At 51.4% G+C, this 56,564-nt stretch carries 59 protein-coding genes (2 of these 59 running past the window's edge); 29 read left to right on the forward strand and 30 right to left on the reverse strand.

Features of this window, described 5'->3' with window-relative positions; all coding sequences use genetic code 11:
• Both OGV69_RS13030 and ydgH read right to left on the reverse strand, forming a co-directional pair.
• On the reverse strand, positions 1-453 hold the 5' portion of the coding sequence (locus tag OGV69_RS13030; RefSeq protein WP_069324180.1) for an amino acid permease. Its footprint begins 930 nt before the window's first position; 453 of the gene's 1,383 nt are visible here — the first part of the coding sequence; its start codon is at positions 451-453; the stop codon falls past the left edge of the window.
• Between the two features lie 246 nt (positions 454-699).
• Complete coding sequence (gene ydgH / locus OGV69_RS13035) at positions 700-1,644, reverse strand: DUF1471 family protein YdgH (RefSeq protein WP_069324179.1); 945 nt, start codon at positions 1,642-1,644, stop codon at positions 700-702.
• A gap of 525 nt (positions 1,645-2,169) precedes the next feature.
• On the opposite strand from ydgH, the gene pntA reads away from it, so the two are divergent.
• Entirely contained in the window at positions 2,170-3,699 is a 1,530-nt protein-coding gene (gene pntA, locus OGV69_RS13040) for a Re/Si-specific NAD(P)(+) transhydrogenase subunit alpha (protein WP_069324326.1), read from the forward strand.
• A gap of 10 nt (positions 3,700-3,709) precedes the next feature.
• Entirely contained in the window at positions 3,710-5,098 is a 1,389-nt protein-coding gene (pntB, locus tag OGV69_RS13045) for a Re/Si-specific NAD(P)(+) transhydrogenase subunit beta (RefSeq protein WP_038640472.1), read from the forward strand.
• Positions 5,099-5,140: 42 nt separating this feature from the next.
• Here the strand turns inward: pntB and OGV69_RS13050 are convergent, their stop codons facing one another.
• Positions 5,141-5,992 carry an aldo/keto reductase gene (locus OGV69_RS13050; RefSeq protein WP_069324178.1) on the reverse strand — a complete coding sequence of 284 codons (852 nt, stop codon included), beginning with the start codon at positions 5,990-5,992 and terminating at the stop codon, positions 5,141-5,143.
• Between the two features lie 261 nt (positions 5,993-6,253).
• On the opposite strand from OGV69_RS13050, the gene OGV69_RS13055 reads away from it, so the two are divergent.
• Complete coding sequence (locus OGV69_RS13055) at positions 6,254-7,450, forward strand: multidrug effflux MFS transporter (RefSeq protein WP_069324177.1); 1,197 nt, start codon at positions 6,254-6,256, stop codon at positions 7,448-7,450.
• A 31-nt stretch (positions 7,451-7,481) separates the two neighbouring features.
• Here the strand turns inward: OGV69_RS13055 and OGV69_RS13060 are convergent, their stop codons facing one another.
• Positions 7,482-8,516 (reverse strand): AI-2E family transporter, encoded by a 1,035-nt coding sequence (locus tag OGV69_RS13060; RefSeq protein ID WP_069324176.1) that lies wholly within the window; start codon positions 8,514-8,516, stop codon positions 7,482-7,484.
• 138 nt (positions 8,517-8,654) lie between these two features.
• Between OGV69_RS13060 and OGV69_RS25325 the strand changes: the two genes are divergently transcribed.
• From OGV69_RS25325 to mdtI, 3 genes are all read left to right on the forward strand, one after another.
• Complete coding sequence (locus tag OGV69_RS25325; RefSeq protein ID WP_006684635.1) at positions 8,655-8,825, forward strand: protein YdgV; 171 nt, start codon at positions 8,655-8,657, stop codon at positions 8,823-8,825.
• Between the two features lie 107 nt (positions 8,826-8,932).
• A complete protein-coding gene (gene mdtJ, locus OGV69_RS13065; RefSeq protein WP_160956389.1) occupies positions 8,933-9,298 on the forward strand; it encodes a multidrug/spermidine efflux SMR transporter subunit MdtJ in 366 nt (121 codons plus the stop codon).
• Positions 9,285-9,614, forward strand: a complete 330-nt coding sequence (gene mdtI / locus OGV69_RS13070; protein ID WP_038640477.1) for a multidrug/spermidine efflux SMR transporter subunit MdtI — start codon at positions 9,285-9,287, stop codon at positions 9,612-9,614. The genes mdtJ and mdtI overlap by 14 nt, the downstream gene beginning before the upstream one ends.
• A gap of 34 nt (positions 9,615-9,648) precedes the next feature.
• Here mdtI and OGV69_RS13075 read toward each other — a convergent pair whose 3' ends face one another.
• From OGV69_RS13075 to msrP, 6 genes are all read right to left on the reverse strand, one after another.
• Complete coding sequence (locus OGV69_RS13075) at positions 9,649-10,470, reverse strand: trypsin-like serine peptidase (RefSeq protein ID WP_038640479.1); 822 nt, start codon at positions 10,468-10,470, stop codon at positions 9,649-9,651.
• A 100-nt stretch (positions 10,471-10,570) separates the two neighbouring features.
• Complete coding sequence (ydgU, locus tag OGV69_RS25330; protein ID WP_455423394.1) at positions 10,571-10,654, reverse strand: small membrane protein YdgU; 84 nt, start codon at positions 10,652-10,654, stop codon at positions 10,571-10,573.
• Positions 10,655-10,740: 86 nt separating this feature from the next.
• On the reverse strand, positions 10,741-11,058 hold the full coding sequence (gene asr, locus OGV69_RS13080) for an acid resistance repetitive basic protein Asr (RefSeq protein WP_069324175.1): 318 nt from the start codon (positions 11,056-11,058) through the stop codon (positions 10,741-10,743).
• Positions 11,059-11,195: 137 nt separating this feature from the next.
• A complete protein-coding gene (locus tag OGV69_RS13085; protein WP_069324174.1) occupies positions 11,196-12,683 on the reverse strand; it encodes a carboxypeptidase M32 in 1,488 nt (495 codons plus the stop codon).
• Positions 12,684-12,730: 47 nt separating this feature from the next.
• A complete protein-coding gene (msrQ, locus tag OGV69_RS13090) occupies positions 12,731-13,357 on the reverse strand; it encodes a protein-methionine-sulfoxide reductase heme-binding subunit MsrQ (RefSeq protein WP_069324173.1) in 627 nt (208 codons plus the stop codon).
• Positions 13,358-14,362: a protein-methionine-sulfoxide reductase catalytic subunit MsrP gene (gene msrP, locus OGV69_RS13095; RefSeq protein WP_199951159.1), complete on the reverse strand. Its 1,005-nt coding sequence runs from the start codon at positions 14,360-14,362 to the stop codon at positions 13,358-13,360.
• Between the two features lie 187 nt (positions 14,363-14,549).
• Between msrP and OGV69_RS13100 the strand changes: the two genes are divergently transcribed.
• The 3 genes from OGV69_RS13100 to OGV69_RS13110 all read left to right on the forward strand — a co-directional run bounded on the left by OGV69_RS13100 (position 14,550) and on the right by OGV69_RS13110 (position 17,512).
• Positions 14,550-15,272 (forward strand): winged helix-turn-helix domain-containing protein, encoded by a 723-nt coding sequence (locus OGV69_RS13100; RefSeq protein ID WP_069324171.1) that lies wholly within the window; start codon positions 14,550-14,552, stop codon positions 15,270-15,272.
• Positions 15,269-16,750, forward strand: coding sequence for a sensor histidine kinase (locus tag OGV69_RS13105; protein ID WP_069324170.1), 1,482 nt, complete (start codon positions 15,269-15,271; stop codon positions 16,748-16,750). Before OGV69_RS13100 ends, OGV69_RS13105 begins: the two co-directional genes overlap by 4 nt.
• A gap of 87 nt (positions 16,751-16,837) precedes the next feature.
• On the forward strand, positions 16,838-17,512 hold the full coding sequence (locus OGV69_RS13110) for a CPBP family intramembrane glutamic endopeptidase (protein ID WP_038640491.1): 675 nt from the start codon (positions 16,838-16,840) through the stop codon (positions 17,510-17,512).
• Between the two features lie 30 nt (positions 17,513-17,542).
• On the opposite strand, the gene ynfM is transcribed toward OGV69_RS13110, so the two are convergent.
• Entirely contained in the window at positions 17,543-18,793 is a 1,251-nt protein-coding gene (gene ynfM / locus OGV69_RS13115) for a multidrug efflux MFS transporter YnfM/SxtP(Kp) (RefSeq protein WP_038640493.1), read from the reverse strand.
• A 107-nt stretch (positions 18,794-18,900) separates the two neighbouring features.
• Between ynfM and ynfL the strand changes: the two genes are divergently transcribed.
• From ynfL to bioD, 3 genes are all read left to right on the forward strand, one after another.
• The gene (gene ynfL, locus OGV69_RS13120; protein ID WP_069324169.1) at positions 18,901-19,809 is read left to right on the forward strand and encodes a multidrug efflux transcriptional activator YnfL/SxtR(Kp); all 909 of its coding nucleotides are present in this window, start codon (positions 18,901-18,903) and stop codon (positions 19,807-19,809) included.
• Between the two features lie 118 nt (positions 19,810-19,927).
• Positions 19,928-21,148 carry a sugar metabolism global transcriptional regulator Mlc gene (gene mlc / locus OGV69_RS13125; protein ID WP_069324168.1) on the forward strand — a complete coding sequence of 407 codons (1,221 nt, stop codon included), beginning with the start codon at positions 19,928-19,930 and terminating at the stop codon, positions 21,146-21,148.
• A gap of 125 nt (positions 21,149-21,273) precedes the next feature.
• The gene (gene bioD / locus OGV69_RS13130) at positions 21,274-21,969 is read left to right on the forward strand and encodes a dethiobiotin synthase (RefSeq protein WP_038640499.1); all 696 of its coding nucleotides are present in this window, start codon (positions 21,274-21,276) and stop codon (positions 21,967-21,969) included.
• On the opposite strand, the gene clcB is transcribed toward bioD, so the two are convergent.
• The 6 genes from clcB to OGV69_RS13160 form a co-directional block, all read right to left on the reverse strand.
• The gene (gene clcB, locus OGV69_RS13135) at positions 21,925-23,214 is read right to left on the reverse strand and encodes a voltage-gated ClC-type chloride channel ClcB (RefSeq protein WP_069324167.1); all 1,290 of its coding nucleotides are present in this window, start codon (positions 23,212-23,214) and stop codon (positions 21,925-21,927) included. The two genes, bioD and clcB, sit on opposite strands and share 45 nt — an antisense overlap.
• A gap of 117 nt (positions 23,215-23,331) precedes the next feature.
• Complete coding sequence (gene dmsD / locus OGV69_RS13140) at positions 23,332-23,946, reverse strand: Tat proofreading chaperone DmsD (protein WP_069324166.1); 615 nt, start codon at positions 23,944-23,946, stop codon at positions 23,332-23,334.
• A gap of 42 nt (positions 23,947-23,988) precedes the next feature.
• Positions 23,989-24,843, reverse strand: coding sequence for a dimethyl sulfoxide reductase anchor subunit family protein (locus tag OGV69_RS13145; protein ID WP_069324165.1), 855 nt, complete (start codon positions 24,841-24,843; stop codon positions 23,989-23,991).
• A 1-nt stretch (position 24,844) separates the two neighbouring features.
• Positions 24,845-25,462, reverse strand: coding sequence for a DMSO/selenate family reductase complex B subunit (locus OGV69_RS13150; protein WP_069324164.1), 618 nt, complete (start codon positions 25,460-25,462; stop codon positions 24,845-24,847).
• Between the two features lie 10 nt (positions 25,463-25,472).
• Positions 25,473-27,911: a selenate/tellurate reductase subunit YnfE gene (gene ynfE, locus OGV69_RS13155; protein WP_204563486.1), complete on the reverse strand. Its 2,439-nt coding sequence runs from the start codon at positions 27,909-27,911 to the stop codon at positions 25,473-25,475.
• Between the two features lie 153 nt (positions 27,912-28,064).
• Positions 28,065-28,373, reverse strand: a complete 309-nt coding sequence (locus OGV69_RS13160) for a DUF1161 domain-containing protein (RefSeq protein WP_114140354.1) — start codon at positions 28,371-28,373, stop codon at positions 28,065-28,067.
• A 103-nt stretch (positions 28,374-28,476) separates the two neighbouring features.
• Here OGV69_RS13160 and OGV69_RS13165 point away from each other — a divergent pair, with 103 nt between their 5' ends.
• Positions 28,477-29,187, forward strand: a complete 711-nt coding sequence (locus tag OGV69_RS13165) for a YnfC family lipoprotein (RefSeq protein ID WP_038643159.1) — start codon at positions 28,477-28,479, stop codon at positions 29,185-29,187.
• 6 nt (positions 29,188-29,193) lie between these two features.
• Here OGV69_RS13165 and speG read toward each other — a convergent pair whose 3' ends face one another.
• Together speG and OGV69_RS13175 are read right to left on the reverse strand one after the other, a co-directional pair.
• Complete coding sequence (speG, locus tag OGV69_RS13170) at positions 29,194-29,754, reverse strand: spermidine N1-acetyltransferase (RefSeq protein ID WP_038640513.1); 561 nt, start codon at positions 29,752-29,754, stop codon at positions 29,194-29,196.
• 37 nt (positions 29,755-29,791) lie between these two features.
• A complete protein-coding gene (locus tag OGV69_RS13175; protein WP_038640515.1) occupies positions 29,792-30,133 on the reverse strand; it encodes a DUF1283 family protein in 342 nt (113 codons plus the stop codon).
• A 152-nt stretch (positions 30,134-30,285) separates the two neighbouring features.
• Between OGV69_RS13175 and OGV69_RS13180 the strand changes: the two genes are divergently transcribed.
• The 5 genes from OGV69_RS13180 to OGV69_RS13200 all read left to right on the forward strand — a co-directional run bounded on the left by OGV69_RS13180 (position 30,286) and on the right by OGV69_RS13200 (position 36,031).
• A complete protein-coding gene (locus OGV69_RS13180) occupies positions 30,286-30,612 on the forward strand; it encodes a YnfA family protein (RefSeq protein ID WP_038640517.1) in 327 nt (108 codons plus the stop codon).
• Between the two features lie 107 nt (positions 30,613-30,719).
• A complete protein-coding gene (rspA, locus tag OGV69_RS13185; RefSeq protein ID WP_069325018.1) occupies positions 30,720-31,934 on the forward strand; it encodes a starvation-sensing protein RspA in 1,215 nt (404 codons plus the stop codon).
• 13 nt (positions 31,935-31,947) lie between these two features.
• Positions 31,948-32,967, forward strand: coding sequence for a Zn-dependent oxidoreductase (locus tag OGV69_RS13190; protein WP_069325019.1), 1,020 nt, complete (start codon positions 31,948-31,950; stop codon positions 32,965-32,967).
• Between the two features lie 53 nt (positions 32,968-33,020).
• Positions 33,021-34,400: an MFS transporter gene (locus tag OGV69_RS13195; RefSeq protein WP_038640521.1), complete on the forward strand. Its 1,380-nt coding sequence runs from the start codon at positions 33,021-33,023 to the stop codon at positions 34,398-34,400.
• 164 nt (positions 34,401-34,564) lie between these two features.
• Entirely contained in the window at positions 34,565-36,031 is a 1,467-nt protein-coding gene (locus tag OGV69_RS13200; RefSeq protein ID WP_069325021.1) for a mannitol dehydrogenase family protein, read from the forward strand.
• A 75-nt stretch (positions 36,032-36,106) separates the two neighbouring features.
• On the opposite strand, the gene ydfZ is transcribed toward OGV69_RS13200, so the two are convergent.
• The 3 genes from ydfZ to ydfG form a co-directional block, all read right to left on the reverse strand.
• Entirely contained in the window at positions 36,107-36,310 is a 204-nt protein-coding gene (ydfZ, locus tag OGV69_RS13205) for a putative selenium delivery protein YdfZ (protein ID WP_038640526.1), read from the reverse strand.
• Between the two features lie 190 nt (positions 36,311-36,500).
• Entirely contained in the window at positions 36,501-37,187 is a 687-nt protein-coding gene (locus OGV69_RS13210; protein WP_069325022.1) for a GntR family transcriptional regulator, read from the reverse strand.
• A gap of 86 nt (positions 37,188-37,273) precedes the next feature.
• Entirely contained in the window at positions 37,274-38,020 is a 747-nt protein-coding gene (ydfG, locus tag OGV69_RS13215) for a bifunctional NADP-dependent 3-hydroxy acid dehydrogenase/3-hydroxypropionate dehydrogenase YdfG (RefSeq protein ID WP_069325023.1), read from the reverse strand.
• Positions 38,021-38,157: 137 nt separating this feature from the next.
• Between ydfG and dcp the strand changes: the two genes are divergently transcribed.
• Positions 38,158-40,203: a peptidyl-dipeptidase Dcp gene (dcp, locus tag OGV69_RS13220; RefSeq protein ID WP_069325024.1), complete on the forward strand. Its 2,046-nt coding sequence runs from the start codon at positions 38,158-38,160 to the stop codon at positions 40,201-40,203.
• 164 nt (positions 40,204-40,367) lie between these two features.
• Positions 40,368-41,294, forward strand: coding sequence for a diguanylate cyclase (locus tag OGV69_RS13225; RefSeq protein ID WP_069325025.1), 927 nt, complete (start codon positions 40,368-40,370; stop codon positions 41,292-41,294).
• Between the two features lie 146 nt (positions 41,295-41,440).
• Here the strand turns inward: OGV69_RS13225 and OGV69_RS25335 are convergent, their stop codons facing one another.
• Both OGV69_RS25335 and mgtS read right to left on the reverse strand, forming a co-directional pair.
• Positions 41,441-41,578: a hypothetical protein gene (locus OGV69_RS25335; protein WP_419866971.1), complete on the reverse strand. Its 138-nt coding sequence runs from the start codon at positions 41,576-41,578 to the stop codon at positions 41,441-41,443.
• Positions 41,578-41,673: a protein MgtS gene (gene mgtS / locus OGV69_RS13230; RefSeq protein ID WP_003032406.1), complete on the reverse strand. Its 96-nt coding sequence runs from the start codon at positions 41,671-41,673 to the stop codon at positions 41,578-41,580. The genes OGV69_RS25335 and mgtS overlap by 1 nt, the downstream gene beginning before the upstream one ends.
• A 486-nt stretch (positions 41,674-42,159) precedes the next feature.
• Here mgtS and urtA point away from each other — a divergent pair, with 486 nt between their 5' ends.
• The 5 genes from urtA to urtE are packed head-to-tail and all read left to right on the forward strand — an operon-like array spanning position 42,160 to position 47,627.
• The gene (gene urtA, locus OGV69_RS13235; RefSeq protein WP_038640537.1) at positions 42,160-43,431 is read left to right on the forward strand and encodes an urea ABC transporter substrate-binding protein; all 1,272 of its coding nucleotides are present in this window, start codon (positions 42,160-42,162) and stop codon (positions 43,429-43,431) included.
• A gap of 43 nt (positions 43,432-43,474) precedes the next feature.
• Positions 43,475-45,049, forward strand: a complete 1,575-nt coding sequence (gene urtB, locus OGV69_RS13240; RefSeq protein ID WP_069325026.1) for an urea ABC transporter permease subunit UrtB — start codon at positions 43,475-43,477, stop codon at positions 45,047-45,049.
• Positions 45,049-46,122: an urea ABC transporter permease subunit UrtC gene (gene urtC / locus OGV69_RS13245; RefSeq protein ID WP_069325027.1), complete on the forward strand. Its 1,074-nt coding sequence runs from the start codon at positions 45,049-45,051 to the stop codon at positions 46,120-46,122. Before urtB ends, urtC begins: the two co-directional genes overlap by 1 nt.
• Positions 46,122-46,919 (forward strand): urea ABC transporter ATP-binding protein UrtD, encoded by a 798-nt coding sequence (urtD, locus tag OGV69_RS13250; protein ID WP_038640542.1) that lies wholly within the window; start codon positions 46,122-46,124, stop codon positions 46,917-46,919. The genes urtC and urtD overlap by 1 nt, the downstream gene beginning before the upstream one ends.
• Before the next feature lie 9 nt (positions 46,920-46,928).
• Complete coding sequence (urtE, locus tag OGV69_RS13255) at positions 46,929-47,627, forward strand: urea ABC transporter ATP-binding subunit UrtE (RefSeq protein ID WP_069325028.1); 699 nt, start codon at positions 46,929-46,931, stop codon at positions 47,625-47,627.
• 40 nt (positions 47,628-47,667) lie between these two features.
• Here the strand turns inward: urtE and ydeE are convergent, their stop codons facing one another.
• Positions 47,668-48,855: an efflux MFS transporter YdeE gene (ydeE, locus tag OGV69_RS13260; RefSeq protein WP_069325029.1), complete on the reverse strand. Its 1,188-nt coding sequence runs from the start codon at positions 48,853-48,855 to the stop codon at positions 47,668-47,670.
• A gap of 198 nt (positions 48,856-49,053) precedes the next feature.
• On the opposite strand from ydeE, the gene eamA reads away from it, so the two are divergent.
• Entirely contained in the window at positions 49,054-49,953 is a 900-nt protein-coding gene (gene eamA, locus OGV69_RS13265) for an O-acetylserine/cysteine exporter (protein WP_069325071.1), read from the forward strand.
• A 33-nt stretch (positions 49,954-49,986) separates the two neighbouring features.
• Here the strand turns inward: eamA and marB are convergent, their stop codons facing one another.
• The 3 genes from marB to marR are packed head-to-tail and all read right to left on the reverse strand — an operon-like array spanning position 49,987 to position 51,070.
• Entirely contained in the window at positions 49,987-50,205 is a 219-nt protein-coding gene (gene marB, locus OGV69_RS13270) for a multiple antibiotic resistance protein MarB (RefSeq protein WP_069325030.1), read from the reverse strand.
• Positions 50,206-50,232: 27 nt separating this feature from the next.
• Positions 50,233-50,616, reverse strand: coding sequence for an MDR efflux pump AcrAB transcriptional activator MarA (gene marA, locus OGV69_RS13275; protein ID WP_003032424.1), 384 nt, complete (start codon positions 50,614-50,616; stop codon positions 50,233-50,235).
• Positions 50,617-50,635: 19 nt separating this feature from the next.
• Positions 50,636-51,070 (reverse strand): multiple antibiotic resistance transcriptional regulator MarR, encoded by a 435-nt coding sequence (gene marR / locus OGV69_RS13280; RefSeq protein WP_042308445.1) that lies wholly within the window; start codon positions 51,068-51,070, stop codon positions 50,636-50,638.
• 257 nt (positions 51,071-51,327) lie between these two features.
• Here marR and OGV69_RS13285 point away from each other — a divergent pair, with 257 nt between their 5' ends.
• Positions 51,328-51,993, forward strand: a complete 666-nt coding sequence (locus OGV69_RS13285; RefSeq protein WP_061381352.1) for a MarC family NAAT transporter — start codon at positions 51,328-51,330, stop codon at positions 51,991-51,993.
• Between the two features lie 37 nt (positions 51,994-52,030).
• Here OGV69_RS13285 and OGV69_RS13290 read toward each other — a convergent pair whose 3' ends face one another.
• A complete protein-coding gene (locus tag OGV69_RS13290; RefSeq protein ID WP_069325031.1) occupies positions 52,031-53,227 on the reverse strand; it encodes a sugar transporter in 1,197 nt (398 codons plus the stop codon).
• Positions 53,228-53,321: 94 nt separating this feature from the next.
• Positions 53,322-54,182 (reverse strand): putrescine utilization regulator PtrR, encoded by an 861-nt coding sequence (gene ptrR / locus OGV69_RS13295; protein WP_069325032.1) that lies wholly within the window; start codon positions 54,180-54,182, stop codon positions 53,322-53,324.
• 102 nt (positions 54,183-54,284) lie between these two features.
• Between ptrR and sad the strand changes: the two genes are divergently transcribed.
• Together sad and glsB are read left to right on the forward strand one after the other, a co-directional pair.
• Positions 54,285-55,673, forward strand: a complete 1,389-nt coding sequence (sad, locus tag OGV69_RS13300; protein ID WP_069325033.1) for a succinate-semialdehyde dehydrogenase — start codon at positions 54,285-54,287, stop codon at positions 55,671-55,673.
• Between the two features lie 150 nt (positions 55,674-55,823).
• On the forward strand, positions 55,824-56,564 hold the 5' portion of the coding sequence (glsB, locus tag OGV69_RS13305; RefSeq protein ID WP_038640560.1) for a glutaminase B. Its footprint extends 186 nt past the window's final position; only the first 741 of its 927 coding nucleotides appear in the window; the start codon lies at positions 55,824-55,826; its stop codon lies off the right edge, out of view.

The following is a 56,564-nucleotide window of genomic DNA, read 5'->3' on the forward strand; positions in this document are numbered from 1 at the left end:
GGTTTGCACCCCACGCAGTATAAGAAAATGGACGATCCACAGCAGCATTGATGCGCCAACAATAGCCTGCCAGGTATTACCATCGCCAAAAAGGCGTAATTCCGGCGTATCGGTAAAGAAGCTGAGCGCAGAGAAGACGATAACCAGATACGAAACGTTAGCGATAACGGCGCATAGCCAGTATCCCCATGCCGAGCAGAAGCCAATCAGTTCCCCGAAACCTTCGCGCGCGTAGGTAAAAATGCCACCGTCCAGTTCAGGTCGGATACGCGTCAGGATCAGCATGGCAAAGGCGAGTAGCAAAATACCCGCACCGGTAATCGCCCAACCAATCAGTAATGCAGCCGGGCTGGCAACCGCCGCCATATTTTGTGGCAGGCTGAAAACACCAGCGCCGAGCATTGAGCTTAGAACCAGCGCGGTCAGTGCGCTCAGACCCAATTTCTTTTCCATTTGTATCCAGTTACTAAAACGAGAGTGAGAGAATAATTATTTTGGCAAACCGCATAAAAATGGTGAAAGCCACTAAGGCGCGGGATTTTACGGAGAGAAGAGAACGCATGCAATGGGGATAGAGAGATTTGTGACTAATAGTGTGAAAAGTTGTCTTAATATTCGTGTTTTTTGTTCGGGCTGAGGGCTTAACAAGGGAAAATTATCAGGCCTACAAGCGCTGCAGACCTGATAAAGCATAGGATATTACTTATACAGATCAGCGCTGATGGTCATGTTGTTACCACGTTCTGACCACTGGCGAGTAATGTGATAATACTTCGCGCCTTTCTTCGCTGCTCGCTTGGCAACCTGATAAGAGACTTCGGTCATATTGCCGTAGTTACCGGTGAACTTGATGCTGTCGAACGGAACCATCATGGCAGCAGTCGCTTTGTTCAGCTCTTCAACTTTCGTGCCATCCGGCAGCGTGACGGTGTAACGTCCACCTTTGGTGGATTGCGTTTCGAAGAAGCGGCCAACTTCAGCACTCGGAGATGCGGTAGTCGCAACGCCCGGGATCTCAACTTTCTTCGCAGCTTCACCACCTGCAGCTAATGCGGCGCGACCGGCATCAGAATCAGCCGGGATTGCATCAGGGCTTTGTACTACGCGTTTTTTCGCATCCGCTTTATAGATGAATGCGGTAATACGCTGGTTACCACCCTGGTTGGCATCGACCTGGCGAACGATATAGAAGGAGTAAGCCCCTTTTTCTTTCGCCGCTTTGGTGATGGCATCATTCACTTCAGGCTGGCTGCGGTAGAAGCCCTGTACCGTAACGGTATCGTAAGGTTCTATCAGAACGGCCTGATCTTTAGGTAACTCCATCACACCGTTAATAATACGGTTTTTGGATGCTTCCGCTTTTTCAGCGTCGGCTTTATAGATGTCGGCTACAACGCGCCAGTTACCGCCACTGCCAAAATCTGAGGTATCAACAACATAAAAAGAGGCTGCACCGTCTTTATCTGCACGACGTGATACGGCATCCACCGCGTCACCGATCGCATTAAAACGACCGGTAACCACAATGCGGTCATAGGGTTTCAGGGCAGCAGCTTGCTCCGGCGTCAATTCTGTCGCTGCATTTACAGAAAAAGCAGTCGCAGAAATAAGTGCGGACGCCAGGAGAGTGTTCTTAAGCTTCATAAAAATAATCCTTCGCCTTGCGCAAACCAGGTACTGGTATTGTTATTGACTAGAAACGTCGCTGATTATTGCATTTAAATTGTGTCAGTGTCTGCGTCATTTTTCACTCATCGTGCCACAGGGTGTAACAGTGTCGATAACATTTTGTGATATGTCCAAAAATTCGGCGTTTGGAGGCTAAAACTGATAAAACAGTTGAATTTCATAAGTTAATTTAATGTTAATCAATTGTTCTCTGGTGGCGCTTAATCATGTTTTGCCGCTTCGCTTGAGCGAATTATCAGCCATTGCGGGCTATTTAAAGGGCATTATCCCTGTCTGCGGGCGAATTCATCCCTGTTTTGCGAATTTCATAATAAATACTGTTTTTTGGCGCTAGATCACAGGCTCCATTTTCAGTAGGTTATACAGAGTTTGTTACTGTTTTATTTTATTGAGGTAACACTGACCTCTTTCGAGAGTGCGCGCATGCCTCTTGTAAACATTGATAAACCATCATCAAAAATACAGATGGAAGGGAACATTATGCGAATTGGCATACCAAAAGAACGGTTAACCAATGAAACCCGTGTCGCAGCTACGCCGAAAACGGTTGAGCAGCTGCTAAAGCTGGGTTTTAGCGTCGCGGTTGAAAGCGGCGCAGGTCAACTGGCGAGTTTTGACGATAAGGCGTTTGTGCAGGCAGGCGCAGAAATTGTTGACGGCAATGCTGTCTGGCAGTCAGAGATTATTCTGAAGGTCAATGCACCGGAAGAGGCGGAAATTCCCTTGCTTAATCCGGGCACGACGCTGGTGAGTTTTCTTTGGCCTGCGCAAAACCCGGAGCTGCTGCAAAAGCTTGCACAGCGCAATGTGACAGTGATGGCAATGGACTCCGTCCCGCGTATTTCGCGTGCGCAGTCGCTTGATGCCTTAAGCTCGATGGCAAATATCGCCGGCTATCGCGCCATTGTTGAAGCCGCCCATGAATTTGGCCGCTTCTTTACCGGACAGATCACCGCCGCGGGTAAGGTTCCGCCTGCCAAGGTCATGGTGATTGGTGCGGGTGTGGCAGGGCTTGCGGCGATCGGGGCGGCAAACAGCCTGGGCGCTATCGTCCGTGCTTTTGACACCCGTCCGGAAGTGAAAGAACAAGTTCAGAGTATGGGCGCTGAATTCCTCGAACTGGACTTTAAAGAAGAGGCGGGCAGCGGCGACGGTTACGCTAAGGTGATGTCCGAAGCCTTCATCAAAGCCGAGATGGCGCTTTTCGCCGCTCAGGCAAAAGATGTCGACATTATCGTTACAACGGCATTGATCCCGGGTAAGCCTGCGCCGAAACTGATCACCCGTGAAATGGTTGATTCGATGAAAGCGGGGAGTGTAATTGTCGATCTCGCCGCGCAAAACGGCGGTAACTGTGAATATACCGTGCCTAACCAGGTGACCACCACCGAGAACGGTGTGAAGGTTATCGGTTATACCGATTTGCCTGGTCGTCTGCCGACGCAGTCTTCCCAACTGTACGGTACCAACCTCGTCAACCTGCTCAAACTGTTGTGCAAAGAGAAAGACGGCAACATTACCGTTGATTTTGACGACGTGGTGGTGCGTGGCGTGACGGTGGTTCGTGAGGGTGAAATCACCTGGCCTGCGCCGCCGATCCAGGTTTCAGCTCAGCCGCAGGCTGCGCCAAAAGCGGCTCCCGCGCCGAAAGAAGAGAAAAAACCGGTTTCACCATGGCGTAAATATGCGCTGATGGCGCTGGTAGTCATTTTGTTTGGCTGGCTTGCCGACGTCGCCCCGAAAGAGTTCCTCGGTCACTTTACGGTGTTCGCGCTTTCCTGCGTGGTGGGTTACTACGTGGTCTGGAATGTGTCGCACGCGTTGCATACTCCGCTGATGTCTGTGACCAACGCCATCTCCGGGATTATCGTTGTCGGCGCGTTGTTACAAATTGGCCAGGGTGGCTGGGTGAGTTTCCTGAGCTTTATCGCGGTGCTTATTGCCAGCATTAATATTTTCGGTGGCTTCACCGTGACTCAGCGCATGCTGAAAATGTTCCGGAAAAACTAAGGGGTAACATATGTCTGGAGGATTAGTTACAGCTGCATACATTGTTGCCGCGATCCTGTTTATTTTCAGCCTGGCGGGACTTTCGAAACACGAAACCTCCCAGCAGGGTAACAACTACGGTATCGCCGGGATGGCGATTGCGCTGATTGCGACGATTTTTGGCCCGGATACCGGCAATGTTGCCTGGATCCTGGTGGCGATGATCATCGGCGGCGCGATTGGTATCCGCCTGGCGAAAAAAGTCGAGATGACCGAGATGCCGGAGCTGGTGGCGATTCTGCACAGCTTCGTTGGTCTGGCGGCGGTACTGGTGGGCTTTAACAGCTACCTGTATCACGACACGGGCCTGGAACCGATTCTGGTGAACATTCACCTGACAGAAGTGTTCCTCGGTATCTTTATCGGTGCGGTGACCTTTACCGGTTCCGTGGTGGCCTTTGGCAAACTGCGCGGCAAGATCTCCTCTAAACCGCTGATGCTGCCAAACCGTCACAAAATGAACCTCGCGGCGCTGGTCGTTTCCTTCCTGCTGTTGGTGGTGTTTGTTCGTACTGAAAGCGTTGGCCTGCAGGTTCTGGCGCTGCTGGTGATGACCATTATTGCGCTGGCTTTTGGCTGGCATCTGGTGGCGTCCATCGGTGGTGCAGACATGCCGGTAGTCGTTTCAATGCTCAACTCCTACTCCGGATGGGCGGCGGCGGCGGCGGGCTTTATGCTGAGCAACGATCTGCTGATCGTTACCGGTGCGCTGGTAGGTTCGAGCGGTGCGATCCTGTCTTACATTATGTGTAAAGCAATGAACCGTTCGTTCATCAGCGTAATTGCGGGCGGCTTCGGTTCTGATGGCTCATCTACGGGTTCTGATGAAGAGGTGGGTGAACACCGGGAGATTAATGCAGAAGACACAGCAGAAATGCTGAAGAACTCGCATTCCGTGATCATCACTCCGGGCTACGGTATGGCTGTGGCTCAGGCGCAATATCCGGTGGCTGAAATCACTGAGAAGTTGCGTGCCCGCGGCATCAAAGTGCGTTTCGGGATCCACCCGGTAGCAGGGCGTTTGCCGGGTCATATGAACGTGCTGCTGGCGGAAGCCAAAGTGCCATATGACATTGTGCTGGAAATGGATGAAATCAATGATGATTTCGCCGACACCGATACCGTACTGGTTATTGGCGCCAACGATACGGTAAACCCGGCGGCGCAGGATGATCCACGCAGCCCGATCGCCGGTATGCCAGTGCTGGAAGTGTGGAAAGCGCAGAACGTTATCGTGTTTAAACGTTCAATGAACACCGGCTATGCTGGCGTACAAAACCCGCTGTTCTTTAAAGAAAATACCCATATGCTGTTTGGCGATGCCAAGGCCAGCGTGGATGCGATTCTGAAAGCGCTGTAATCGTTAGCTAAAAGTAAGACGGCCTCTGCAGAGGCCGTTTTTTTAAACGTCCAGCTTCCGCTGGGTGATCCATTCCACTCGAGCCGGATCTCGATGCGAGAAAAACGCGCTGCTTCCGCTATCCATGGCGGCAATTTGCGTCATTTCTTCCGGGGTCAAGCTAAAATCCAACACCTGAATATTTTCGGTCATACGCGTTTTACGCACGGTTTTCGCCAGTGAAATAATTCCGCGCTGATAAATCCAGCGCAGCACGATCTGACCGATGCTTTTGCCATATTTTTCCCCAATAGCCGCTAAAACCGGGTTCTGAAACAGGTCATTACGTCCCTCGGCGAACGGTGCCCAGGCTTGTGGTTGAATGTTTCTGCTCTGCATCCAGGCAACCGCATGTGGCTGTTGATGGAATGGGTTTACCTCAATCTGGTTTACGGCAGGAATCACGCGATTGAAGGCCATTAAATCAGCCAGTCGATCCGGATGAAAATTACTCACGCCAATCGCACGGATTTTTCCTTCCTCATATAACTCCTCCATAGCGCGCCAGGCACCATGTACATCTCCATAGGGCTGATGGATTAAATAAAGATCAATATAATCAAGCTGAAGGCGTTGCAGGGACCGCGTAAATTGCGCCTTTGCGCCGGAATAGCTTGCATCTTGTAACCACAGCTTGGTGGTCACGAAAAGCTCATTACGTGGCACACTGCTTTGCTTGAGTGCGTTCCCTACTTGAGTTTCATTCAGGTATGAGGCAGCGGTATCAATCAGGCGATAACCTGAATCAATGGCATCCCGTACGGCTTGCTCGCATTCGGCGGCATCGGTCATTTGATAAACGCCAAAACCAAGCAGGGGCATCTCAACACCGTTATTGAGTACTTTTGTATTCATGGGATTCTCCTGAACATTCATCTTTGTATTGACCGCAGATTAGCAATTTTCTGTGGGTACTATTAGTCTGTGAATCCCGCATGGACCTATGAGTTAAATTCATTTCTGGATAGCAAATACTGGAGTGGAATCACAGTATCTGCCGCTAACGTTGCCATTATTCATGATTATGATTCATAAACTTATGCCGTTTTTAGTCTCTAATCACCGCAATACGTCGCATATATACTGCGGTCTGTTTCTTCAACATGACAGAGCGCTATGCGTAAAAATGAACTGGCATCGCCGGTGGCTACAGCAAGCCACACCGGCCTTACTTTTATTCTGATCCTCAGTGGCCTGATGGCCTTTACCTCACTTTCTACCGATATTTATCTTCCGGCAATGCCGACAATGGCCACGGATTTACATGGCAATGTAGAACTTACGATCACCGGATTTTTGGTAGGTTTTACTATCGCACAGCTGATTTGGGGACCGATTAGCGATCATCTGGGCAGGCGTAAACCGCTGTTTATTGGCATGGTGCTTTTTATCATCGGGTCTGCAGGATGTGCGATGTCTACAAGCATCACGCAGATTGTTTTCTGGCGGGTATTTCAGGCCCTTGGCGCCTGTACTGGGCCTATGCTGGCCCGGGCAATGATCCGCGATCTCTTTGCGCGTACCCGTGCGGCGCAAATGCTCTCGACGCTGGTGCTGATAATGGCGATTGCGCCGATAGCTGGGCCATTGATTGGCGGGCAAATTATTCGCCTGAGCACCTGGCACGCAGTTTTTTGGCTGCTGGTGCTGATTGGCGCGTTAATGTGTGTCTCTTTATGTTGGCTACCAGAAACACTGCCTGAAGCAAAACGGGTAAAAGCTTCTCTGACGGGCGCATTTCGTAATTACCGTTCCCTGTTATCTAATGGGCGTTTTATGCGCTACACCCTGAGCCTGACGTTTTATTACGTCGGCGCGTATGCGTTTATTACCGGATCGCCATTTGTTTATATTAGCTATTACCATGTTGATCCTCAGCATTATGGCTGGCTGTTTGCGCTAAATATTGTCGGCGTCATGGCGATGAGCGTGGTAAACCGTAGGCTGGTGCAACGGCATCCCCTGGAGCAACTGCTGAAATATGCGACGATGCTGGCGGCGCTGGCTGCGGTTGCGCTTGCCCTGTTGGTTAAGCTGGAGTCCGGGGGAATCGTGGCCATTATCACTACCATATTCCTGTTGTTCTCGATGAACGGCATTATTGCGGCTACCTCAACGGCCGCAGCGCTGGATGCGGTACCGAACATCGCTGGTTCAGCCTCCGCGCTGATTGGCGCATTACAGTACGGTAGCGGGATTATCTCATCATTACTGCTGGCCGCTTTCAGTGACGGCACGCCATGGACCATGGCGTGGATAATTGCGTTATTTACGCTGTTGAGTGCCTCCCTGGCGCTACGGGCTAAACGATAAACGAAATGCCCCGCGCAGGCGGGGCGACAGTTTACGCTTTGTTGAGATCGCTAAGCAGAACGGCAATGCTTTGCCCGCCATTGGTTTGCTCAAGCGCGATTTTGACGATGATGGTCAGCGGGACAGAAAGCAGCATCCCCACAGGTCCCAGCAACCAGCCCCAGAAGATCAACGACAGAAACACCACCAGCGTGGACAGCCCAAGACCACGTCCCATAATCCGCGGTTCGAGGATATTCCCGAACACCAGGTTAATGACCAGATAACCCGCCAGCACCACCAGGGCGTCGTAAAGACCGCTAAATGCCAGCACCTGAGCAATAGGGGGGATGGCTGCCAGCACGGAACCGATATTAGGGATATAGTTGAGGGCGAAGGCCAGCAATCCCCAGACAAAGGCAAAGCGCACGTCGAGGGCGGCGAGCATGCCCCAGGCGACCAGTCCGGTCACAATGCTGATTGCCGTTTTTAGTACCAGATAGTGCGATACGCTGTCGATGGCGCGTTGAATCGCTGCCATTCCCTCAATAGGCCGGCTCATCATTTGTTTCAGTTTGTTGGGCAGTTGCGGGACTTCCAGCAGCATAAAAACCACCGTCAGCAGCAGTAAAAATATCGATGACATGGCATTAGACAGCTGCGCCAGTAAATTAGTGACCAGCGTCATTGCCGCGTTCGGATCGATATATTTGACGAGCTCATCCACCGAAACGCCTATCCCTGCGCGCTGTAGCCAAGGCTCGAGATTTTTCAGCGGGATAACCAGTGAAGAACGGTATTGCGGTAGCGTCCGCGCAAGCTCATTTAAGGATGTACCTAAGTAGGCTAATAACAGCACCATTAGCATTACAATAATTACGAGCAGCAATGACACTGCGAATACGCGCGGTATGCGAAGTTTCACCATGCGTTGCACCACAGGGTTAAGCACAACGGCAATAAATAATGCCAGAATAAAGGGCACGATGATATCTGCGGCAAAGCGGATGCCGCTCAGTATGATAACCAGCATGCCCAGCATAATGACTATTTTTAGACCGTTAAGCGTAATGATCGGTTTCGCCATGTGTATTCCTGTGCTTTTACTTTTTGAATCTGAATAATAATGTGATTTGCGTCGAGCCGTTATAACAAAAATCAAACAGGGCTGGTAAAGAAGTGAAAAGGCTTTGAGTTCGTAATGAACCTATGATACAAATCATCTGTGTTTAACTACCGAGGACAATTATCATCCGCGATGATGAGAAGCAACACTGCGGATAATTGTAATATTATGGACAATATGTTCAGGATGTTTTTGCTTTTACCTACACTTCTTCGTACCTCTTCCACTTTCCTGCTTGCGGGTGAGCAACACTGGCGCAACGCGCTTTAGTCCCTTCTTCTGCCTGAGCTGGCGCTGTGCGCTGAGCTAACTGATTTTATTTTTTGGTTTACTGCATGCAGTAAGCCCAAAGGACTATATTCTCAAGCAGGAGAAGCATCATGTTTTACTGGATATTATTAGGTCTGGCCATCGCGGCTGAAATTACCGGTACGCTGTCAATGAAATGGGCGAGCGTGGGCCATGGTAATTCAGGCTTTATTTTAATGCTGGTAATGATCGCCTTATCGTATATTTTTCTCAGTTTTGCCGTTAAAAAAATTGCTCTCGGCGTAGCTTATGCCTTATGGGAAGGTATCGGTATTTTATTTATTACGCTGTTCAGCGTGCTGTTATTTGACGAAACCTTGTCCACGATGAAGGTGGCTGGTCTGGTCTCGCTGGTGGTAGGTATTGTGCTGATTAAATCCGGTACACGAAAGCCTGCCAAAGCGGGCAGAGAGGTGACCCATGCAGCAGTTTGAATGGGTTCATGGCGCCTGGCTTGGCATGGCTATCGTTCTGGAAATCGTGGCTAACGTCTTTTTGAAGTTTTCTGATGGTTTTCGCCGCAAGGCTTATGGCGTGCTGTCGCTGGCTGCAGTTTTAGCGGCTTTTAGTGCGCTGTCGCAGGCGGTAAAAGGCATCGATCTCTCCGTCGCCTATGCCTTATGGGGCGGATTCGGGATTGCCGCGACGTTAGCCGCAGGCTGGGTGCTGTTTGGTCAGCGTCTGAACAATAAAGGCTGGATCGGCGTGGCATTGCTGTTGGCCGGAATGATCATGATAAAACTGGCCTGATAAAAGTGCTGCCCGTTAATACGGGCAGTATGCGTTATCCCTTGGCCAGCGCTTCCAGTTTGTCGCGAAACCCGGTCACGGAAATCGCGCGGTTATCTGCCCGCCAGCGATCTTTCGCCGCCGGAGCGGAGCTTTGTACGCCAATCAATTGCCAGCCGGAATCCGTCTTCAGCATCAATGGCGACCCACTGTCGCCCGGGAGCGTATCGCACTGATGTGACAAAACGGTATTTTGCGCCCAGCCGGTCACCACGCAATCCTGATGCGTGTACAAATCGTCAAGATGATCTTCCGGATAGCCCGACTGCGTGACTTTACGATCCGCGGTTTTCAGCGCCGCGGTTAATGCTGCTTTATCACCTTCAAATAATGGCAGCGGTGTGATACCGGAAGGTGGATAACGCAACACCACCAGACCAAAATCCCATGGGGCGGCGGAGGGGGGCACAATCCAGCCATCACCATCGGCTTTTAAACGTTTGCCGAGCGAAGGATCAACCCGGCCTTCAATTCCGTGGATCTCATAACGCCAGATACCCTTTTTCGACACGAAGCGTAACGCCACGGCTTTATCAGGTTTACCTTTTGGCGGCGTAAGTAAGCAGTGTCCGGCAGTCAGAGCCAGATGGGGTGAAATGAGCGTAGCGGTACACAGATTACCGCTGGCGGTTTCCAGTTGTCCGATAGCGTCCCATGGTGATTGCGTTGGGTCAGTCACCTTAATGCGATCGTCATGTCCAAAAAACAGCGTTTTTATATTTTCTGCTTCAGCGCTGGACGTTGCTGGCTGTTCCGCATGCGCAACGACAGGAGTTAAACAAATTGAACCCAGTAACACAGCAATGGTTTTATGCATATCACACTCTGGTGGGGAATTATGATTTTTAACAGCAAACCCTCAGTTAATACTATAGACGGGACGGCGGGAAAGTGGGAGTAAAATCAGATAACTACACTCAGGAAAGATAAAAATGCATGGCGATGAGGGCACAAATAATCAGGGCCGTAAGAATGAACTCAAAGCGGTAATGTGACACCATTTTACCCTCCGAAAGGCGGCGCCAAATCTGAATGATTTAGCGCCGTATGCTACGGCGTGGGGGACGCCATAGTAACTACAGGTGTGTTATGCGGCTGGCTGAGCGGCTGGTTTAGCGGAGTCGTGTTTCACAGGTTTTTTGGTGTGTTTTTTAGCGGCCTGAGCTTTTTGCTCTGGCGCTTTCTGTTCTACCGCCGGTTTAGTGGTGGTTTTTTTGGCGTGTTTTTTGGCAGCCTGTGCTTTCTGCGGCGCAGCTTTGTGCTGTTTTTTATGATGGGTGGTTTTCGCCGGGGCCGCTTTTGTCGTTGCAGCAGTTGGCGCGGTGGTAGCAGTTGTTTCAGCAGCAAATGCAGCAGAAGACAGACCCATAGCAGCGGCAACAACCAGAGCTAATACTTTTTTCATTCTCATACCCTCGATTTGGTTTTTCATTCAACCCCACTGCGGGGCCGTTGAAATAACTATATCGCTGTAATCACTGGGCTTCCGTGAGTCATTGGTATCGGCGTGTAACGATATGTACAATGACTCACGGCATGAGATTACAAATAACGGGCTTCCAGGTGAGCGCGGAAATAGCGGCTGCTGAGCGGCTCTCCGGTGGCCTGGGTAATGAGTTGTTCAGTGGTAAAACGACTGCCATGCTGCCAGATATTTTGGCGTAGCCAGTCAAAGAGGGCGCTAAACTCTCCCTGCGCAATGGACTGGTTCAGATCGGGCAATGCGCGGTGAGCTGCGCTGAACAATTGCGCCGCATACATAGCGCCTAAAGTGTAAGACGGGAAGTAGCCAAAGCCGCCGTCGGTCCAGTGAATATCCTGCATACAGCCATTACGATAATCCCCCACCGTTGACAGTCCAAGCCAGGCCTGCATCTTCTCATTCCACAAGGCCGGAATGTCATCCACTTCAATGTCACCGTTAATTAACGCTCGCTCGATTTCATAACGCAGGATCACGTGAGCAGGGTAGCTCACCTCGTCGGCGTCAACGCGGATAAAACCGGGTTTTACCTGCTGGTTCCAGTCAATGAAATTGCTCTCTTCAAACGCTGCCTGGTTGCCAAAATGACGCGTCACAGCCGGAATGAGTCGCGTCAGGAATGCTTTACTGCGTCCCAATTGCATCTCAAAGAACAGACTTTGCGACTCATGAATGGCTGTTGAGCGTGCCAGAGCGATAGGTTGTCCTGACCAGTTACGCGGCAGATTTTGCTCATAGCGGGCGTGACCCGTTTCATGAATCACGCCAAACAGCGCGCTGAGGAGTTCATTTTCGTCATAGCGGGTCGTAATGCGAACATCTTCCGGCACGCCGCCACAGAAGGGATGCGCGCTGATATCCAGTCGTCCAGCGGTAAAGTCGAATCCTAACTGCGCCATCGTTTCCAGACCCAGCTCTCGCTGTACAGCGGTCGGGAAGGGGCCAATTGGGGCGATAAGCGTTTGTTGAGACTGTTTTGCCACTGCCTTGCTAAGGAGATCGGGCAGCCAGCTTTTCACATCTGCAAACAGGACATCCAGTTGGGCGCTGGTCATCTCTGGTTCAAAGATGTCCAGTAGCGCGTCATAAGGTGAGCAACCTTTAGCGTCTGCGCGCAGTCGGGCTTCTTCGCGGCTGTATTTCACGACCTCTTTCAGGTTCTCGGAAAAACCCTCCCAGTCATTCGCGGGTCGCTGGCTGCGCCAGGCATGCTCACAGCGGCTGCCTGCCAGCGACTTTGCTTCTACCAGTGATTCAGGCAGCAGGGATGCCTGGTGATGCAGTCGCGACATTTCGCGCAAATTCGCTTGCTCAACATCGTTAAGGTCTTCCTGTTTTGCGGCGGCGATCCACTTGGCTACTTTCGCGTCGGTTAACAACTGATGCTCAAGCACGCTCAGTTCTGCCAACGCTTCGCCGCGGGCTTTGCTGCCGCCCGGCGGCATCATGGTAAACATGTCCCAACTGGCGATGGCCGAGAGGTGAGAGAAGCGAGAGAGCCGCTGGAACGTGCGGGTGAGTTGATGGTAATTATCATTGTTACTCATTTTTTGTTCTCGTTCTGTTTAGGTGTGGTTAAGAAGTTTACCGTGAATCATTCACTTTTCATAAACACACCTTTGTATCCGCTTTTGCGTAACCACTTTTTATAGCGAAATACCAGCAGCACAATAAAACAGGAGGCGTAGATAATAGGGGACGGTGACAACACTTTGACCGACCATAGGTAATGAACCGGGAGTAAAAAGGCAGTCAGGTAGACGTAGTTGTGCAACGTTTGCCAGCGTTTGCCCATTTTACGCTGTGCGGCCTGCGTGGAGGTCAGCGTCAGCAGGAGTAAGATAACCCAACCCGTCATGCCCAGCGTGAGCCATGGCCGTGAAACCAGCTCTCGCCCCAACAATCCCAAATTTTGTATACCCAGCTCCAATAGCGCATAGCTGGTCAGATGCAGTGTGGCCCAGGCAAAGCACCATAATCCTAACAAGCGTCGGGTACGAAACAGCAAAGGCTGCTTTGTATAGCGTGCGAGCGGCGATACCAGCAGGGTGGCAAGCAAAAATTTTAGCGCCGTAATGCCGGTAAAATGCTGAATGTCTTTCCCGGGATCGGCGCCCAATGCACCCTGTTGCACTGCCCAGAAAAGCCATAGCAGGGGTAAAAAACCGGCGAGATGCAGTAGCACTTTCAGGCCGGTTATCTGCTTTGCCGTTAATCTCACTTAAAAGTTCTCCCGTAGATCCATACCCCGATATAAAGAAGCCACCTCATTGGCGTAACCGTTAAAAAGCAACGTCGGCTGGCGTTGTACATCGAGAATCCCACCGGAACCGATAAAACGTTCCGTCGCCTGAGACCAACGGGGATGATCGACATGTGGATTAACATTGGCGTAAAAACCGTATTCGTTTGGCGCTGACATATTCCAGGTCGTCGGCGGTCGCTCACGTGTCAGCTTGATACTGACGATCGATTTAATACCCTTGAAGCCATATTTCCAGGGGACCGTCAGGCGTATCGGCGCCCCGTTTTGCGGCGGCAATGCTTTGCCATACACGCCCACGGTCAGAAGGGTAAGAGGGTGCATGGCCTCATCCAAACGCAAACCTTCAACATAGGGGTATTTCAACCCACCACCAATGAAGCGATCTTTCTGACCGGGCATTTCATCGGGGGCGTAGCGTGTTTCAAAGGCAACGTATTTGGCGTCGCTGGTGGGTTCAACCTGCGCCAATAATTTATGTAAGGGAAAGCCAATCCACGGCACAACCATCGACCACGCTTCAACGCAACGCATCCGGTAAATACGTTCTTCTAACGGAAAACGTGTGGTCAACGCATCATGATCCAACGTTAAGGGTTTGTTCACCTCACCGCTGATGGTTAATGTCCAGGGATCGGTTTTCAGGCTACCGGCATTGGCGGCAGGATCGGCCTTATCCAGACCAAATTCATAGAAATTGTTATAGCCCGTCACCTTGTCTTCCGGCGTCAGGGGGAGTGTGCTTTGCCAGGCATCCGGTTTTATGAACTCGAGCGGTTTCCCCGCCGGTGCAGGCGCGCGATCGTTGCCCTTAAACCAATTCAGCAGATTCGCCTGTGTCTGGAAGGAGAGAGAAGCGGCTGCAGCGCCTATCCCAAGCGCTTTGAGGACCTGTCGTCTTTGCATAAAAAAAACTGATTCGGCGGTAACATCAGCTTCCCGAAGTGGACGTTTTTTCTGCATAACTGTTCCTTTTTATTTTCATGTTAAGGAAAACAAAGCGACGTTTCCCTGTTGATGCGTGACTTTCTGTAACGACATCCTTGATCCAGGCGTATCCCAGGATCCTCACGAAAAGTTAAAAATTTTGTGATAACTTCCGCCCCTTGCCTGAGGTAAGCTTTCAGTTCAACGAGAGGGGATGACTCTGATGGCCGGCGCAAAAAAGATATTTTTGGTGGAAGATGACAGCGATATTGCCTCACTTTTGCAGCTTAGCCTGAAGGATGAGGGATATGAAATTATCCATGAGGCAGATGGAACGCGCGCGCTTGAACAACTGGAAAAACATGTCTGGGATGCGGTTATCCTCGATTTAATGCTGCCGGGTGTCGATGGTCTGGAAATATGTCGTCGCATTCGTCAAATGAGTTTCTATTTACCCGTCATCATTATTAGCGCCCGCACCAGTGAAACTCACCGCGTTCTGGGGCTGGAGATGGGAGCCGATGATTATTTAGCCAAACCTTTCTCCGTACTGGAACTGATGGCCCGCGTGAAGGCGCTGTTTCGCCGTCAGGAGGCGATGAGTCAGAATCTACGTTTGGAAGCGGGGATCATTAGCGTCCATGGCGTGGAGATTGATCCCTTAGCCCGAGAAGTCCGCCAGCATGGCAAATCAATCGATTTGACGCCCCGTGAGTTCGATCTGCTCTATTTTTTCGCTCGTCATCCCGGCGAGGTTTTTTCGCGTCAGGCGCTGTTAGATCATGTGTGGGGCTACCAGCACGAAGGGTATGAGCATACGGTGAACAGTCATATTAATCGTCTGCGGACCAAGATTGAAAAAGATGCTGCTGAGCCGGAAATTATTCTCACCGTTTGGGGACGAGGTTATAAGCTTGCGGCGAATAACGCGGAGCATCAGTCATGATTTATCGACTGTCTTTAAGCCAGCGGCTGACCCTGGTATTTACCGCGATTATGTTGATCTGCGCGGTAGCCGTCAGCGTTGTCCAGCTACGTAATAGTCAAAAATATGGCGATGCCATGGTGCAAAGGCTGTCGCTGGAACTGGCGAGCAAGATTGTCAAAAGTGAGTCACTGATTGATACCCGCGGGCAGATCAATCGACAGACGTTAAAAGGACTGTTTAATCACCTGATGACGCTCAATCCAAGCGTCGAACTGTATCTGGTTTCACCAGCAGGTGACATACTCGCCGATGCCGCACCGCCCGGGCATATTCAGCGCCAGAAAATTACCGTGCAGCCGATTCAGGATTTTCTAAATTCGGATGGTTTGCCAGTGTATGGCGATGATCCGCGCAGCAATCAGCAGAAGGTCTTTAGTGCGGCGCCAGTGATGCTTAACGGCCAACTGCATGGTTATCTGTTCATTATTCTCCAGGGCGAAAATCTGCATATGCTGGCAAATACCGCCTGGCAGAAAACGCTCTGGAACACGGTGGCAGGAACGTTAATTCTGGTTTTATTAGCCGGCGGAATTGCGGGCTTGCTGGTGTGGCGATGGGTGACGCATCCGGTAAAAAGGTTGACCGCGCAGGTGGTCAAAATGGAGCAGGACAGTATTAGCGTCATTAAGCAGTTGGCGCAGAAAAAGCCCGATCCGTCACCGGGGAATGAAATTGCGTTGTTGAACAATGCGTTTATAGAGCTGGCACAGCAAATTGCACATCAGTGGGATTTGTTAGCTGACAGCGATCGCCAGCGCAGAGAGTTTATTGCCAATATATCTCACGATTTACGCACGCCGCTCACCTCGCTGCTGGGCTATCTGGAAATGTTGTCGCTGAAAGCCGACACGATAACGCCAGAGGAAAACAGGCATTATCTTAGTATCGCGTTGCGCCAGGGGCATAAGGTTCGCCATCTGTCACAACAACTGTTTGAGCTGGCGAGGCTGGAGCACGGCGGCATAAAACCTCAGCGCGAACGTTTTGCTTTTGGCGAGTTGATCCAGGATGTGGCGCAGAAGTTTGATCTCCCTGTTGCCACACGCCATTTACAGTTACACCTTGACGTGATGGGGCCGTTACCGCTGGTAAATGCCGATTTATCGATGATGGAAAGGGTGGTGACGAATTTACTGGATAATGCTATCCGCCATACACCTGACGGGGGAGATGTATGGCTAAAAATCTGGCGTGATGAAGACCGACTGGTAGCAGAGGTGCAGGACAGCGGCCCAGGCGTGGAAATGGGGGTACGCGAAGTGTTATTTCAGCGCCCAACCGCGTTAACTCCCCGTGAGCAGCGCGGCGGTCTGGGATTGCTGATTGTGCGAAGAATGCTTGAACTGCATGGCGGCGATATCAATCTGGTTAATTCAACGGCAGGCGCGTGCTTCCGCTTTTGGCTGCCGCTGACGGATTCTCCATACATAGGGTAAATGTTGGTAGGTTGTCAGTGATAATGAGAATTTTTATCATATATCGATAATTCATCATCTTATACTCGACAAGTGCAAGGAGATTGTATGTCACAGGATGTCGACAACCAGTATATCGCCCGGACCAAAGCCGTTGCTGGCTGTTTTTCTATGTTTATGCTGATGTTTGGCCTCACGTTTACCCCGTTGTTTTTTCCCGCGAGCCAGGAGCTGCTCGCCAAAGGATTACTCTTCCCGCTGTTGTTTATGCTGGAATTTATCGTACTGGTTCCGCTTTATTATTTCTTCTTCAGGAAAAGAGAAGGGCTGGGCAAAGGGATCTTCAATGCCCGGTGGTTTGGCATTTTATTTGCGGCCCTGCTTTTTATTCAGCTTATCTTGCCGTGGTTGATAGGTCTCAGACAAACCGAAGCGTGGGTAACCAGCCAGATATCCTTAAACAACTACGCGCTGTGGTTATCCACTCTGACCCTGATATTTTTTGCGCCAGTTTATGAAGAAATTGTTTTCAGGGGCTGTTTATTCAACGCATTCCAGTATTGGTTCAATAATAAAACCTGGCTGTCGTCAGTCGTGGTATCGATCATTTTTGCCGTGATGCATACCCAGTATGTGGATCTGCGCACGCTGCTGATGCTGTTTCTTGTGTCGCAGGTTTTAATCCTTGCCAGACTGAAAAGCAATGGACTGCTGATGCCGATGACGCTGCATATCGTGATGAACGGGACGGTTATTGTCCTGCAAATGGCAGCGTCTTCATAAGTGATGATGCCCGAAGCCGGGCATCCTTGATTAAACGTGCAGACGATGGTGCAAACGCGCACCGACCAGCAACGCCAGCACCAGCATCAGGGCGATAAATCCGCCCACGCCGTTCCAGCCGTAGCTATGCCAGAACACACCGCCCAGCGTACCGGCAATACTGGAGCCCAGGTAATAGCTGAACAGATACAGGGAAGAGGCCTGGCCTTTAGCGCGTTTTGCTCGTGGTCCAATCCAACTACTTGCCACAGAGTGCGCGGCAAAGAACCCGGCAGAAAAGAGCAGCATCCCGGCGAAGATCAGCCATAGTGAGGTAAACAGGGTCATCAATAGCCCAAAAAGCATCACGCCGGTTGAAACGATCATCACCGGGCCGCGGCCATAGCGGGTAGTCATGGAGCCTGCTTTCGGCGAACTCCAGGTCCCGGTCAAATATGCCACGGATAACAGGCCGACAACAGCCTGACTGAGTTCCCACGGAGAAAGCATCAGGCGATAGCCGATGTAATTAAACAGTGTGACAAACGACCCCATCAGCAAAAAACCTTCCGCAAACAGTAGCGGTAACCCTCTGTCGCGCCAGTGCAAACGGAAATTGATGAACAATGATTTAGGTCGCAGCGACGTGGGCCTGAAATGACGGGACTCTGGCAAAATTTTCCAGAACATCAGCGCGGAGGCGAGGGCAAAACAGCCGATTGCCGCCAGCGCGATACGCCAGTTGAAAAAGTCGGTGAATACGCCGCTGATCAAGCGACCACTCATACCGCCAATTGAGTTGCCACTGATATACAAGCCCATTGAGAAAGCCACAAAGCTGGGATGAATTTCCTCACTCAGATAGGTCATCCCCACCGCCGCCACGCCGCTCAGCGACAGACCGATCAGCGCGCGCATGATTAAAATCCCGTGCCAGCTGGTCATCATTGTTGAAAGCAGCGTACAGCAGGAGGCGAGTAGCAGTGCCGTAACCATTACCGGCTTACGACCTATCGCATCGGAAAGTGGGCCAGTAAACAGTAAACCGATGGCCAGCATTGCCGTAGAGATGGAAAGCGAAATACTGCTGCTGGCAGGGGAAACCCCAAACTCGTGCGAGAGCACCGGCAGTATGGGCTGCACGCAATAGAGCAGGGCAAATGTCGCCAGCCCGGCAGAAAACAGCGCCAGCGTAACGCGCATAAAAGGGGATGTACCGCGTTTGATAAAACCATCCGGCAGGGTAACGCTCTCGTCAATATCGCTTGCCGGCGCGGTATCGACCGTTGTTGTACGACTCACCTGGAATCCTTGCTTAATATTTTGCTACTACAGGACCAGCCTTAAGAGTATGAAAATCCCAATATTCTGTCTAATATATTAATAATCTCAAATAATATTTTAAAAATATGAATATCGAACTTCGTCATTTACGCTACTTCGTGGCGGTTGCGGAAGAGTTGCATTTTGGCCGGGCGGCAGCGCGGCTGAATATTTCGCAACCACCGTTAAGCCAGCAGATCCAAATCCTGGAACAACAGATTGGTGCCCGGTTATTGGCGCGAACTAACCGTAGCGTGGCCCTCACTGCCGCCGGAAAACAGTTTCTAGCGGACAGCCGACAGATCCTTAGCCTGGTTAATGAAGCCGCCGCCCGAGCAGAGCGTTTGCATCTCGGAGAAGCAGGGGAATTGCGTATCGGCTTTACGTCATCAGCGCCGTTTATCAAAGCGGTGTCAGATACGCTCTCCCTGTTTCGCCAGCGCTATCCTGTGGTGCATATGCAAACCCGCGAAATGAATACGCGCGAGCAAATTGCCCCACTTAACGAAGGCACTCTGGATCTGGGGCTTATGCGCAACACGCAACTCCCGGAAACGCTGGCGCGAGAGGTTATTCTGCATGAACCGCTGATGGCGATGATCCCACGAGCGCATCCGTTGGCGCAAAAGCCCGTAGTGACGCTGGCTGAGCTGGCTAATGAGCCATTTGTCTTTTTTGACCCGCATGTGGGAACGGGGTTGTATGACGATATTCTGGGTCTGATGCGTCGCTATGATCTCAAACCGACGATTACTCAGGAGGTAGGCGAGGCGATGACCATCATTGGGTTAGTGGCCGCGGGGTTGGGCGTTTCGATCCTGCCCGCTTCCTTTAAACGGGTGCAACTGTATGAAATGTGTTGGATCCCGATAGCAGAGGAAGATGCCGTCTCCGAAATGTGGTTAGTCTGGCCTAAGCATCATGAGCAAAGTCATGCCGCGCAACGTTTTCGTGAACAACTGCTGGCGGCGGTCCAGGCAATTAATTTAGTTTAAATATGGGTGAAAATGTGCAGTAAATCACAAGGCTAAGTAAAAAGTTGACGGAAGCCATTGAAGTGCTTCACCATAGCCCGCAGATTATTTCGGAGCGCGAAAATAAAGGGAGTAAGTGGTGGTTGCTGATAGTCAGCCTGGGCATATCGATCAAATTAAGCAGACCAATGCGGGCGCGGTCTATCGCCTGATTGATCAGCTGGGACCGGTATCGCGTATTGATCTCTCTCGCCTGGCACAATTGGCGCCTGCCAGTATTACCAAAATTGTCCGCGAAATGCTTGAAGCCCACCTGGTACAAGAGCTGGAAATCAAGGAAGCAGGGAGTCGTGGGCGTCCGGCCGTGGGGCTGGTTGTCGAAACCGAAGCCTGGCATTATTTATCCATTCGCATCAGTCGCGGCGAGATTTTTCTGGCGCTGCGCGATCTGAGCAGCAAGCTGGTGGTTGAGGATTGCCTGGAAATGGCGCTGGTCAGTGAAACACCTCTGCTGGAGCGTATCATTACCCAGGTCGATCAGTTTTTCATCCGCCACCAGCAAAAGCTGGAACGCTTGACCTCCATCGCCATCACGCTACCTGGCATAATCGATACCGAAAACGGCATCGTACATCGCATGCCGTTTTACGATGATGTCAAAGAGATGCCGTTGGGCGAAGCGCTCGAAAACCATACCGGCGTGCCGGTCTATATTCAGCATGATATCAGCGCCTGGACCATGGCGGAGGCGCTTTTTGGCGCATCACGTGGCGCACGCGATGTCATCCAGGTCGTTATTGACCATAACGTCGGCGCAGGGGTGATAACCGACGGTCATTTACTGCATGCCGGGAGCAGTAGCCTGGTGGAAATTGGTCATACGCAGGTGGATCCTTACGGTAAACGCTGCTATTGCGGTAATCATGGTTGTCTGGAAACCATCGCCAGCGTCGACAGCGTGCTGGAACTGGCGCAGGTGCGGCTGAAGCAGTCAATGAGCTCTTCACTGCATGGACAACCGTTAACGGTAGACGCACTGTGTCTGGCGGCGATGCAGGGTGATTTATTGGCAAAAGATATCATTAGCGGCGTCGGGACCCACGTCGGACGCATCCTTGCCATCATGGTGAATTTGTTCAACCCGCAAAAGATATTGATTGGTTCTCCGCTCAGCAAAGCGGCGGATATACTGTTTCCCACCATTGCTGACAGCATTCGTCAGCAGGCGCTCCCGGCGTATAGTCAGCATATTGTGGTCGAAAGTACACAGTTTACCAATCAGGGAACCATGGCGGGGGCTGCGCTCGTTAAGGACGCGATGTATAACGGTTCTTTGTTGATACGTCTATTACAGGGTTAACATTTTTTAACTGTTGTACGAAAAATTGCGCTATCTCAAGCTGATTCCGGTCGTCATACCTTAGACTTTCTCCACTGTTTTATTTTCCTGACTTATATTTTCAAAGCATAACGGTGGAGTTAGTGATGCTGAAGCGTTTCTTTATTACAGGTACAGACACTTCTGTTGGGAAGACCGTGGTTTCCCGCGCATTACTACAAGCGTTGGCGTCAGGGGGTAAAAGTGTCGCAGGCTACAAACCGGTAGCCAAAGGAAGTAAGGAGACACCTGAAGGTTTGCGCAACAAAGATGCGCTGGTGTTGCAAAGTGTTTCATCTATCGAACTGCCGTATGAGGCGGTCAACCCGATTGCGCTGAGCGAGGACGAAAGCAGCGTAGCGCATAGTGGTCCGGTCAATTACACCTTGCTTTCCAACGGTCTCGCAAGTCTGAGCGATAAAGTCGATCACGTTGTCGTGGAAGGTACCGGCGGCTGGCGGAGTCTGATGAACGATCTGCGCCCGCTATCTGAATGGGTGGTACAGGAACAAATGCCGGTGCTGATGGTGGTGGGTATCCAGGAAGGTTGTATTAATCATGCCATTCTTACCGCACAGGCGATCGCCAGCGACGGATTGCCGCTGCTTGGCTGGGTCGCAAACCGAATCAACCCAGGGCTGGCGCATTATGCGGAAATCATTGACGTGCTGAGCAAAAAATTACCTGCGCCGCTAATCGGCGAACTGCCGTATCTGCCTCGCGCAGAGCAGCGAGAGCTGTCACAGTATATCCGTCTGTCAATGCTTGGCAGCGTGCTGTCGGTAGATAGAGTCCTGGCGTAACGTTCTCGACAGCACTGACGCCACCACGCAAGCGATCAGTAATCCGGGGAGCAAGCGATACTCCCCGGTCATTTCACAAACCATCAATGTAGACATAATTGGCGCATGCGTGGTTGCTGCCAGTAGCGTGGCCATCCCCGTTAATCCCAGCAGAATGGCAATTTCATCCGGACCCGGAAGCCATAATCCCCACGTCCGTCCCAGCAGCATGCCGACAGACAGACCGACAAACAGCGTTGGCGTAAACACCCCGCCCGGCGCACCGGAGCCACTGCTGGCAAGCACCGCCAGTAATTTGCAGATAAAGATCCCGCTAACCACGGTCAATAGCGGTGGCGAGAGCAGATATGACTGCACCACGCTGTAGCCATTTCCCCAAACGGCAGGAGTGAGCAGCGACAACAGGCCAACGATCAACCCGCCAAGCGCCAGTTGCCACGGTGGCGAGAGTTTTAAGCGCAAAAAACCGTTATGGCTGGCGGTCATCAACCACATAAACAACGGACCGCAGACGCCGGCAACCAGACCTGTGCTGACAATCATGGCGTATTCCATCACATGCAGTTCCCGTGTGAAGTGCACGGCATAGAGCAACGCATTGCTGTCGCTCAGTACATTGGTGGTCAGCAAGGCGACGACGGCGGATACCACCACCGGTCCCAGCGAGGCGAGGATCATCGTGCCAAACAGGACTTCAGCAATAAATAAACTGCCCGCCAGCGGGGCATGATACGCGCCGGCCATACCTGCTGCCGCTCCACAGGCAATCCATAATTTCCATTCGGCGCGCGGTGTGAAACGTTTAGCAAAGCTGGACGCGGCCAGCGCCGCCAGCAAAATCATGGCACCTTCACGCCCGATAGCACTGCCGCTGGCGACAACCAGTAACGATGCCAGTGACTTTACCAGGCTGGCGCTGACGTCGAATTGACCGTCCGTTTGCAGGGCTTCCATGTAATCTGTGGGAGCCTGTGGTCGTAAACGGTTGAATTTTTGCCAACCCCAGAGCAGTAAGCCAGCTGCCAGGCCGCCCAGCGCGGGCGTCAGCATGCGTCTTAACGGAGAAAGATTTGTCGCCGCATTGACCAGACTCCCGGTGTCGTTGCTCAGGAACAACCATTCAAGAAGGAACATGGCATGGCGAAAGCCTGCGACGGCCAACGCGGCAAGGATACCAATCAGCGCGGCGATCAGCAGGCGGCGAAACATAGCGCGCAGGTCAGGATAAGCATGTAAATGGTGCATGAGTGGCCAGACAGGGAAATTCAGAGGCTTTATTTTGCGGCTATTTGGCAACAGAAGCAAAAGCTCAGCGTGCGCAACGGTATTATGCAGGCAGGATACTTCCTGCCTGTGGCGACATTAACGAAACAAAGGCTTATCGGCTACTGGAATTAATAATTGCGATCGCCACTTTGCCAGCGTCAGGCGCGCCAGTTCTGCCAGAGCCCGGTAGAACGGGTGGTTCGCATGTTCGATAAACACGTCAAGGAAACGCGTTGACCATGGTAGCAGATGCCAGGCTAACAGCTGTTCGCACTCGGTGTGGCGTCCATTTTCAGCAAGCCAGGCCGTCAGTAACAGCAGCGCGCCAAAGTGATCTTCCGGTTCATTTTGCTGCACGGCAAACTGGATCCCGTTGTCCCGCATCCACTGACGTAATGCCAGCGCGGAATCGCCAAACAAGACATTTTCACGATCCAGCCAGACGGAACCCCAGGGCGGAGAAGGTAGCGCGTAAGGGCCGACAAACAGTCGCTGCCAGGCTTGCGGGAGCGGCTCATCAGCCTCGGTCTGCAGTTGTTCAGCCAGCGCAGAAAGGGCCGTGGGTTCAAGCGGCCACTGCGCCTGCCAGCCATCGGTTTTTAGCGCACTGACCAGCGCAGAAGCTTCTGTACTGTCTGGCGCATAGTAGAACAGCGCACCCAATACGCGCGCCGCGGTAGAGAAGTTGTCACGTTGTGAAAAATGGGTCATGCAAACAATCCTGAAAAGTGCGGGTTGCCCCGCACCCGAGTATTAACCTGCAACAGCCATTCCGACTGTCATATGTAAGCCATAAAACAAACCGCGGCCAATAATTTCACCGGCAAGCACGAAAATTAAACCCAGCGCCAATCCGCCGACAGCCGGTTCTTTGCGACGAATTAGCGGGCATATCCAGCAACCCAGCCCCGCAGCCAGCATCACGATGCGCCAGACCTGTAAGCTTGCGTAGTCGGGAACCAGAGCGCTGGCGTGTTGTACCGAACTGTGAATTTCGCTGAGCGATACGCCCTGCAAAACGATAACGGCCACACTCACCAGCAGGGCAAGTATGCTGATTCCGGCGAATCTGGCGGCGTTAAACGACACGCTCGCAGCGCGTAGCAGCAGAGCGGCAAACAGCGGGCCACTCAGCAACATCGTCATGAAAAACGCCAGCGTAGTATAGCCATTATACCAGGTCGGAACGGTGTCTATCTGGTAGACGTTAGTCATCGCCAGAACAAAAACCAGACCAAGCAACATGCTGAGCAGCAGCCAGATTTTACCTGACGTCGCCGGCATTTTACCGAGAAACGCCACCAGCCACCACAGGCCACCAACCGCGAAAAACAGCGAACCGCTGGCGATTTCGTTACTGAGCGCCGATGCGCCAATTCTGTTCAGCGAGTTAAACGCGCGTAGCGGTGAACCTAAATGCATTATTGAGGCGAGAAAGGCGATGCCCATTACCAGCCACAGAAAAAACATATTGCGCACGATACGTTGTTTTGCCACATCGTCTTTGGTGGTTAACCAGCCATACCCACTCACGATCAGCGCCCCGGCCACACATTGACCCAGCACCGTAAACAGGACCAGCGGCCATTCATGCCATCCATTTCCCATTTTACACCTCCTTCGGATTAGCCAGAAAACCCGTGGTATCCCCGGTCGGGCGGCTATTGGCATTGGGTTTAATCACAATACTCGGCCTGGTAAAATGCGCGCCCGGTAACGGGGCAACCGCCGCAAGCTCACCATGTTTTTTGCGCAGCTCATCAAGCGGACCAAAGTCCAGCGCGCGTAGCGGACAGGACTCTACGCAGACAGGCTTTTTGCCGTCGGCGACGCGATCATGACAGCCATCGCACTTGGTCATATGACCTTTAGCTGCATTGTACTGCGGCGCGCCGTATGGGCAGGCCATGTGGCAGTAGCGACAGCCTATGCATACGTCTTCATTCACCACGACAAAACCATCTTCACGTTTATGCATGGCGCCACTTGGGCAAACCTTGGTACAGGCTGGATCTTCGCAGTGATTGCAAGAAATGGAGAGGTAATAGGCGAAGACATTCTGATGCCAGACGCCGTTATCCTCCTGCCAGTCACCGCCCGCGTATTCATAAATCCGTCGAAAGCTCACCTCAGGCGTGAGATCTTTGTAGTCTTTGCAGGCCAGTTCGCAGGTTTTGCACCCGGTGCAACGACTGGAATCAATAAAAAATCCATACTGAGTTGTCATGGGCTAGTCCTTAAACCTTCTCGATCTCGACCAGGTTAGTGTGCTGTGGGTTGCCTTTTGCCAGCGGTGAAGGGCGCTGGGTTGTGAGCGTATTGACGCAGGCGCCATGATCAATTTTATCGCCAGCCATATCGGCATCGTGCCATGCGCCCTGACCCATTGCGCTTACGCCGGGCAGGATCCGCGGCGTCACTTTGGCCGGGATACGCACTTCACCACGATCGTTAAAGACCCGCACCATATCGCCGTTTCTGATTCCCCGCTTTTGGGCATCGACGGGGTTGAGCCATATTTCCTGGCGACAGGATGCCTGGAGAACATCAATATTCCCGTAGCTGGAGTGGGTGCGGGATTTGTAGTGGAAACCAAACAACTGCAGCGGGAATGAACTGCGTTTTGGATCGTCCCATCCTTCAAACGTTGAGGCGTAAATGGGAAGTGGGCTTATCACCTCATCCTTTTGCAACTCCCAGGAGTTGGCAATTTTCGCCAGTCGGCTAGAGTAGATTTCAATCTTGCCAGAGGGGGTTTTGAGCGGGTTGGCCTGCGGATCGTCGCGGAATTTTTTGTAGGCGACAAAGTGTCCGTTGGGATCTTTGCGTTTATAGATCCCCATTTTCTTCAGCTCGTCATAAGAAGGGAGCGCGGGGTCTTTAGCCAGCATTTTTGCATACAGATACTGGAGCCATTGTTCCTGGGTACGGCCTTCAGTAAAACGTTGGTAGATATCGTCGCCAAGACGTTTCGCTACTTCGCTCATTATCCAGTAGATCGGTTTACGCTCGAACTTAGGCGACGTCGCGGGTTGAATAAAAATGAGGTACCCCATGTTGCCCGCGTAGTCGTTGGGGATAATATCCTCCTGTTCGACGGTCATTAAATCAGGCAGCAGAATATCGGCATATTTGGCCGAAGATGTCATGAAGTTTTCGATGACCACTATCATTTCGCATTTCGTCTCGTCCTGAAGGATCTCATGCGTTTTATTGATATCTGAGTGCTGGTTGGTGATGGTGTTGCCCGCATAGTTCCAGATAAATTTTATCGGCACGTCGAGCTTATCTTTCCCACGAACGCCATCGCGGGTAGCGGTCATTTCCGGGCCCCGGACGATGGCGTCGGTCCAGCTAAAGCAGGATATCTGAGTCTTGATGGGATTTTCAGGCAGTGGCATGCGCTCAATCGTGATGGTGTAGGTTGATTCTCGTGCGCCGCTATTGCCGCCGTTGATGCCGACGTTGCCGGTCAGAATAGGCAACATGGCGATCGCGCGTGAGGTTAGTTCACCGTTAGCCTGACGTTGAGGACCCCAACCCTGGCAAATATACGCCGGTTTAGTGCTGCCGATTTCCCTTGCCAGTTTGATTATGCGCTCGGCTGGGATCCCGGTGATGTGCGAGGCCCATTGTGGCGTTTTGGCGATACCGTCATCACCGTTGCCAAGAATATAAGCTTTGTAATGCCCGTTAACGGGAGCATCGGCGGGCAGGGTTTTCTCGTCATAACCGACGCAATATTTGTCGAGAAACGCCTGATCGACAAGATCTTCGTTAATCATGACCCAGGCGATTCCCGCTACGAGTGCAGCGTCGGTGCCCGGACGAATAGGGATCCACTCATCCTCTCGACCCGCTGCAGTATCGGTATAGCGGGGGTCAATGACGATCATCCGGGCGTTTGAGCGCTCCCGGGCTTGCTCCAGAAAGTAAGTTATGCCGCCGCCGCTCATGCGCGTTTCGGCAGGGTTATTGCCGAACATCACCACCAGTTTCGTGTTTTCGATGTCTGAGGTACTGTTGCCTTCGTTTGAGCCATAGGTATAAGGCATTGCCGCCGCGATTTGCGCGGTGCTATAGGTACCGTAATGGCTCAGGAATCCGCCATAGCAGTTCATCAGGCGAGCGACCAGTGAGGCATAAGGGGAGGAACGTGTAATGTTGCCGCCGACAATGCCAGAGGTGTAGTTGATATACACGGCTTCATTACCGTATTTCTGTACGGTATTTTTCAAACTGGCGCTGATAGTATCCAGGGCTTCCTGCCAGGTTATGCGCTCAAATTTACCTTCACCGCGCTTACCCACGCGTTTCATTGGATAGTTGAGGCGATCCGGATGATTAATTCGGCGACGGATAGAACGACCACGCAAACAGGCGCGAACCTGGTGCTGACCATAAATATCATCCCCGGTCGTATCGGATTCTACCCATACGACCTCATCATCTTTGACATGAAGTTGCAGGGCGCAACGGCTTCCGCAGTTCACGGAACAAGCCCCCCAAACGACTTTTTCTTCTGCTGGTTGTAACGCTTGTTGTACCGCAGCCGCTGCGGAGCGCATTCCGAAAGGTAATGAGAGTCCGCCTGCGGCAAGCGCCAGCGAACCAATAGCCGAGGATTTCACTAACGTCCTGCGGCTGATGCCTCCATATTGCTCAGTTTCAGACATAACTCCCTCCTTTATAGTTATCGCTATATATTAATTTCTATAACGAAATTAATAGCATGCTAATAATGGAGTGAGTTTACCCACTTATAGGCATGTCACCTTAATGCATATCAAAGGGGAGCGACCCTCCGCGAGCGGAGGGCACTATTTATTTTATTGTGGTTCGGCAGCATGGCCGTCCTGAGCTGGCGTGCTATTGGCGGGGGCGTTGCCACTGTTGGTCCGGGTATAGAGAATCTTATGCGTATCGTTTGCACAATGCCCCACTACCAGTGAATCAGGTTGATCGGCCTGATCGTTGGGGACGATACTCAGCGTAAAGCTGGATTCCGCTACGCCATTATTTATGATGCGCTGTTCAATATCGCTCTTAACGCGTTCGCAGGACGCTGGCGCCGCCAGAACTTGCGGGGAGGCAGCTACCAGTAAGATTGCGGCAATTCCTGTTATGTATTTCATCATCAGCTCCTTTTATGATCGACATGAACTAAGAGTAGCATTTCTGGTGTAAATAACTGTATTTGCTAATATGATTGAGAATTATCTTCTTATCCAGGTGAAAAATGTGAAGAAACAGACCCTGTTAGTTTTCCTGTGCGCCGTACTGGTCGGGTGTGATAACGCCAAAGGGCTGGTTTCTTTTACGCCGGAAATGGCCAGTTTTTCCAATGAATTTGATTTCGATCCGCTGCGTGGACCAGTGAAAGATTTCAGTCAGACGCTTCTAAATGATAAAGGTGAAGTTTCCAAGCGCGTTGTCGGTACGCTCTCGCAGGAAGGGTGTTTCGATACGCTTGAACTGCACGATATCGAAAACAATACCGGCATGGCGCTGGTTCTGGATGCCAACTACTATCGCGATGCCGAAACGCTGGAAAAAAAGATCCGCTTGCAGGGTAAATGCCAGCTAGCGGAACTGCCTGCTGCCGGTGTGGTGTGGGATACCGACGATAACGGCTTTGTCGTTTCCGCCACAGGAAAAGAGATGAAAGTCCAGTACCGCTATGACGCGGAAGGCTACCCGCTGGGTAAAACTACTGTCAGTAAAGACAATACTTTACAGGTTGATGCCAAACCGTCGGTTGATCCGCTGAAGAAGCTGGATTACACGGCGGTGAGTATGCTGAACAATCATCCATTGGGTAATGTCAGGCAAACGTGTAAGTACGATAACTACGCCAACCCGGTCAACTGCCAGCTGGTTATCGTCGACGAAAGCGTGAAGCCAGCAGTTGAACATCATTATTCGATTGAAAACACCATCGATTACTACTAGTCGCCTTTACTGAGCGGTAGGTTGTAGCAGGTTAGGACCTGACGTTTTGTGTTCCGCCAAATACTGCTGCTGGAAAATACACATACGGATGGTGTTGCGGTACTGGCCGTTGATAAAGAATTCATGAATCAGTTCACCTTCCACCATAAAGCCGAGTTTACGGTAGATGTGGATGGCTTTTTCGTTCTCTTTATCGACGATCAGATACAGCTTATATAAGTTGAGGACGGTAAAACCATAATCCATCGCCAGCTTTGCCGCCCGCGAAGCCAGACCTTTACCCTGATATTCAGGCGAAATAATAATCTGGAATTCAGCCCGGCGGTGGACGTGGTTAATCTCTACCAGCTCCACCAGCCCGGCTTTTTCACCTTCGCATTCCACCACGAAGCGACGTTCGCTTTGGTCGTGAATATGCTTGTCGTACAGGTCTGACAGCTCAACAAACGCTTCGTAAGGCTCTTCGAACCAGTAACGCATAACGCTGGCGTTGTTATCAAGCTGGTGGACAAAACGTAAATCTTCACGCTCCAGCGGGCGCAGCTTAACACTGAGGGCGCTAGTCATATTGTATCCTTGCAATATCCTTTAAGGTGCATAGTCATTATGGTGCAACGGTACGGCCAGTACGACGGTCGAGGCAGCGCAGGGTGTTAGGTTCCCAGTAGGCGTTAATATTGGCGCTCTGTTCGCACTTATCACGGCTATCAAAGGCCGCATCGGCTTTGTCCCACTCTTTCTCAGTACGCTTGTTCACTTTCTGACGTAACTGGCGCGTATCGTTCCATTGTTCCTTTTCCATGGCGGCCTGTTGACGGCTTTGCGCACTGTCCCCGGATTCAATGACCAGTTTACTGGTTTCAGCAAATGCTGAAGAGGTGTACACAGCCGCCGCAAGCGTCAGCATAGCCGTCAGACACAGACGTTTGGTCAGTGTAATATTCATGGCGAATTCCTTTTATGAGAAAGGGAAAAACGATAAAACAGGGTTAAATTCTACACTATTCCTGCTTCAGGGCATACCCACTGAGCGGATATGGATACGTTGGCGATATTCTGTCGTATCATGGTTAAACCGAAGGTAACTGAATAACGTCAATGCTGAAGACTACCTTTCTTTTTTTCGTCACTGCTTTATGCGAAATCATCGGCTGTTTTTTACCCTGGCTGTGGCTTAAACGAGGCGCGACGGCGTGGTTGTTGGTACCCGCCGGAGTGTCTCTGGCATTATTCGTCTGGCTGTTGACGCTGCATCCGGCCGCGAGTGGGCGAGTTTACGCGGCCTATGGCGGCGTTTATGTTGTCACTGCGCTGCTATGGCTGCGCTTTGTCGATGGCGTAAAACTCAGCCTGTATGACTGGTCTGGTGCGCTGGTGGCCTTGTGCGGGATGCTGATTATCGTGGCTGGATGGGGGCGCGCATAGCGCCTTTTTTGTGATCAACGAGGGCTTTTTCGATCTTTATACTTGTATGGTAGTAGCTCAGTTGAGTAAATTTCCTGCATCACAAGAACAGATGTAAGGAATAAAAAATGAAGATTGTCGGGGCTGAAGTTTTTGTCACCTGCCCGGGGCGTAATTTTGTTACGTTAAAAATAACGACAGAAGACGGGATCACCGGGCTGGGAGATGCCACCTTAAATGGCCGCGAGTTATCCGTGGCGTCCTATCTGAAAGATCATGTCTGTCCGCAACTTATCGGACGCGACGCGCATCGAATCGAAGACATCTGGCAGTTTTTCTATAAAGGCGCGTACTGGCGTCGGGGGCCGGTCACTATGTCGGCGATTTCCGCAGTGGATATGGCATTGTGGGATATCAAAGCGAAAGCGGCGAACATGCCGTTGTATCAGTTGCTCGGCGGCGCATCGCGTGAAGGGGTCATGGTTTACTGCCACACCACAGGCCATACCGTAGATGATGTGCTGGAGGATTACGCGCGACATAAAGAGATGGGCTTTAAAGCGATTCGCGTACAGTGCGGCGTACCGGGCATGAAAACCACTTACGGTATGTCTAAAGGTAAAGGTTTGGCCTACGAACCCGCGACCAAAGGGCAGTGGCCGGAAGAGCAGCTGTGGTCTACAGAGAAATACCTCGATTTCACGCCGAAACTGTTTGCCGCCGTTCGCGATAAATTTGGTTTTAACGAACATCTGCTACATGACATGCACCATCGCCTGACGCCGATTGAAGCTGCCCGGTTTGGCAAAAGCATTGAACAATATCGTCTGTTCTGGATGGAAGATCCCACACCAGCCGAAAACCAGGAGTGTTTCCGCCTGATCCGCCAGCATACGGTCACGCCGATTGCAGTAGGGGAAGTCTTCAATAGCATCTGGGATTGCAAACAACTGATCGAAGAACAGTTGATCGACTATATCCGCACCACCATTACCCATGCGGGCGGTATTACCGGTATGCGCCGTATTGCCGATTTTGCCTCGTTGTATCAGGTACGCACGGGGTCACATGGACCTTCCGATCTGTCACCCGTATGCATGGCCGCAGCACTGCATTTTGATCTGTGGGTGCCGAACTTCGGCGTTCAGGAATATATGGGGTATTCCGAGCAAATGCTGGAAGTGTTCCCGCATAGCTGGACTTTTGATAACGGCTACATGCACCCGGGCGATAAGCCAGGCCTTGGTATCGAGTTTGACGAAAAACTGGCCGCGAAATATCCGTATGACCCGGCATATCTGCCTGTCGCTCGCCTGGAAGATGGTACGTTGTGGAACTGGTAAGGAGTGATTTGCTATGAAAAGTGTTGTGATTGAAAAACCAAATACGCTGGTCATTGCCGAACGGCCCGTTCCAGAGCCAGCAGCGGGAGAGGTCAGGGTGAAGGTAAAACTGGCGGGAATTTGTGGTTCCGATAGCCATATTTACCGCGGGCATAATCCATTTGCGCAATATCCTCGTGTTATCGGCCACGAATTTTTTGGCGTGATCGATACGGTAGGTGAAGGTGTCGATCGTTCGCGAATAGGTGAGCGAGTGTCCGTTGATCCCGTTATCAGTTGCGGGCATTGCTATCCCTGTTCGATAGGTAAACCCAACGTTTGCACATCGCTGGTGGTGCTGGGCGTTCATCGCGATGGTGGTTTTAGCGAGTACGCCGTAGTGCCGGCAAAAAATGCCTGGTCGATCCCCGATGCCGTACCAGATGAACATGCCGTCATGGTCGAGCCTTTTACCATCGCCGCGAACGTAACCGGGCAAATTAAACCCACAGAAAATGATATTGCGCTGATTTATGGCGCAGGGCCTATGGGGCTAACCACCGTACAGGCGCTTAAACGTGTCTATAAGGTAAAAACGGTGGTGATTACCGACAGAATCGAAGAACGCCTGAGCATGGCGAAACGGTGCGGTGCTGACTGGGTAATAAATAACGGTCAGCAATCTTTGCACGATTTCCTGGCGGAAAAAGAGCTTAAGCCGACGATCATCGTAGATGCGGCCTGTCATCCATCCATTTTACAGGAGGCTATTACGCTGGCATCGCCAGCCGCGCGAATTGTTCTGATGGGCTTCTCCAGCGAACCTTGTCAGATTGTTCAGCAGGGTATTACCGGGAAAGAACTTTCAATTTATTCCTCAAGATTAAATGCCAATAAATTCCCGGTTGTTATTGATTGGTTGGTTAACGGACTTATTAACCCTAATCAACTTATTACCCATACTTTTGACTATCACCACGTTACAGACGCAATTGAATTGTTTGAGAAAGATCAGCAGCACTGCTGCAAAGTTTTACTCACATTCACTGAATAATATAAATAACTGCGAGTAAGTGGTACGCATCTTACCTCTAAGAGATAGCCAATATGAATCAAGAAAAACACGAAAGATCCACCACAGATCTGGTCAGAGCCGCCGTATCCGGATGGTTAGGTACTGCGCTCGAATTTATGGATTTTCAGTTATATTCTTTGGGTGCCGCACTGGTATTCCATGAGATATTTTTCCCGGAACAATCTGCGGCGATGGCCCTCATTTTAGCAATGGGAACCTACGGCGCAGGATATATTGCTCGTATCGTCGGGGCATTTATATTTGGCAAGATGGGGGACCGCATCGGGCGTAAAAAGGTGTTGTTTATCACGATTACAATGATGGGGATTTGTACAACATTAATCGGCGTGCTGCCAACGTATGCGCAAATTGGTATCTTTGCGCCCATACTGCTGGTGACGCTGCGTATTGTACAAGGACTTGGCGCGGGGGCTGAGATCTCCGGGGCGGGTACTATGCTTGCCGAGTATGCGCCGAAAGGAAAACGTGGGATTATTTCCTCACTTGTCGCCATGGGTACCAACTGTGGGACCCTTAGCGCAACGGCCATCTGGGCGGTGATGTTCTTTGCTCTTGACCGTGAAGAATTACTAGCCTGGGGATGGCGCATTCCGTTCCTGGCCAGTGTTGTGGTGATGATCTTTGCCATCTGGTTACGTATGAATCTCAAAGAAAGTCCGGTATTTGAGAAAGTGAATAATGAGGAAAATGCGCCTGCATTAAACAATTCGTCGGAAAATACGCTGGGTGCGATGTTTACCAGTAAATCCTTCTGGCTGGCAACCGGTTTACGTTTTGGACAGGCGGGTAACTCAGGATTAATCCAGACATTCCTCGCCGGTTATTTAGTTCAGACTTTGTTGTTTGATAAATCAATCCCCACTGATGCATTAATGATTAGCTCGGTACTGGGATTTATTACCATACCGCTGCTCGGTTGGTTGTCTGATAAATTTGGTCGTCGATTGCCATATATTATCCTCAATATCTCAGCCATTATTTTGGCTTACCCGATGTTGTCTATTGTAGTGGATAAAACGTATAGCCCTGGCGTTATCATGTCAGCATTGATTGTTATTCATAACTTTGCTGTGTTGGGATTATTTGCTCTCGAAAATATCACCATGGCTGAAATATTTGGTGCCCGCAATCGGTTTACGCGAATGGCGATCTCAAAAGAGGCGGGCGGATTGGTAGCCGTTGGTTTTGGGCCGGTTCTGGCCGGTATTTTCTGCAACATGACCAATTCCTGGTGGCCAATTCTGGCGATGGTTATTGCCTACTCACTGATCGGTCTGGTATCCGCGTTGTTGATGCCGGAGGTCAAAGACCGCGATCTGAGCGTGCTTGAGGATGCCGCTGAAGTGAGTCAGACGGATAAAGTTCGTTGCTCGGCGACCCAGGCAAGCTAAGACCTGGCTGTAGCATGGGCGGGGCGGTCATGCTCCGTTCATGCTATTACACAGCTTTAAATGATGTCATACCAATCATAAAAAGCTTAATGCAAATCAAAACATACAACCCTGCAGGCGTTACTCTGAGACAATCCTGATTTCATTGATAAGTAGGTCATACCATGCAAAACAAGCTGTTAGCGGCAAAGGCTGCGCTTCCTGACTACGATCGTACTACTCTGATCCCGCGTATTGTTCATCTGGGATTTGGCGCGTTTCATCGCGCACATCAGGGTGTTTATGCTGACATCCTGGCTGCAGAACACGGCAGTGACTGGGGCTATTGCGAAGTGAATCTGATTGGCGGTGAGCAGCAGATTGCCGATCTGAAACAGCAAGATAATTTGTATACCGTTGCGGAGATGTCTGCGGATGCGTGGACTGCCAGAGTCGTTGGTGTGGTGAAAAACGCGCTGCATGCGCAGGTAGATGGTCTGGAAAGCGTACTGGCTGCGATGTGTGAACCGCAGGTGGCGATCGTTTCTCTCACCATCACCGAGAAAGGATATTGCCACTCTCCGGCGACGGGTCAACTGATGTTAGACAACCCCATGATTGCCGCCGATCTGCAAAATCCAAAACAACCAAAAACTGCGCCAGGCGTGGTGGTTGAAGCCCTGGCGCGTCGCAAAGCTGCGGGATTAGCCGCATTTACCGTGATGTCCTGCGACAACATGCCTGAAAACGGCCACGTTATGCGCAATGTCGTCACCGCGTATGCCCGGGCGGTAGATGCTGAACTGGCTACGTGGATCGAACAGCATGTGACGTTCCCCTCTACAATGGTTGACCGCATTGTTCCTGCGGTTACTCCGGATACGCTGGACAAAATTGAACACATCACCGGGGTACGCGACCCGGCAGGCGTAGCCTGTGAACCGTTCCGTCAGTGGGTAATTGAAGATAACTTTGTCGCTGGTCGTCCGGCATGGGAAAAGGCCGGGGCGGAGCTGGTATCGGATGTGATTCCGTTTGAAGAGATGAAACTGCGTATGCTCAACGGCAGTCACTCTTTCCTTGCCTATCTTGGTTATCTGGCGGGTTATCAGCATATCAACGACTGCATGGAGGATGAAAATTATCGTCTTGCCGCGCGAGCGTTGATGTTGCAGGAACAGGCACCGACGCTGAAAGTGAAAGGGGTGGATCTGCAACACTATGCCGATCTGCTCATTGAGCGCTACAGCAACCCGGCACTGCGTCACCGTACCTGGCAGATTGCGATGGACGGCAGCCAAAAACTGCCGCATCGTATGCTCGATTCAATTCGTTGGCACATTGCGCATGGCAGCCATTTTGCGCTGCTGGCACTGGGCGTAGCCGCCTGGATGCGCTATGTCGGCGGTGTGGATGAACACGGTCAGGCGATTGAAATCAGCGATCCGCTGTTGCCAGTGATCCAGACTGCGGTCCGCAGTAGTCATGAGGGGGAAGCGCGCGTTCAGGCGTTACTGGCGATTGATGCCATTTTTGGTCGCGAATTACCGCAGGTAGAACTGTTCAAAAACCAGGTCACAGAAGCCTATCTTGCTTTACTGGCTGAAGGGGCAAAGGCAACGGTTGCGAAGTATGCAGCAAAACTGAAGTAACGAAGGGCATCATTTATGTCGCCATCTGGCTTTAAACGGGCCAGATGGCGCAGTGTTTTCTGGCATTCACACCAATTAGTTCATGCCCAAACGAATCAACTCGAGTGGGGCATATTTGCCTTCACAGCCTTCGATTGCCACTGTTTTGCCACGGCGAATTTGCTCAGCGGTCAGGCCATCGGTATCTATCGCTGTAATGCGGCCTGTGAGTCCGGTGTTGCTAATCATGACGCGACTGCCAGTGGTGATTGCGTTACGGTTACGATCGTATGTTTTCATGGTGTTTTCTCCTTTCCAACTCACCGTCAAAGCCCGTGGGCTTTTAGTCCCACGTAACGGGCGCAATATAAATACGCTTCTCGTTAATGATTTTTTTTGTTTTCGATCAAAGTCACAGCTTTTTTTAGGCAGATGTGCATGAGAGGGGAAAACGCAGAACAACTCACCCCGCAGAGAGGTGAGCGTAGTATTAATCTTCGCTGAACCAGTCGCTATTTTCCTGGCGAATAAGCTGAACAGACTCACCGATTTCCTGAAGGTGCAACATCATTGCACGCTCGACGCCGCCACCATCATGTTTTTCAAGTGCGGCAAAGATATCGTGATGCTGGCGCAGCAGCATTTCAGGAGGGGAAATGTGATCCAGGCTCATATAGCGAACGCGGTCAATGGTGGCCTTTATATTCTCGACGGTGTCCCAGGCGAGCTGGCATTCGGCGATTAAAGCCAGTTTCTGATGAAACTCATCGTCAAGCTGGAAGAAATCATTAATTTGTTTTCGGTCAATCGCGATACGCTGCTGATGCAGATTCTGTTCGAGCTGATAGCACTGTTTATCGGTGATCAGGGTGGCGGCGCGGCGGACCACGGCACATTCAATCGCCTGGCGAACAAAACAGCCGTTTTGCACCTGCGACAGCGAAATTTTGTTCACGTAGCTGCCACGCTGCGGACGGATCTGAATCAGACCGTTCTCTGCCAGTTTGATGAATGCCTCTCGTACCGGCTGGCGTGACACATTAAAGCGTACAGAAACTTCTTTCTCCGACAGCGGCGTACCCGGCGCAATCAGACAGTGCACGATATCACGACGAAGAATACGGTAAATCTGCTGATTTACAGGCTGTGTAGGGTTGAGCTGCGTTTCTACGGTCATTCATTCTTACTTTTTAGAGAGTTAACCCAGATATTTTATCACTTATTTCAGGCTATCTATACCCGGCGCAAGGCCGGGCAGAGAAATTAGCTCCGATGGATACTCAGCCCGGCAAAAGACTGTGTGACAGGCATCATTTCAAGGGTGTTAATGTTGACATGAGCGGGTAACGAAGCCACCCACCATACCGCTTCTGTAACATCTTGTGGGGTCAGCGCGGTGGTATTTTCGTAAGTTTTTTCAGCCTTGGCATCATCGCCTTTGAAACGCACGTTAGAGAATTCCGTTCCGCCAACCAGACCCGGCTCAATGTCGGTAACACGAATCGCTGTCCCGTGTAAGTCAGTACGTAAGTTGAGGCTAAACTGACGGACAAACGCTTTGGTCGCGCCATAAACGTTACCGCCGGCGTATGGCCAGCTACCCGCAGTAGAGCCGATATTGATAATATGTCCGCGATTGCGCTCAACCATACCAGGCAGCACGGCACGGGTCATATAAACCAGGCCTTTGTTGTTGGTATCGATCATGTTTTCCCAGTCTTCAATGCTGGCCTTGTGGGCAGGTTCGAGGCCCAGCGCCAGACCTGCGTTGTTGACCAGAACATCAATATCGCGCCATTCAGCAGGTAAGGACGCCAGCATCTCTTCAATCGATGCGCGATTACGTACGTCCAGTTGCGCGGTATAGAGGTGGTCACCCAGCTCATCTTTGAGTTCCTGCAGGCGCTCCTGGCGGCGTCCGGTGGCAATAACTTTATGCCCATTCTCAATAAAACGACGCGTAATGCACTCACCAAAACCTGCGGTTGCTCCGGTTACTAAAACGATCATCTCACTGTTCCTCAACGCTTTTTATGTAGTACTACCATAGCACGTCATTTCCGGTCAGAGCTATTCCTGGTTAACAGGATTGCGGTCGATTCCCGGGAAGTCTACTCTGGTAAACAAATCGTTTTCAGGAGTGAAAGATGTCGTTAACGAATCCTTTTTTACACCACAGTACATTGCCGTATCAGGCACCGAAGTTTGATCAGATTGACGTGCAGCATTATCGTCCGGCGTTTGATGAGGGCGTGCGGCAAAAACGCGAAGAGATCGCGGCAATTGTACAAAACCCACAGGACCCGGATTTTGCTAACACGTTGCTGGCGCTTGAACAAAGCGGCGCGCTGCTCACGCGCGTAACCAGCGTTTTCTTTGCGATGACGGCGGCGCACACTAACGATGAACTACAACGCCTTGACGAAGCGTTCTCAGCAGAGCTGGCGGGACTTGCCAATGATATCTATCTTGATGGCGCGCTTTTCGCCCGCGTCGATGCAGTCTGGCAACGACGTCATACCTTAGGTTTGGATAGCGAATCAGTGCGTCTGGTGGAGGTCGTCCACCAGCGTTTTGTCTTGGCTGGCGCTCGCCTCAATGAGGCCGACAAAGCACGCCTCAAAGCGCTCAACACCGAGTCAGCCACGCTGACCAGTCAGTTTAATCAGCGTCTGCTGGCGGCGAACAAGTCCGGTGCTTTGGTGGTGGATGATGTCCGGCGGCTTGACGGACTTAGCGCCGAAGAAATTGCCGTTGCCGCTGAGGCTGCAAAAGAAAAGGGGCTTGAATCACGTTGGGTTATTCCGTTATTGAATACCACTCAACAACCGGCGCTTGCCGTGTTACGCGATCGCCAAATCCGTGAAGACCTGTTTACCCAGGCGTGGACGCGGGCCGAACACGATGACGATAACGATACCCGGGCTATTATTCAGCGTCTGGTCGACATCCGCATGCAACAGGCAAAATTACTCGGTTTTGCCAATTATGCGGCCTGGAAAATCGCCGACCAGATGGCTAAAACGCCTGAGGCGGCACTTTCGTTTATGCGGGCGATCGTTCCGGCCGCGCGCCAGCGTGCGTTGGATGAACAGGCTGAAATCCAGAAAGTCATCGATCAAGAGCAGGGGCAGTTTAGCGTCAGGGCCTGGGACTGGGCATTTTATGCTGAGCAGGTCCGCCGCGAGAAATATGCCCTTGATGAGTCACAGCTTAAACCTTACTTTGCTCTGGATACGGTGTTGAACGAAGGCGTTTTCTGGACGGCCAATCAGCTCTTTGGTATCAAATTCGTTGAGCGATTCGACATTCCGGTTTATCACCCGGATGTTCGGGTATGGGAAATTTTCGACCATGATGGCGTAGGACTGGCGTTGTTTTATGGTGATTTCTTCGCCCGTGAATCAAAAAGCGGCGGGGCATGGATGGGCAATTTTGTTGAGCAATCGGCGCTTAACGAAACCCGACCCGTTATTTACAATGTCTGTAATTATCAAAAACCCGTAACGGGTAAGCCGGCGTTACTGCTGTGGGATGATGTCATTACGTTATTTCATGAGTTTGGCCACACCTTACACGGTCTGTTTGCCACTCAGCGTTATGCCACGCTTTCAGGCACTAACACTCCGCGTGATTTTGTCGAGTTTCCTTCGCAGATTAACGAACACTGGGCGAGCCATCCGCAGGTTTTTGCCCGATTTGCCCGTCATGTCGAAACCGGGGAGCCAATGCCGCAGGCGTTGCGGGATAAAATGCAGCGGGCCAGCTTGTTTAATAAAGGCTACGATATGACCGAACTGCTCAGTGCCGCATTGTTGGACATGCGTTGGCACAGTCTGGAGACGAAGGCGTCATCTTATTCAGTTGATCAATTCGAGCAGCAGGCGCTGGCGGCAGAAGATCTGGATCTTCAGGCCGTGCCGCCACGTTATCGCAGCAGTTATTTTGCCCATATCTTCGGCGGCGGCTATGCCGCGGGTTATTACGCCTATTTGTGGACGCAAATGCTGGCTGATGACGGCTATCAGTGGTTTGTAGAGCAGGGTGGATTAACCCGCGAAAACGGGCAGAAATTCCGCGAAGCGATTTTGTCCCGCGGGAACAGTACTGATTTAGCTGAACTTTATCGCCAGTGGAGCGGGCGCGATCCCCGTATGGAGCCGATGCTGGAACATCGTGGTTTGAGCGTGTAAGGCACTGTCAGAAAAAAATTGAGCCGGGCGTGATGCCCGGTTTTATCTTACTGTTCATTATTGCACCTGATAAGATTTATTCTCAAATAAAAAATTACATAAATTTTCTTTTTTATCGTTAAGATGATTGCATCAGAAACGTTCGAACAGGGAGGAAGATCGTGATGATGAGAAATACGATGGAAATAGATGCAATTTTGATCGAGTTGAACAAGTCAATTGATGCCCACTATAAATGGCTGGTGAATATGTTCCGGTGCGCAGTATCCTCGAATGCTACGAAACCAGATATCATGGGTGACAACGCGCATTTTGTTTGCCAATTTGGACAGTGGCTTAATAATCAATCGCTGCGCAATGAAGATGATTGTAGCTATGTGAATAAGATAAATACTGTTCATGAAAAAATGCATTTATCAGGCAAGGATTTGCTATCGGCAATACTGGAGGAACGGAGTTATCCATGGCATTTCACCAAATTCGAGGACGCGTTACTGGCATTTACGTCTGCTGTAATGGACTATAAAATATATTTGCTGAGTATCCGGAGCAATATCGACATATTAACAGGCTTACCGGGCAGAAGAATGCTCGATGAGTCTTTTGACCAACAGTTAATCGATGCCGAACCGCTTAACCTTTATATATTGCTGCTGGATATCGACCGTTTTAAACACGTTAATGATACGTATGGTCATCTTGTGGGGGACGTAGTATTACGCGCTCTGGCAGCAAATTTTCTGGCATGGACGCGATATGATGAACAGGCTTACCGCTACGGTGGCGAAGAGTTCATTATCATCATCCGAACGAAAACTGATGAGCAGGCCCGCCAGGCTGGGTTGCGATTGTGTCAGCTTGTTGGCCAGCAAAAAATCCCTTACGCAGATGGAGAGATCGCTATCACCGTAACGGCCGGTATCACCAGAGCTCAGCGGGATGAAAAATTAGATACCGCTCTTGGACGGGCTGACAGAGCGATGTACCAGGGAAAACAGAGCGGCAGAAATCGCTGTATGTTTATGGATGAACGCGAGCAGATCACCCTGGTTAACGCCAGTGATGGGCTTTCGTTCCACCTCAGCGCGTGAGATTCACCTAAGCTGTTTTGCGTTAGTTACGTTTCGTTTAGCTTTCATTGGGGTTGCCGATGATAGGTTAGCCAGATATCCGTTATCTTCGCAGGGAATTGCCAGATAGCGTATAAAGCAAAACACAAATCTATCCATGCAAGCATTTACCGCTGGTTTATCCGGCGGTTTTTTTTATTGCTGGCCAGGGAAAAGGTGCAGGAAAGGCGATTCAGGTAAAAAAATGGCCCCTTGTGCAGTGACGCTACAAGGGGCCGGTTCGGTGCAGGACTATCGTCGTTCATCAATCATCCCATCTGTGGCTAAAATACGCGGCCAGAAAACCGGAAAATAAAATAATTCCCAGAACAGCCATAAAAATATTCATATTACCCAGCATAGTAAATGCTCCTTTATCTGTGAGTTTCCTCTCTTACCTTAAGTTCACCTCGCTTATGACTATAGTAGCAATTGCAACTTAAACAAAGGCTGAACTGTATGATTATTTCGTCTGAAATGTAAAAAATTGACGCGATTTTGTCGGGGAAAATAAATAATAGTGACAAGGCGCGCTTATCCTCGGCAAATTAACCACCATTTTATGCTGAGTGCCAAAGTCATTGTTATACGACCCCCATGCAAATTGTTGCACGGTTATAATGCAACGCTGTCTCATGGTGGTTCAATTTTCCTGGCGATCCGCCTTATTGGCGAAATATTTTCATCCAGTCACTGAACCGTACCACTCTAATGCTTTGATTTTATAAGGTATTTTAATATCTGGCATCATTTTTGCCTTATCACTTCTGAATCCCCTTAATTTGCACCGTTTTGTCTGCCCGGCTGCACCGGAGCTTTCAGCGAATCTAATTTCAGGAGTGAAACTATGCAGCGTCGTACAATTTTAAAAGCTTTTGCGTTATCGGCCTCCGTTATGGCAATGGGCATGAGTTTTAGTGTCCAGGCGGCTGACACTATTAAAGTGGGCATCATGCATTCGTTATCCGGAACGATGGCGATTTCCGAAACGCCGTTGAAAGATGTGGCGTTGATGACTATTGATGAAATCAATGCGCAGGGCGGCGTGTTGGGCAAAAAGCTGGAGCCGGTGGTGGTTGATCCAGCCTCGAACTGGCCTTTATTTGCTGAAAAAGCTCGACAGTTGCTAAGTCAGGACAAAGTAGCGGCGGTGTTCGGGTGCTGGACATCGGTTTCGCGTAAATCGGTGTTACCGGTATTCGAGGAGTTAAATGGTTTGCTGTTTTATCCGGTGCAGTATGAAGGCGAGGAAATGTCGCCTAACGTCTTTTATACCGGCGCGGCGCCTAATCAGCAGGCGATCCCGGCTGTTGAGTATCTGATGAGTGAGGACGGCGGCAGTGCGAAACGCTTCTTCCTGCTGGGGACTGATTATGTTTATCCGCGCACGACTAATAAAATTCTCCGTGCCTTTTTGCATTCGAAAGGTGTTGCCGATAAAGACATCGAAGAGGTGTATACCCCGTTTGGACACAGTGATTATCAGACCATTGTCGCCAGCATTAAAAAATTCGCCGCAGGGGGAAAAACGGCGGTGGTCTCAACCATCAACGGTGATTCTAATGTTCCATTCTATAAAGAGTTAGCGAACCAGGGGCTGAAAGCCACCGATGTTCCGGTGGTGGCCTTCTCCGTAGGTGAGGAAGAATTGCGCGGTATTGATACGAAACCGTTGGTAGGTAACCTTGCCGCCTGGAACTACTTTGAGTCTGTGGATAATGCGGCTAACAAGAAGTTTGTCGCGGATTACCGGGCGTATGCCAAAGCGCACAAATTACCGAATGCGGATTCGGTTGTGACAAACGACCCAATGGAAGCCACCTGGGTTGGTCTGCATATGTGGGCACAGGCAGTAGAAAAAGCCGGAACTACCGATGTGGATAAAGTCCGTGCTGCAATGGCAGGGCAATCATTCGCCGCGCCATCTGGCTTTACCCTCACGATGGATGCCACCAACCATCATCTGCACAAACCTGTCATGATTGGCGAGATTGAAAGCAACGGTCAGTTTAACGTGGTGTGGCAAACCGATGAGCCGGTCCGCGCCCAGCCGTGGAGCCCGTATATCGCCGGCAATGATAAAAAATCTGAACAACCCGTAAAAACTGCCAGCAACTGATCTTATGCCCTCCTGCGGGAGGGCAACGCTTAGGAGAATGCTCATGAAAGTCATGCGCTTTATTCGTGGTGTGATGTTGCTGACGTGGTTTTTGCCGTGGATAGCGCAGGCATCAGATGCCGATACTTTTACCGCTGCCAACCGGGCGCAGCAGGCCACCTTGCTTGAACAATGGGCGATGAATCCCGACTTTCAGCGTTTACCCGTGCTTAAGGCGCTGCGAGATGAAAACCTGCTGACCGATAATGCGAAACATGCGTTTGTCATGGATGGTTCGCGAGTACAAGCGCTGGGGACGGCGGCAGCGCCAGACGGCGAGCTAAAAAAAGTCCGTCTGACTAACCGACTGCGCAATCTGGTCGCCGGAACGCTGGCTGCGCATCAACTTTTAAGTGACAGTGTCACAGTTAGGGTTGATGCCGCACGCATATTACAGCGTGAGGCGATGCCTGGCATGCTGCCATTTTTACAGCAACGACTGGCGCAGGAATCGGATGCTGACGTGAAATCTGCACTGGTTATTGCGCTGGCTAACCTGCAACTGACCAGTGCATCACCAGAGGTCAGGCGGCAGGCAATTGAACTGTTGGGGGCGTCAAACGACCCTGAAACCCAGGCGAAATTACAACCTTTCACCCGTGCAGAGCATGAACCTGATGCCCGCGTTCGCGCTGCCGCCGACGAAAGTCTGAATTCCATCGCACACCGCATGAAGGTTGGCGATCTTCTTGGGCAAGCCTTTATGGGATTGTCTCTGGGCTCGATTTTGCTACTGGCGGCGTTGGGTCTGGCGATTACTTACGGGTTACTCGGCGTCATCAATATGGCGCATGGCGAGATGTTAATGCTCGGCGCTTACTGTACCTGGATGGTGCAACAGCTGATGGGGCAGTTTCTCCCGCAATGGTTAGCCTGGTATCCGGTCATTGCGCTTCCGGTCGCCTTTTTACTTACCGCGGCAGTAGGAATGTTGCTGGAGCGCGGCGTGATCCGCCATTTATATGGCCGTCCGCTTGAAACACTGCTGGCGACATGGGGGATCAGCCTGATGCTGATCCAGTTGGTACGAATGACCTTTGGCGCGCAAAACCTCGAAGTCGCCAATCCGACATGGCTTTCCGGGGGGATTCAGGTCTATGCCAATCTGATTTTGCCGTGGAACCGAATTGTGGTGCTTGGCTTTGCCATGCTGGTGCTGTTCTTCACCTGGCTATTGTTGAATAAAACCCGTCTGGGGCTGCGTGTGCGCGCGGTGACGCAAAACCGCAATATGGCGGCCTGCTGCGGCGTGCCCACCGGGCGAGTCGATATGCTGGCCTTTGGACTGGGTTCAGGGATTGCCGGGCTGGGTGGCGTGGCGCTGTCGCAGTTGGGTAACGTGGGGCCGGAGCTGGGGCAAAGTAACATTATTGATTCGTTTCTGGTGGTGGTGCTTGGCGGCGTTGGACAACTCGCCGGGAGTGTGGCAGCGGCGTTTGGTCTCGGGATCTTCAATAAAATTCTTGAGCCTCAGGTGGGGGCTGTTCTCGGCAAAATTATGATCCTCGTGCTGATCATTCTGTTTATCCAGAAACGACCTCAGGGACTTTTCGCATTGAAAGGGAGGGTTATTGACTAATGACTATGCCAATGACATTAACGCTGGCACGAAAAGCGCCGCGCGTGACACGCATCCTGGGGCTGTTTTTGCTGCTGGCGCTCATTATTCTGCCATTTCTGGCGCTACTCCCCGCGGATCATCCGCTGGCAATCTCCATCTGGACGCTGACGCTGGCCGGGAAAATCCTGTGTTATGCCATTGTGGCGGTGGCACTGGATCTGGTGTGGGGCTATGCCGGAATGCTCTCACTGGGCCATGGCATTTTCTTTGCGCTGGGGGGATATGCGATGGGGATGTACCTGATGCGTCAGGCCTCCGGCGAAGGACTACCGGCTTTTATGTCGTTTCTGTCGTGGACCGAACTGCCCTGGTTTTGGTGGGGAACGCAACATTTTATCTGGGCTATGCTGCTGGTTGTGCTGGTGCCCGGCCTGCTGGCGCTGGTGTTTGGCTGGTTTGCTTTTCGCTCAAAAATCAAGGGCGTCTATTTCTCTATCATGACTCAGGCCCTGACTTTCGCTGGCATGTTGCTGTTTTTCCGTAACGAAACCGGGTTTGGTGGAAATAACGGTTTCACCGGATTTACCACTATTCTGGGGTTCCCTGTGACCGCGACCTCAACCCGTATCGCGCTGTTTCTGGCAACGGTGATGCTACTGGTGCTGGCGTTGTGGCTGGGACTGGCGCTGGCGCGCAGTAAGTTTGGTCGTATCCTGACCGCCGTGCGCGATGCCGAGAATCGGCTGATGTTCTGTGGCTATGATCCGAAAGGTTTCAAGCTGCTGGTGTGGACGCTTTCTGCTGTGTTGTGCGGGCTGGCTGGTGCGCTGTATGTTCCGCAGGTGGGCATCATTAACCCCAGCGAAATGTCACCGACCAACTCGATTGAAGCGGCGATTTGGGTCGCCCTCGGCGGTCGTGGAACCCTGATTGGCCCGGTTTTTGGCGCTGTGTTGGTGAACGGCGCTAAAAGTCTGTTTACGGTGGTCATGCCCGAATACTGGCAACTGTTTCTTGGCCTGATTTTTATTGGCGTTACGCTGTTTTTACCCCGTGGCGTGATTGGCCTGTTTCGCAAAGGAGACAAATAATGCAGCCAGATGAAGGTCTTTTTACCCGCCAGTTGCCAGGGGACAGATTTCGCAATCAAACCGACCCGGTGTTACAGCTGGAAAAAATCAACGTGAACTTTGATGGGTTTCAGGCGCTAACGGATCTCACGCTCAATATTGGCGTAGGGGAACTGCGCTGCATTATTGGTCCTAATGGCGCCGGAAAAACGACGTTGATGGATGTCATTACCGGCAAAACCAGACCGCAAAGCGGTCGTGCGATTTACGATCAGTCTATTGATTTAATGACGTTTGATTCTATTGCCATTGCGCGCCAGGGGATTGGACGAAAATTTCAGAAGCCCACGGTATTTGAAGCGCTAACGGTGGCGGAGAATCTGGAACTGGCACTGAAAAATGATAAATCAGTTTGGGGTTCTTTACGGGCTCGCCTTTCTGGTGAACAACGGGATCGCATCGATGAAATGCTGGCGCTGTTACGTCTGGGCAACGAGCGCGAACGCCGTGCCGGGCTGCTTTCGCATGGACAAAAACAGTTTCTTGAGATCGGCATGCTGCTGGTCCAGGAGCCGCATTTACTACTACTGGATGAGCCGGCGGCAGGGATGACCGATGCGGAGACGGAATACACCGCGGAGCTGTTTCGCCAGCTTGCCGGAAAGCACTCGCTGATGGTTGTTGAGCATGACATGGGATTTGTCGAGACGATTGCAGACCATGTCACGGTGCTGCATCAGGGGCGAGTTCTGGCCGAAGGAAGCCTGCGCGATGTGCAGGCTAATGAGCAGGTTATTGAAGTTTATCTTGGACGATAAGGAGGGCTGATGCTACAGGTAAATGAACTGAATCAGTATTATGGCGGCAGCCATATTCTGCGTGGCGTGAGCTTTGAAGCGCGTATCGGCGAGGTGACGTGTCTGCTGGGGCGTAACGGCGTGGGAAAAACAACGCTACTAAAATGCCTGATGGGACTTATTCCTGCCCGCAGTGGAAGCGTGCTCTGGCAGGAAAAAAATGTCACGCACTGGAAGCCACATCAACGGGTCAGAGCCGGTGTGGCGTACGTACCGCAGGGCCGCGATATTTTTCCGCGTCTGACAGTGGAAGAGAACCTGCTGCTGGGCCTTTCCCGCTTTTCAGCACATGACGCCCGGCGCGTGCCGGATGATATTTACGCGCTATTTCCAGTGCTACAGGAGATGAAGTATCGACGGGGCGGAGATTTGTCCGGCGGACAGCAGCAGCAACTGGCTATTGGACGGGCGCTGGCCAGTCGCCCGCAGTTGTTGATCCTTGATGAGCCGACCGAGGGGATCCAGCCGTCAGTAATAAAAGAGATTGGTCAGGTTATTTCTCAACTGGCGCACCGGGGCGATATGGCCATTTTGCTGGTGGAACAGTTCTATGATTTTGCGCAGCAGTTGGCTGACAAATACCTGCTTATGTCGCGCGGAAGTATTATTCAAAGCGGTTTCGGCGAGAATATGGAATCCGAGGGAGTACGAGGGCTGGTGGCCATTTGAGATACGCGACAGAACCACTCTGGCTCTGTCGCGATGACAATCAGCAGACTACCGTCTGATCCCAGGGTTTGGCGCGCATACCCTTTATCATTAACGCCCAGGCAAGGACAATCGCCACGATCAGCGCCACAAACAGCGACCACGGCGGGAATGTGGTCAAAATAACGCCACTGACCAATGGATTTACCGCGGCGCCAAGCCAGCCCAGGGACTGGGCGGAAAAATAGCTGGCTTTCATACCAGCCGGGGCGATGTTATCGATCAGCATGTATTCGCCTGGGGCGTAAATGACCTCGCCGATCGTGAAAAGGGCAGCAGAAATACCCCAGAACCACAGGCTGTTGCCGGAAAACATGAAGCCAACCAGACCGAGCACAAAGAAGATTGTGCCTACTGTCATCAGCGGTCGAATGTTAGCGGCAGTGATCCTGCGTCCGAGGGCATATTGCAGCGATACCACAATGGCGGCATTGACGGGCAGAACGACCGCTACCACTTTTTCGGCAAAATCACCGTTGGCGACCACCATCACGTATTGCGAAATACAGGAAGCAAACGCGCCGCCAACAAATGACGCCAGAAATGCCGACAACGTGAACCAACACAATGCTCTGTCGCGCAGGAGCACCGAGGGTGACCAAACCGCGGCGTTTGAACTTTCTGATGCTGCATTGGAACGTTTTACCCACGTCTGGATAAACACCAGTGGTAAAGCCGAGCAGGCGGCCGCCAGCCAGAACGGTAAGTTAATACTTTGCATCACCAGTAGCGTGCCCAGCGGGGGGCCAACGGTCCAGCCGATGTTCAGCACGGTATAGTTAAGCGAGAAAATTTTCGTTTTGTTGGTGGCAGAGAGATTATCGGCAAACCAGGCTTTCAGCACCGTTGCGAAGACGGAGTAGGCGCAGTTGATCAGGGCGAAGAGCAGTACCACCACCACCACGTTATGCACCAGTGGGATCGCAATAAAACCAGAGGCAAAACCGCAGATAGCCAGCAGCATGTAGCGTTTTTTATCGAACTTGTCGGCCAGAATACCAAAGCCAAGGCTGAAAACGACGCCAATAGTCAGGGCGACCGTCATTGCATAACCGATCAGATCGACGCTCAGGTTATACTGCCGACTGAGGTAAATCGTCATAAATGGCAGCGTAGCGCCACGCCCAATGGTTAATAACAAAGATGATGCAAGTAACGCGAGAGTGGACCGTCTCAGAGAGATATTCATTTTCCTGCCCGACAATGCATGTTGTTATGTTTTTTTTAGATATCAGAAACAAATAGCATGGTAAAAGTGTGATGTACACCCAATAAGTTGTCGGAAAATGCCCTCAGCAGCCTACCTGAATTAATGATCTGTTCCGGTACAATGATTTCCGTTACCTTAACTTTTTTACAAAAATTTAATATTTACAAGGGCGGTGGTATGTCACGTAAAGACGGGTTGTTAGCGTTGCTGGTCGTCGTCGTTTGGGGCCTGAACTTTGTCGTCATTAAAGTGGGTCTGCACAATATGCCGCCATTGATGCTGGCAGGATTGCGTTTTTTACTGGTGGCGTTTCCGGCGATATTCTTTATTGCCCGCCCGAAAATCCCGCTTTCGCTGTTACTCGGTTATGGCCTGACTATCAGTTTTGGGCAGTTCGCATTTCTCTTTAGCGCCATCAAATTCGGCATGCCTGCCGGATTAGCTTCTCTGGTATTACAGGCTCAGGCATTTTTCACCATCATCCTGGGGGCATTCGCTTTTGGCGAGCGTTTGCACGGGAAACAGCTGGTAGGGATTGCGCTGGCCGTGTTTGGCGTACTGGTACTGATTGAAGCCAGTCTGAACGGACAGCATGTCGGCATGCTCGGTTTTATGCTGACGCTGGCGGCAGCGCTAAGCTGGGCCTGCGGCAATATCTTTAACAAAAAAATAATGCAGCATACGGCGCGTCCGGCGGTGATGTGCCTGGTTGTGTGGAGCGCCTTAATTCCCATTATTCCGTTCTTTTTGGCATCCGCACTGCTTGATGGTCCGACACAAATTGTGCAGAGTCTGGTGGCGATAGATATGACCACCATTTTGTCACTGGTTTATCTGGCGTTTGTGGCGACCATTGTGGGTTACGGCATCTGGGGGTCTTTGCTCGGACGTTATGAAACCTGGCGGGTAGCGCCGCTGTCGCTGTTAGTGCCCGTTGTCGGTCTGGCAAGTGCGGTGGTGCTGCTGGATGAAACGCTCACGGGTTTGCAACTGCTGGGTGCGCTGCTGATTATGGCTGGGCTGTATATTAATGTGTTTGGCTTTCGTTTGCGCAAGATAGCGCAGGTGAGAGGGTAATAAAAAGCCCCGCCGTGGCGGGGCAAAAACGAATTACAGGTTGCGCGTATTGTAATAAGGCACACCCAATTCGTCGGACTTATCGCTGCCGGCACCCATATGATTAAAATCGAACGGGGACTGATCGTGCGCAGGGGGCATAATCATCGCGTCACGGCTGTTCTGGGTGGCTGGTTGCGCGGTCTGTTCCGCCATGCTCTGGCCCGAAACAATCAACAGCAGGGCCAGCATCGCATAAGACAGAATTTTCATCATTTCCTCGGTTACGTCGTTTGGCGATTAGCAATTACACTGATTGAGCGGAAGCAAATAGCGTGACTCGCCGTGCATATTGGTCATACGGTATTTATGCGGCGGAACATCAAAATAGTTTTTGAACGTTCTGGTCAGGGTTTGCTGAGACTCAAATCCGTAACGTTCCGCCAGGTAAAGAATCGGCTCGTTACTTTCTTTTAATTTTTGTGCTATTTCAGTCATTTTACGGCTGCGGATGTATTGACCCAGTGAATGACCGGTTTCTTTTTTAAACATCCGTTGCAGGTGCCATTTGGAGTAACCTGAACGCTCAGACACTTTTTCCAGCGAGAGCGGCGATTCAAGGTTATTTTCGATCCAGTCCAAAATGCTATGAATAGTGATTGTGTCAGTATTGCGTCTGGACATCGTCATACCTCTTTTCTGTTTACGGCAGAATTCTCTTAAGCAAATGCTCAAGCGTGGCTACTTCATCCGCCGTTAAGTTTTTTGTTAGTTCCTGGTGCAGGTCTTGCCCGACTAATTGGTGACACTGCTCGCAAATTGCTGCGCCATGCTCGGTGAGTTTCACCAGCACGCCACGCTTATCGTGTGGATTCGGAAGCCTTTCTATCCAGCCTTTACAGGCCAGTCTGTCCAGCATCCGCGTCAGGGCGCCAAGATCGACAGACAGCACTTTTTTCAATTCGACAGGGGTGATGCACACCGCGCAACGGATGGAGCAGAGCACTTTGAACTGTGATGCCGTGATATCCAGCGGTGACAGATAGTCGTTTAGCAAACGATCTTTTTTCTGATTAACCATGTAGATCAAACGCCCCAGTGGGATGATTTCGTTAAACAGATCACTGGTGCTTTTCACAATGGTTGCCCTGGCAAGTAGTTAGTCACGGCTGATATTATTGCTTAGGCAAATATAAGTCAAATAAATGGGGCGGAAAATGCCACGTTTTGCTAAATCCGCAGGCTCATCAACAGATGTATATAATTTTAACAGTTTGATAATTATGGCTTATAGGTGCAGGTGAAAAATGAATCCTTACACCGTGAAAATGGCTTATCTCTCGGGTTTCACCTTATACTTGCCGTTGACGATTAACGCACAGGAAAGATGACATTATGATGGACTTGTTTAAAGCAATAGGACTGGGGCTGGTAGTCCTGTTACCGTTGGCAAACCCGTTAACCACCGTGGCGTTGTTCCTTGGCCTTGCTGGTAACATGAATAGCGCGGAGCGTAACCGTCAGTCCCTGATGGCGTCTGTGTATGTGTTTGCCATCATGATGGTGGCGTACTATGCCGGACAACTGGTGATGAATACCTTCGGGATTTCAATCCCCGGATTACGAATTGCGGGTGGGTTAATCGTTGCGTTTATCGGTTTTCGGATGTTGTTTCCACAACAAAAGGCGCATGAGTCTCCTGAGGCGAAAAGCAAGTCAGAGGAGCTGGAAGATGAACCGACTGCCAATATTGCATTTGTACCGCTGGCAATGCCAAGCACCGCTGGTCCGGGCACGATAGCAATGATCATCAGCTCGGCGTCAACCGTCCGTCATGGCTCCGAATTTCCAGATTGGGTAATTATGGTTGCGCCGCCGATAATTTTTGCGGTTGTCGGCGTTATCCTGTGGGGGTGTTTACGCAGTTCTGGTGGGATTATGCGCCTGGTAGGCAAAGGCGGCATAGAAGCTATTTCGCGTCTGATGGGCTTCCTGCTGGTGTGTATGGGCGTGCAGTTTATTATTAACGGCGTGCTGGAAATTATTAAAACTTACGCTTAAAAAAACGGGCCCGGTATTATTTTACCAGGCCCGTTTTTTATGAATGTTGAGGCTGCTCTTCGAGCGATACTGGCCATTTACGAAAGATAATCACCGACCATACCAACGCGACAACGGCAGGCACTGCGCCTGTATAACCAATCGTTGACATCGACCAGTGCAAACTCACCTGATTTCCCACCAGCGCGCCAGCGCCAATGCCGATATTAAAGATACCGGAGAACAGTGCCATTGCGACATCGGTGGCATCCGGGGCCAGCGCCAGCACTTTTACCTGCATGCCAAGGCCGATCAACATAATCGCGATGCCCCAGAAAATACTCAGGATGGCGAGGTGCATTTCGCTGTCAGCGGCTGGTAGCAGCAGCACCAGACACACCGTCAGCAGGGCAATGGCGCTACTGATAAGCATGGACGCATGAAGGTTACCCAGTTTGCCAAATATCACACTACCAATAATACCCGCGCCGCCCAGAATCAGTAGCAGCACGGTAGCAAAGTTAGCACTCAGTCCGGCGACGGTCTGTACAAACGGTTCAATGTAGCTATAAGCCGTGTAGTGGGCGGTGACCACAATCACCGTCAGCACATACAGACTCATCAATGCCGGACGGTGGAATAACACCGGCAAACTTTTAAGTGAACCGGAGTGTTCGCTGGGCAATTCAGGCAGTAACTTAATCAGGCAGAGCAGGGTGACTAACGCCCCCATGCCGATGGCAAAGAACGTGGTGCGCCAGCCAAAATACTGACCGACGATACGCCCGATAGGCAGACCCAGCACCATTGCCAGCGCGGTGCCGGTAGCAATCAGGCTAAGCGCCTGCGCGCGTTTTCCTGCCGGGGCCAGACGAATTGCCAGCGATGCAGTAATGGACCAGAAAATAGCGTGCGCAAAGGCGATACCAATGCGGCTAATCACCAGCACGGTGAAATTCCATGCCAGGAAAGAGAGGACATGGCTGGCGATGAACACGACAAACAGACAGATCAGGAGCTTGCGTCGTTCCACCTGGCTGGTGAGCAGCATGAAAGGAAGCGACATTAGGGCAACAACCCAGGCGTAGATCGTCAGCATGATCCCGACCTGAGCGGTCTGCATATTAAAACTTTGTGCAATGTCGGACAGCAAACCGACAGGGACAAACTCTGTGGTATTGAAAATAAAACCGGCAATGGCGAGCGTAACTACACGTAGCCACGCCACTTTGCGGGAAACAGTGTCTGTTGTCATAGTGAATCAGTGGATTAGCTGCGAAAAGGTAAGATCGCGATCTTAAAACGTTTGCTGGTGAAAATACAATCATTTCGTGATGCGGATCTCATTTTTACAGCTGCGGGTTCAATACCTCAATAAAGGCTTCCAGTTGCCTCGTCATCGCCCCCCTTCGCCAGACCAGCCACGTATTCAGCCAGCGCCAGTTTTCGCTCAATGGCCAGGCGTTGACCTGATGGTGTCCGGGCATACTCTCCAGCATCGAACGTGGAATCAGCGCGATACCCGCACCGGCAATAACGCAGGCCAGCATCCCATGGTATGACTCCATTTCATGAATGGTACCCGGCATGGCGCGATCGGCATGAAACCAGCTTTCAAAGTGTCGGCGGTAGGAACAGTTGGCGCGAAACGCGTAAATACTGCAGCCGTTGACGTCGCTGGCCCGCTGGATGGGAGGGTGACCGTGCGGGGTGACAATCATCATCTCTTCACGATAGACCGGAATACCCTCAAGTCCGGGGTGGGTAATAGGGCCATCGGCAAAGGCAGCGTTCAGCGTACCGTCGAGCACGCCGTCCACCATGGTGCCAGAGGGACCTGTCGCCAGTGCAAACTGAATTTTCGGGTACCGTTGGTTATATTCAGCCAGCGTTGCAGGAATACGCACCGCGGCGGTGCTTTCCAGCGATCCGAGCGAAAACAAGCCCTGCGGTTCATCCCCGGCGACCACCATTCTCGCTTCCTCAACCAGCGCCAGGATCCGCTGACTGTAGCGTAAAAAGTTATGCCCGGAGGGGGAAAGCCGCAGGCGCTGGTTTTCACGAATAAACAGATCGACGCCAAGATCGGCCTCAAGTTGGCGTATACGGGTAGTGAGATTGGACGGCACGCGGTGCACCTTCGCTGCGGCCTGCGTAATGCTGCCGGTCTCCGCGACGGCATTGAACATTTCCAGTTGCGTCAGATCCATAATATTCTCTAATCGTGAATGGTGTGGTTAATATTATTCATTTTTCAGAAAGAGTAAATATGCTCATGATATAACCATACCCTGCGATAAAGAGAGGCATCTATGACTATCACAGCAGCAACACATGCTATTTCGGTTGATCCTACCAGCGGTGAAAGACTGACGGCGATGCCGTGGGCCAGCACTGAAGAGATTGCTCAGGCACTGAGTCTTGCGGCAAGTGGCTACAGTGAATGGAAACAGACTACCGTCGCGCACCGCGCGCATACGCTGCGTCATATCGGCCAGGCCCTGCGTAATCGCGCGGAAGAGATGGCGCAGTGTATTTCACGTGAAATGGGTAAACCCATCAAACAGGCTCGGGGTGAAGTCGCCAAGTCAGCCGCGTTGTGTGACTGGTACGCCGAACATGGACCCGCGATGCTGAACCCGGAGCCCACACTGGTGGAAAATAACCAGGCGGTGATTGAGTATCGTCCGCTTGGAACTATTCTGGCGATCATGCCGTGGAATTTCCCGCTGTGGCAGGTGCTGCGTGGCGCCATTCCGATTCTGCTGGCCGGAAATGGCTATTTGTTAAAGCATGCGCCTAACGTAACCGGCTGTGCTGCGATTATTGCACAGGTTTTTGCTGATGCAGGCGTACCAGCCGGTGTTTACGGTTGGGTCAATGCCGATAACGCCGGCGTCAGTCAGATGATTAACGACCCGCGCATCGCGGCGGTCACGGTAACGGGTAGCGTACGCGCCGGTGCGGCGATTGGTGCTCAGGCGGGGGCGGCGCTGAAAAAATGCGTACTTGAACTGGGTGGTTCCGATCCGTTTATTGTCCTGAATGATGCCGATCTCGATCTGGCCGTTAAAGCGGCAGTCGCCGGACGTTATCAGAATACCGGGCAGGTTTGTGCGGCAGCGAAGCGCTTTATTATCGAAGAAGGGATTGCAGAAGAATTTACTGCGCGTTTTGTGGCGGCCGCGAGCACGCTCAAAATGGGCGATCCGTTAAACGAAGAAAACGACCTTGGACCGATGGCGCGATTTGATCTGCGTGATGAGTTACATCAGCAGGTTGAAGCATCCCTGGCCGAAGGGGCGAAGTTACTTCTTGGCGGTGAAAAAATAGCAGGTCAGGGCAATTACTATGCCGTGACGGTACTGGGCGGCGTAACGCCAGAAATGACGGCTTTCCGTCAGGAGCTGTTTGGTCCGGTTGCGGCGATCACCGTTGCCAGGAATGCGGAACATGCTCTGGCGCTGGCGAATGACAGTGATTTTGGATTATCCGCCACGGTGTTCACTGCGGATGACGCGCTGGCCCAGAATATGGCCTCTCGTCTGGAGTGTGGAGGCGTATTCATCAATGGTTACAGCGCCAGCGATGCCCGTGTAGCGTTTGGCGGCGTGAAGAAAAGTGGTTTTGGTCGCGAGCTTTCACATTTTGGCCTGCATGAGTTTTGTAATGTGCAGACCGTCTGGAAAAACCGACTCTGAAGGTGAGGGTGCCTCCGTCGGGGGCACCTGTCTGATCTCGGCATATTTTTGTCATTGACTCTTCGTCCGCTGACACCTAATGGTCTGACGCAGCGTATTCAGCTCTGTTATACTCGCAGGCCTTTCATACCTGCGAGCAAGGAGCATGTTGTGGCCAGGGCCATGGACAATTCAATTTTAGAGACCATTGTACAGCAGGTTCGTCCGCTGATTGGTCAGGGTAAGGTCGCTGATTATATTCCTGCGTTAGCTTCTGTCGACGGTTCAAAACTGGGCATCGCCATCTGTACCGTCGATGGGCAGCACTATCAGGCAGGGGATGCACAAGAACGCTTTTCTATTCAGTCGATTTCGAAGGTATTAAGCCTGGTCGTGGCGATGCGTCACTATCAGGAAGAGGAGATCTGGCAACGCGTTGGCAAAGATCCGTCCGGTCATCCTTTTAATTCCCTGGTGCAGTTGGAACTGGAGCAGGGTATCCCGCGTAATCCCTTTATTAACGCCGGGGCGCTGGTGGTTTGCGACATGCTGCAAGGGCGTCTGAGCGCACCACGTCAACGGATGCTGGAAGTGGTCCGGGCATTAAGCGGCGTCCCGGATATCGCCTACGATGCGACGGTGGCGCGATCAGAGTTTGAGCATTCCGCACGTAACGCGGCTATTGCCTGGTTGATGAAATCGTTCGGCAATTTTAACCATGACGTGACCACTGTTTTGCAAAACTATTTTCACTACTGTGCATTGAAAATGAGCTGTGTGGAACTGGCGCGAACTTTCGTATTTCTGGCGAATCAGGGCCATGCCTTCCATCTTGAGGAGCCCGTAGTGACGCCGATGCAGGCCCGACAAATCAACGCGCTGATGGCGACCAGTGGGATGTATCAGAACGCA

The organism is Citrobacter sp. Cc139 (assembly GCF_030334645.1).
Taxonomy (GTDB): Bacteria; Pseudomonadota; Gammaproteobacteria; order Enterobacterales; family Enterobacteriaceae; genus Citrobacter; species Citrobacter werkmanii.

Bases quoted from the DNA above. Each gene is read 5' to 3' on its own strand.
- OGV69_RS13190 (WP_069325019.1), top strand. From the start codon at position 31,948: ATGAAAAGTGTTGTGATTGAAAAACCAAATACGCTGGTCATTGCCGAA.
- urtE (WP_069325028.1), top strand. From the start codon at position 46,929: ATGCTACAGGTAAATGAACTGAATCAGTATTATGGCGGCAGCCATATT.
- OGV69_RS13285 (WP_061381352.1), top strand. From the start codon at position 51,328: ATGATGGACTTGTTTAAAGCAATAGGACTGGGGCTGGTAGTCCTGTTA.
- OGV69_RS13105 (WP_069324170.1), top strand. From the start codon at position 15,269: ATGATTTATCGACTGTCTTTAAGCCAGCGGCTGACCCTGGTATTTACC.
- pntB (WP_038640472.1), top strand. From the start codon at position 3,710: ATGTCTGGAGGATTAGTTACAGCTGCATACATTGTTGCCGCGATCCTG.
- ptrR (WP_069325032.1), bottom strand. From the start codon at position 54,182: ATGGATCTGACGCAACTGGAAATGTTCAATGCCGTCGCGGAGACCGGC.
- sad (WP_069325033.1), top strand. From the start codon at position 54,285: ATGACTATCACAGCAGCAACACATGCTATTTCGGTTGATCCTACCAGC.
- ydgU (WP_455423394.1), bottom strand. From the start codon at position 10,654: ATGGTGTCACATTACCGCTTTGAGTTCATTCTTACGGCCCTGATTATT.
- urtD (WP_038640542.1), top strand. From the start codon at position 46,122: ATGCAGCCAGATGAAGGTCTTTTTACCCGCCAGTTGCCAGGGGACAGA.
- ydfZ (WP_038640526.1), bottom strand. From the start codon at position 36,310: ATGAAAACATACGATCGTAACCGTAACGCAATCACCACTGGCAGTCGC.
- OGV69_RS13060 (WP_069324176.1), bottom strand. From the start codon at position 8,516: ATGGCGAAACCGATCATTACGCTTAACGGTCTAAAAATAGTCATTATG.
- ynfE (WP_204563486.1), bottom strand. From the start codon at position 27,911: ATGTCTGAAACTGAGCAATATGGAGGCATCAGCCGCAGGACGTTAGTG.
- OGV69_RS13200 (WP_069325021.1), top strand. From the start codon at position 34,565: ATGCAAAACAAGCTGTTAGCGGCAAAGGCTGCGCTTCCTGACTACGAT.
- OGV69_RS13180 (WP_038640517.1), top strand. From the start codon at position 30,286: ATGCTGAAGACTACCTTTCTTTTTTTCGTCACTGCTTTATGCGAAATC.
- urtB (WP_069325026.1), top strand. From the start codon at position 43,475: ATGAAAGTCATGCGCTTTATTCGTGGTGTGATGTTGCTGACGTGGTTT.
- eamA (WP_069325071.1), top strand. From the start codon at position 49,054: ATGTCACGTAAAGACGGGTTGTTAGCGTTGCTGGTCGTCGTCGTTTGG.
- marB (WP_069325030.1), bottom strand. From the start codon at position 50,205: ATGAAAATTCTGTCTTATGCGATGCTGGCCCTGCTGTTGATTGTTTCG.
- pntA (WP_069324326.1), top strand. From the start codon at position 2,170: ATGCGAATTGGCATACCAAAAGAACGGTTAACCAATGAAACCCGTGTC.
- ydfG (WP_069325023.1), bottom strand. From the start codon at position 38,020: ATGATCGTTTTAGTAACCGGAGCAACCGCAGGTTTTGGTGAGTGCATT.
- OGV69_RS25335 (WP_419866971.1), bottom strand. From the start codon at position 41,578: ATGAACGACGATAGTCCTGCACCGAACCGGCCCCTTGTAGCGTCACTG.
- dmsD (WP_069324166.1), bottom strand. From the start codon at position 23,946: ATGACCCATTTTTCACAACGTGACAACTTCTCTACCGCGGCGCGCGTA.
- ydeE (WP_069325029.1), bottom strand. From the start codon at position 48,855: ATGAATATCTCTCTGAGACGGTCCACTCTCGCGTTACTTGCATCATCT.
- OGV69_RS13160 (WP_114140354.1), bottom strand. From the start codon at position 28,373: ATGATGAAATACATAACAGGAATTGCCGCAATCTTACTGGTAGCTGCC.
- OGV69_RS13110 (WP_038640491.1), top strand. From the start codon at position 16,838: ATGTCACAGGATGTCGACAACCAGTATATCGCCCGGACCAAAGCCGTT.
- OGV69_RS13150 (WP_069324164.1), bottom strand. From the start codon at position 25,462: ATGACAACTCAGTATGGATTTTTTATTGATTCCAGTCGTTGCACCGGG.
- urtA (WP_038640537.1), top strand. From the start codon at position 42,160: ATGCAGCGTCGTACAATTTTAAAAGCTTTTGCGTTATCGGCCTCCGTT.
- OGV69_RS13075 (WP_038640479.1), bottom strand. From the start codon at position 10,470: ATGCATAAAACCATTGCTGTGTTACTGGGTTCAATTTGTTTAACTCCT.
- mdtI (WP_038640477.1), top strand. From the start codon at position 9,285: ATGCAGCAGTTTGAATGGGTTCATGGCGCCTGGCTTGGCATGGCTATC.
- asr (WP_069324175.1), bottom strand. From the start codon at position 11,058: ATGAAAAAAGTATTAGCTCTGGTTGTTGCCGCTGCTATGGGTCTGTCT.
- OGV69_RS13100 (WP_069324171.1), top strand. From the start codon at position 14,550: ATGGCCGGCGCAAAAAAGATATTTTTGGTGGAAGATGACAGCGATATT.
- ynfL (WP_069324169.1), top strand. From the start codon at position 18,901: ATGAATATCGAACTTCGTCATTTACGCTACTTCGTGGCGGTTGCGGAA.
- OGV69_RS13210 (WP_069325022.1), bottom strand. From the start codon at position 37,187: ATGACCGTAGAAACGCAGCTCAACCCTACACAGCCTGTAAATCAGCAG.
- OGV69_RS13290 (WP_069325031.1), bottom strand. From the start codon at position 53,227: ATGACAACAGACACTGTTTCCCGCAAAGTGGCGTGGCTACGTGTAGTT.
- rspA (WP_069325018.1), top strand. From the start codon at position 30,720: ATGAAGATTGTCGGGGCTGAAGTTTTTGTCACCTGCCCGGGGCGTAAT.
- bioD (WP_038640499.1), top strand. From the start codon at position 21,274: ATGCTGAAGCGTTTCTTTATTACAGGTACAGACACTTCTGTTGGGAAG.
- OGV69_RS13145 (WP_069324165.1), bottom strand. From the start codon at position 24,843: ATGGGAAATGGATGGCATGAATGGCCGCTGGTCCTGTTTACGGTGCTG.
- OGV69_RS13175 (WP_038640515.1), bottom strand. From the start codon at position 30,133: ATGAATATTACACTGACCAAACGTCTGTGTCTGACGGCTATGCTGACG.
- mgtS (WP_003032406.1), bottom strand. From the start codon at position 41,673: ATGCTGGGTAATATGAATATTTTTATGGCTGTTCTGGGAATTATTTTA.
- OGV69_RS13055 (WP_069324177.1), top strand. From the start codon at position 6,254: ATGCGTAAAAATGAACTGGCATCGCCGGTGGCTACAGCAAGCCACACC.
- speG (WP_038640513.1), bottom strand. From the start codon at position 29,754: ATGACTAGCGCCCTCAGTGTTAAGCTGCGCCCGCTGGAGCGTGAAGAT.
- clcB (WP_069324167.1), bottom strand. From the start codon at position 23,214: ATGCACCATTTACATGCTTATCCTGACCTGCGCGCTATGTTTCGCCGC.
- dcp (WP_069325024.1), top strand. From the start codon at position 38,158: ATGTCGTTAACGAATCCTTTTTTACACCACAGTACATTGCCGTATCAG.
- urtC (WP_069325027.1), top strand. From the start codon at position 45,049: ATGACTATGCCAATGACATTAACGCTGGCACGAAAAGCGCCGCGCGTG.
- OGV69_RS13195 (WP_038640521.1), top strand. From the start codon at position 33,021: ATGAATCAAGAAAAACACGAAAGATCCACCACAGATCTGGTCAGAGCC.
- OGV69_RS13085 (WP_069324174.1), bottom strand. From the start codon at position 12,683: ATGAGTAACAATGATAATTACCATCAACTCACCCGCACGTTCCAGCGG.
- marA (WP_003032424.1), bottom strand. From the start codon at position 50,616: ATGTCCAGACGCAATACTGACACAATCACTATTCATAGCATTTTGGAC.
- OGV69_RS13225 (WP_069325025.1), top strand. From the start codon at position 40,368: ATGATGAGAAATACGATGGAAATAGATGCAATTTTGATCGAGTTGAAC.
- msrP (WP_199951159.1), bottom strand. From the start codon at position 14,362: ATGCAGAAAAAACGTCCACTTCGGGAAGCTGATGTTACCGCCGAATCA.
- ydgH (WP_069324179.1), bottom strand. From the start codon at position 1,644: ATGAAGCTTAAGAACACTCTCCTGGCGTCCGCACTTATTTCTGCGACT.
- OGV69_RS13050 (WP_069324178.1), bottom strand. From the start codon at position 5,992: ATGAATACAAAAGTACTCAATAACGGTGTTGAGATGCCCCTGCTTGGT.